At 73.8% G+C, this 49,449-nt stretch carries 51 protein-coding genes and 1 pseudogene; 35 read left to right on the forward strand and 17 right to left on the reverse strand.

The genetic code is table 11. The annotated features are described in order from the left end of the window. Positions 1-177: 177 nt before the first annotated feature. The 6 genes from AB0G13_RS17095 to AB0G13_RS17120 all read right to left on the reverse strand — a co-directional run bounded on the left by AB0G13_RS17095 (position 178) and on the right by AB0G13_RS17120 (position 5,878). Positions 178-768: a hypothetical protein gene (locus AB0G13_RS17095; protein WP_357875134.1), complete on the reverse strand. Its 591-nt coding sequence runs from the start codon at positions 766-768 to the stop codon at positions 178-180. 55 nt (positions 769-823) lie between these two features. Next, positions 824-2,245 (reverse strand): HAMP domain-containing sensor histidine kinase, encoded by a 1,422-nt coding sequence (locus AB0G13_RS17100; RefSeq protein WP_357875136.1) that lies wholly within the window; start codon positions 2,243-2,245, stop codon positions 824-826. After that, positions 2,238-2,930 carry a response regulator transcription factor gene (locus AB0G13_RS17105; RefSeq protein WP_357875138.1) on the reverse strand — a complete coding sequence of 231 codons (693 nt, stop codon included), beginning with the start codon at positions 2,928-2,930 and terminating at the stop codon, positions 2,238-2,240. The genes AB0G13_RS17100 and AB0G13_RS17105 overlap by 8 nt, the downstream gene beginning before the upstream one ends. A gap of 67 nt (positions 2,931-2,997) precedes the next feature. Then, positions 2,998-3,510 (reverse strand): hypothetical protein, encoded by a 513-nt coding sequence (locus AB0G13_RS17110; protein ID WP_357875140.1) that lies wholly within the window; start codon positions 3,508-3,510, stop codon positions 2,998-3,000. Positions 3,511-3,651: 141 nt separating this feature from the next. After that, positions 3,652-4,653, reverse strand: coding sequence for a phosphotransferase (locus AB0G13_RS17115; protein WP_357875142.1), 1,002 nt, complete (start codon positions 4,651-4,653; stop codon positions 3,652-3,654). 52 nt (positions 4,654-4,705) lie between these two features. Next, positions 4,706-5,878: an acetyl-CoA C-acyltransferase gene (locus AB0G13_RS17120; RefSeq protein WP_357875144.1), complete on the reverse strand. Its 1,173-nt coding sequence runs from the start codon at positions 5,876-5,878 to the stop codon at positions 4,706-4,708. 88 nt (positions 5,879-5,966) lie between these two features. On the opposite strand from AB0G13_RS17120, the gene AB0G13_RS17125 reads away from it, so the two are divergent. Further along, positions 5,967-6,395, forward strand: a complete 429-nt coding sequence (locus tag AB0G13_RS17125; protein WP_357875146.1) for a PH domain-containing protein — start codon at positions 5,967-5,969, stop codon at positions 6,393-6,395. A 73-nt stretch (positions 6,396-6,468) separates the two neighbouring features. On the opposite strand, the gene AB0G13_RS17130 is transcribed toward AB0G13_RS17125, so the two are convergent. Together AB0G13_RS17130 and AB0G13_RS17135 are read right to left on the reverse strand one after the other, a co-directional pair. Further along, on the reverse strand, positions 6,469-7,383 hold the full coding sequence (locus AB0G13_RS17130; RefSeq protein WP_357875148.1) for a rhomboid family intramembrane serine protease: 915 nt from the start codon (positions 7,381-7,383) through the stop codon (positions 6,469-6,471). Between the two features lie 94 nt (positions 7,384-7,477). Then, positions 7,478-8,008, reverse strand: coding sequence for a peptidylprolyl isomerase (locus AB0G13_RS17135; protein ID WP_357875150.1), 531 nt, complete (start codon positions 8,006-8,008; stop codon positions 7,478-7,480). An 84-nt stretch (positions 8,009-8,092) separates the two neighbouring features. Here AB0G13_RS17135 and AB0G13_RS17140 point away from each other — a divergent pair, with 84 nt between their 5' ends. After that, complete coding sequence (locus AB0G13_RS17140) at positions 8,093-8,908, forward strand: hypothetical protein (protein ID WP_357875152.1); 816 nt, start codon at positions 8,093-8,095, stop codon at positions 8,906-8,908. A gap of 79 nt (positions 8,909-8,987) precedes the next feature. Here AB0G13_RS17140 and corA read toward each other — a convergent pair whose 3' ends face one another. The 4 genes from corA to AB0G13_RS17160 form a co-directional block, all read right to left on the reverse strand. Then, a complete protein-coding gene (corA, locus tag AB0G13_RS17145; protein ID WP_357875154.1) occupies positions 8,988-10,136 on the reverse strand; it encodes a magnesium/cobalt transporter CorA in 1,149 nt (382 codons plus the stop codon). Between the two features lie 355 nt (positions 10,137-10,491). Further along, on the reverse strand, positions 10,492-11,586 hold the full coding sequence (locus AB0G13_RS17150) for a PLP-dependent aminotransferase family protein (RefSeq protein WP_357875156.1): 1,095 nt from the start codon (positions 11,584-11,586) through the stop codon (positions 10,492-10,494). 106 nt (positions 11,587-11,692) lie between these two features. Beyond that, positions 11,693-12,151: an ester cyclase gene (locus AB0G13_RS17155; protein WP_357875158.1), complete on the reverse strand. Its 459-nt coding sequence runs from the start codon at positions 12,149-12,151 to the stop codon at positions 11,693-11,695. 90 nt (positions 12,152-12,241) lie between these two features. Beyond that, positions 12,242-12,634 (reverse strand): CBS domain-containing protein, encoded by a 393-nt coding sequence (locus AB0G13_RS17160; RefSeq protein WP_357875160.1) that lies wholly within the window; start codon positions 12,632-12,634, stop codon positions 12,242-12,244. 115 nt (positions 12,635-12,749) lie between these two features. Between AB0G13_RS17160 and AB0G13_RS17165 the strand changes: the two genes are divergently transcribed. From AB0G13_RS17165 to AB0G13_RS17185, 5 genes are all read left to right on the forward strand, one after another. Continuing rightward, positions 12,750-13,199, forward strand: coding sequence for an NUDIX domain-containing protein (locus AB0G13_RS17165; protein WP_357875162.1), 450 nt, complete (start codon positions 12,750-12,752; stop codon positions 13,197-13,199). Continuing rightward, a complete protein-coding gene (locus AB0G13_RS17170; RefSeq protein ID WP_357875164.1) occupies positions 13,196-13,966 on the forward strand; it encodes a hypothetical protein in 771 nt (256 codons plus the stop codon). The genes AB0G13_RS17165 and AB0G13_RS17170 overlap by 4 nt, the downstream gene beginning before the upstream one ends. Before the next feature lie 79 nt (positions 13,967-14,045). After that, on the forward strand, positions 14,046-14,777 hold the full coding sequence (locus AB0G13_RS17175) for a phosphocholine cytidylyltransferase family protein (RefSeq protein ID WP_357875223.1): 732 nt from the start codon (positions 14,046-14,048) through the stop codon (positions 14,775-14,777). After that, a complete protein-coding gene (locus AB0G13_RS17180; protein WP_121397506.1) occupies positions 14,765-15,832 on the forward strand; it encodes an iron-containing alcohol dehydrogenase family protein in 1,068 nt (355 codons plus the stop codon). Before AB0G13_RS17175 ends, AB0G13_RS17180 begins: the two co-directional genes overlap by 13 nt. Further along, entirely contained in the window at positions 15,807-16,529 is a 723-nt protein-coding gene (locus tag AB0G13_RS17185) for a CDP-alcohol phosphatidyltransferase family protein (RefSeq protein ID WP_357875166.1), read from the forward strand. Before AB0G13_RS17180 ends, AB0G13_RS17185 begins: the two co-directional genes overlap by 26 nt. A 651-nt stretch (positions 16,530-17,180) precedes the next feature. On the opposite strand, the gene AB0G13_RS17190 is transcribed toward AB0G13_RS17185, so the two are convergent. After that, positions 17,181-18,536: a glycosyltransferase gene (locus AB0G13_RS17190; protein WP_357875168.1), complete on the reverse strand. Its 1,356-nt coding sequence runs from the start codon at positions 18,534-18,536 to the stop codon at positions 17,181-17,183. A gap of 80 nt (positions 18,537-18,616) precedes the next feature. Here AB0G13_RS17190 and AB0G13_RS17195 point away from each other — a divergent pair, with 80 nt between their 5' ends. From AB0G13_RS17195 to AB0G13_RS17215, 5 genes are all read left to right on the forward strand, one after another. Continuing rightward, on the forward strand, positions 18,617-19,477 hold the full coding sequence (locus AB0G13_RS17195) for a DNA-formamidopyrimidine glycosylase family protein (protein WP_357875170.1): 861 nt from the start codon (positions 18,617-18,619) through the stop codon (positions 19,475-19,477). A gap of 264 nt (positions 19,478-19,741) precedes the next feature. Further along, positions 19,742-21,313 (forward strand): sugar transferase, encoded by a 1,572-nt coding sequence (locus AB0G13_RS17200; RefSeq protein ID WP_357875225.1) that lies wholly within the window; start codon positions 19,742-19,744, stop codon positions 21,311-21,313. A gap of 38 nt (positions 21,314-21,351) precedes the next feature. After that, positions 21,352-22,602, forward strand: a complete 1,251-nt coding sequence (locus AB0G13_RS17205; RefSeq protein WP_357875172.1) for a histidine kinase — start codon at positions 21,352-21,354, stop codon at positions 22,600-22,602. A gap of 8 nt (positions 22,603-22,610) precedes the next feature. Further along, a complete protein-coding gene (locus AB0G13_RS17210; RefSeq protein WP_357875227.1) occupies positions 22,611-23,372 on the forward strand; it encodes a LytTR family DNA-binding domain-containing protein in 762 nt (253 codons plus the stop codon). Between the two features lie 262 nt (positions 23,373-23,634). Further along, a complete protein-coding gene (locus AB0G13_RS17215) occupies positions 23,635-24,297 on the forward strand; it encodes a DUF5701 family protein (RefSeq protein ID WP_357875174.1) in 663 nt (220 codons plus the stop codon). 49 nt (positions 24,298-24,346) lie between these two features. Here the strand turns inward: AB0G13_RS17215 and AB0G13_RS17220 are convergent, their stop codons facing one another. Together AB0G13_RS17220 and AB0G13_RS17225 are read right to left on the reverse strand one after the other, a co-directional pair. Beyond that, on the reverse strand, positions 24,347-25,621 hold the full coding sequence (locus AB0G13_RS17220; protein ID WP_357875176.1) for a hypothetical protein: 1,275 nt from the start codon (positions 25,619-25,621) through the stop codon (positions 24,347-24,349). Continuing rightward, the gene (locus AB0G13_RS17225) at positions 25,608-26,135 is read right to left on the reverse strand and encodes a sigma-70 family RNA polymerase sigma factor (RefSeq protein ID WP_357875178.1); all 528 of its coding nucleotides are present in this window, start codon (positions 26,133-26,135) and stop codon (positions 25,608-25,610) included. The genes AB0G13_RS17220 and AB0G13_RS17225 overlap by 14 nt, the downstream gene beginning before the upstream one ends. A gap of 286 nt (positions 26,136-26,421) precedes the next feature. Here AB0G13_RS17225 and AB0G13_RS17230 point away from each other — a divergent pair, with 286 nt between their 5' ends. From AB0G13_RS17230 to AB0G13_RS17260, 7 genes are all read left to right on the forward strand, one after another. Next, entirely contained in the window at positions 26,422-26,811 is a 390-nt protein-coding gene (locus tag AB0G13_RS17230; RefSeq protein ID WP_357875229.1) for a hypothetical protein, read from the forward strand. Between the two features lies 1 nt (position 26,812). Next, positions 26,813-28,453, forward strand: a complete 1,641-nt coding sequence (locus tag AB0G13_RS17235; protein ID WP_357875180.1) for a cation acetate symporter — start codon at positions 26,813-26,815, stop codon at positions 28,451-28,453. A gap of 103 nt (positions 28,454-28,556) precedes the next feature. Next, a complete protein-coding gene (locus tag AB0G13_RS17240) occupies positions 28,557-29,321 on the forward strand; it encodes an ABC transporter ATP-binding protein (RefSeq protein ID WP_357875182.1) in 765 nt (254 codons plus the stop codon). Next, on the forward strand, positions 29,306-31,018 hold the full coding sequence (locus AB0G13_RS17245; protein WP_357875184.1) for an ABC transporter permease: 1,713 nt from the start codon (positions 29,306-29,308) through the stop codon (positions 31,016-31,018). Before AB0G13_RS17240 ends, AB0G13_RS17245 begins: the two co-directional genes overlap by 16 nt. Positions 31,019-31,118: 100 nt before the next feature. Beyond that, complete coding sequence (locus AB0G13_RS17250) at positions 31,119-31,673, forward strand: sigma-70 family RNA polymerase sigma factor (protein ID WP_357875186.1); 555 nt, start codon at positions 31,119-31,121, stop codon at positions 31,671-31,673. Then, positions 31,666-32,892 carry a hypothetical protein gene (locus AB0G13_RS17255; RefSeq protein WP_357875188.1) on the forward strand — a complete coding sequence of 409 codons (1,227 nt, stop codon included), beginning with the start codon at positions 31,666-31,668 and terminating at the stop codon, positions 32,890-32,892. Before AB0G13_RS17250 ends, AB0G13_RS17255 begins: the two co-directional genes overlap by 8 nt. A gap of 69 nt (positions 32,893-32,961) precedes the next feature. Further along, positions 32,962-33,477, forward strand: coding sequence for an SRPBCC family protein (locus AB0G13_RS17260; RefSeq protein ID WP_357875190.1), 516 nt, complete (start codon positions 32,962-32,964; stop codon positions 33,475-33,477). Between the two features lie 58 nt (positions 33,478-33,535). Here AB0G13_RS17260 and AB0G13_RS17265 read toward each other — a convergent pair whose 3' ends face one another. After that, positions 33,536-33,790, reverse strand: a complete 255-nt coding sequence (locus AB0G13_RS17265; protein ID WP_350678462.1) for a hypothetical protein — start codon at positions 33,788-33,790, stop codon at positions 33,536-33,538. Between the two features lie 29 nt (positions 33,791-33,819). Between AB0G13_RS17265 and AB0G13_RS17270 the strand changes: the two genes are divergently transcribed. From AB0G13_RS17270 to AB0G13_RS17325, 12 genes are all read left to right on the forward strand, one after another. Then, a complete protein-coding gene (locus AB0G13_RS17270) occupies positions 33,820-34,386 on the forward strand; it encodes a flavin reductase family protein (protein ID WP_357875231.1) in 567 nt (188 codons plus the stop codon). Between the two features lie 240 nt (positions 34,387-34,626). After that, on the forward strand, positions 34,627-34,998 hold the full coding sequence (locus tag AB0G13_RS17275) for a DUF485 domain-containing protein (protein WP_357875193.1): 372 nt from the start codon (positions 34,627-34,629) through the stop codon (positions 34,996-34,998). Then, complete coding sequence (locus AB0G13_RS17280; RefSeq protein WP_357875195.1) at positions 34,976-36,649, forward strand: cation acetate symporter; 1,674 nt, start codon at positions 34,976-34,978, stop codon at positions 36,647-36,649. The genes AB0G13_RS17275 and AB0G13_RS17280 overlap by 23 nt, the downstream gene beginning before the upstream one ends. Before the next feature lie 91 nt (positions 36,650-36,740). Beyond that, positions 36,741-37,718: a UDP-glucuronic acid decarboxylase family protein gene (locus tag AB0G13_RS17285; protein WP_357875197.1), complete on the forward strand. Its 978-nt coding sequence runs from the start codon at positions 36,741-36,743 to the stop codon at positions 37,716-37,718. 77 nt (positions 37,719-37,795) lie between these two features. Next, positions 37,796-39,013 (forward strand): LCP family protein, encoded by a 1,218-nt coding sequence (locus AB0G13_RS17290; protein ID WP_357875199.1) that lies wholly within the window; start codon positions 37,796-37,798, stop codon positions 39,011-39,013. A gap of 233 nt (positions 39,014-39,246) precedes the next feature. Further along, the gene (locus AB0G13_RS17295) at positions 39,247-40,461 is read left to right on the forward strand and encodes an LCP family protein (protein ID WP_357875201.1); all 1,215 of its coding nucleotides are present in this window, start codon (positions 39,247-39,249) and stop codon (positions 40,459-40,461) included. Positions 40,462-40,683: 222 nt separating this feature from the next. Then, the gene (locus AB0G13_RS17300) at positions 40,684-41,622 is read left to right on the forward strand and encodes an LCP family protein (protein ID WP_357875203.1); all 939 of its coding nucleotides are present in this window, start codon (positions 40,684-40,686) and stop codon (positions 41,620-41,622) included. Positions 41,623-41,675: 53 nt separating this feature from the next. Further along, a complete protein-coding gene (locus tag AB0G13_RS17305) occupies positions 41,676-42,011 on the forward strand; it encodes a rhodanese-like domain-containing protein (RefSeq protein ID WP_357875205.1) in 336 nt (111 codons plus the stop codon). A 10-nt stretch (positions 42,012-42,021) separates the two neighbouring features. Next, complete coding sequence (locus AB0G13_RS17310) at positions 42,022-42,813, forward strand: glycerophosphodiester phosphodiesterase family protein (RefSeq protein WP_357875207.1); 792 nt, start codon at positions 42,022-42,024, stop codon at positions 42,811-42,813. 73 nt (positions 42,814-42,886) lie between these two features. Beyond that, positions 42,887-44,344, forward strand: coding sequence for an ATP-binding protein (locus AB0G13_RS17315; protein ID WP_357875209.1), 1,458 nt, complete (start codon positions 42,887-42,889; stop codon positions 44,342-44,344). 68 nt (positions 44,345-44,412) lie between these two features. Further along, positions 44,413-44,829, forward strand: a complete 417-nt coding sequence (locus AB0G13_RS17320) for an ATP-binding protein (RefSeq protein ID WP_357875211.1) — start codon at positions 44,413-44,415, stop codon at positions 44,827-44,829. Between the two features lie 60 nt (positions 44,830-44,889). Continuing rightward, a complete protein-coding gene (locus AB0G13_RS17325; RefSeq protein ID WP_357875213.1) occupies positions 44,890-45,774 on the forward strand; it encodes a DUF5926 family protein in 885 nt (294 codons plus the stop codon). Positions 45,775-45,938: 164 nt separating this feature from the next. On the opposite strand, the gene AB0G13_RS17330 is transcribed toward AB0G13_RS17325, so the two are convergent. Next, the gene (locus AB0G13_RS17330) at positions 45,939-47,168 is read right to left on the reverse strand and encodes an arginine deiminase (protein WP_357875215.1); all 1,230 of its coding nucleotides are present in this window, start codon (positions 47,166-47,168) and stop codon (positions 45,939-45,941) included. A 163-nt stretch (positions 47,169-47,331) separates the two neighbouring features. Here AB0G13_RS17330 and AB0G13_RS17335 point away from each other — a divergent pair, with 163 nt between their 5' ends. From AB0G13_RS17335 to AB0G13_RS17350, 4 genes and pseudogenes are all read left to right on the forward strand, one after another. Beyond that, positions 47,332-48,072 (forward strand): hypothetical protein, encoded by a 741-nt coding sequence (locus AB0G13_RS17335; RefSeq protein ID WP_357875217.1) that lies wholly within the window; start codon positions 47,332-47,334, stop codon positions 48,070-48,072. Positions 48,073-48,249: 177 nt separating this feature from the next. Then, the gene (locus tag AB0G13_RS17340) at positions 48,250-48,708 is read left to right on the forward strand and encodes a hypothetical protein (protein ID WP_357875219.1); all 459 of its coding nucleotides are present in this window, start codon (positions 48,250-48,252) and stop codon (positions 48,706-48,708) included. A gap of 75 nt (positions 48,709-48,783) precedes the next feature. Continuing rightward, a complete protein-coding gene (locus AB0G13_RS17345) occupies positions 48,784-49,173 on the forward strand; it encodes an ACT domain-containing protein (protein ID WP_357875221.1) in 390 nt (129 codons plus the stop codon). An 83-nt stretch (positions 49,174-49,256) separates the two neighbouring features. Beyond that, positions 49,257-49,449 (forward strand): annotated as a pseudogene (locus AB0G13_RS17350) (hypothetical protein); the annotation flags it as partial.

A 49,449-nucleotide genomic window follows, 5' to 3' on the forward strand; every position in this document is an offset into this window, starting at 1 on the left:
GGTCCCGGGAGTCCAGGCCGAGGATGGGCCCGCCGTCCGAGGCGAGGTTGCCGATCCGCCCGAGCGCCGTGTTGAACCGGGCCACCGCGTCCAGGACGGGCATGAGCCGCCTCCCCGGGCGGCACCGCCCGCGCGGACCGGCGGGCCGTGGCCCGCCGTCCGACGGGCCACGCTCCCCTACTTCTGCCTGGCCGGCACGACGATCAGGCGGGCGACCCCGCCGTCGCCCTCCTTGGCGCCGGCCACGCCGACCGTCGTACCGACCGCGACGTCGGCGGACCGGATCGTCGTGCGGCGCTCCACGACGCGCAGCTTGTCGCCGAAGGTCCAGGTCATGGTGAAACCGTCGGTGGACTTCACGGTCATCGAGTCGCCGTCGACCGCGGTCACCTCGCCCCGCTGCACGGCGACGGTCCGCGTACCGCCGTCCTTCGTCCGCACCACGGCCTCGCCGTGCAGGGCGCCCCGGCGCAACAGCACCCGGGCCTGCCGGCGCTCGCGCCGCTCCTCCGCGCGCTCCCGCCGCTGCTGCCCGGCCGCGCCCGGCGACGCCTCCGGCGAGGCGGGGGCGGCGAGGGCGTCGACGTCCAGGTCGCCGGCGTCGAAGCCCATCGCGGCCAGCGCCTGACCCTCCGCGCCCAACGCCGCGGCGACCTCGACGGCGGTCTCCCGGGCCGGCTGACCGGCCGGCCCGGCGGCGCCGCAGCCGCCGACGCCGAGCGCGACCGCCGCGAGCAGCGTGGTGGTGACGATTCCCCAACGTGCCATGAGTCTCCCTCTCGTCCGTGGGGCCCAAGCCTCCCGCCGCCCCGCGAGCGACAGGTCAGGCCGATGTTCGGGTCTGGTAAGGATCCGCCGGCAGCCGGACGGTGAACGCCGCGCCGCCCTCCGGGGCGTGCCCGGCCGCGATCTCCCCGCCGAGCCGGCGGACCAGGCCGGCGGCGAGCGCCAGCCCCAACCCGCTGCCGACCTTGCGCACCCCCCGGTAGCGCTGGTGCAGGGCGCCGCGCTCGAAGGCCACCGCCAGGTCGTCGTCGGTGAAGCCCGGTCCGCCGTCACGGACCTCGACGACGCCGCCCGCCACCGGGTCCGCGCCGGCCGCCCGGACCGCGAGCACTATCGGCGCCCCCGGCGGCACGACCCGCAGCGCGTTCTCCAGCAGCCCGTCCACCACCTGCCGGATCCGACCCGGATCGGTGTACGCCGGCACCGCGGCGTCCGGAACCTCCGCGCGGAACGGCACCCCCACCGCCGCGCACCGGTCGGCCCAGGTCCGACCCGCGTCGGCGGCCAGCCGGGCGAGGTCCACCGGGACCGGTTCGAGCGGGAAGTCGGCGGCCTCCAGCCGGGCCAACGCCAGCAGGTCGCTGACCAGCCGGTCCAGGTGCTGCGCCTCCGCGAGCACGGTACGACCGGCGCCGGCCGCGTCCGCCGGCCCGATCACCCCGTCGGCCAGTGCCTCGGCGTAGCCCCGGATCGCCGTCAACGGGGTACGCAGCTCGTGCGAGACGGAGAGCAGGAACTCCCGCTGCCGGCCCTCGCTCGTGGCCAGCGCGGCGGCCAGCCCGTTCAGCGCGTACGCCAGGTCGGCCACCTCGTCGGGCGGCTCCACCGGCACGCGTACCGCCCGGTCCCCGGCGCGCAGCCGGGCGGCGGCGTCGGCGGCGCGCCGGATCGGTCGGGCCAGCCTGCGGGCGAGCAGCAGCCCGGCGACCACCCCGGCGGCGAGCCCCGCCAGCAGCGGCAGCCAGAGGCTGGGCACGACCTGCCGCCACGGCGCCGTGGGCCGGGTACGGGTCAGCACCACCCCGTTGCCGCCGGGCAGGGCGCGTCCCTCGATCAGCGTGCGCCGCCCGTCGAGCGGGCGGCGGGTCGACACGTTGCGCCCCTCGGCGACGCGCCGCACCACGCGCGGCGGCAGGCCGGGGCGCTCGGCGACCCCGCCCCGGACCAGGTAGGCGTCGACGCCCTGGGCGTTCAGCTGCCGGACGAGCCGTTCCTCGTCGGCGGTTCGGCCGGTCTCCAGCCGGGGGCGCAGCACCTCGGCCGCGAGCCGGGCCTGGGCGGCCAGCGCCTCCTGGTCGCGCCGTTCCACGCCGCGTACCGCCAGGGGCACCGCGACGATCGCGGTGACCAGCACCGAGACCAGGGCGACCGCGCAGGTGACCAGCACCGCGCGGGAGGTCAGCGTCCGGCCGGGACGATGCCGCGGCGCTGGCGGCGGCGCGCCGGTCGGCTCAGCCATCGGCGGCGTACCCGACGCCCCGGTGGGTGCGGATCACGCCGGCCGCGCCCAGCTTCGCCCGGACCTGCGCGACGTGCACGTCGACGGTGCGGGTGCCGGCGTGCGCCGCGTACCCCCAGACGCCGGCGAGCAGTTCCTCCCTGGTGAAGACCCGGCCCGGTCGGGCCATCAGGTACGCCAGCAGGTCGAACTCGGTGGAGGTGAGCTGGACCGGGGTGCCCGCGGCGGTCACCGTCCGGCGGGTCGGGTCGAGGGCCACCGCGCCGACGACCCGGGGCAGGCCCGTCCCCTCGGGCGTGCCGGCGCTGCGCCGCAGCACCGCCCGCACCCGGGCGACCAGCTCGCGGGGGCTGAACGGCTTGGTGACGTAGTCGTCCGCCCCCAGCTCCAGCCCGACGACGCGGTCCACCTCGTCGTCGCGGGCGGTGAGGAAGATGACCGGCGTCCAGTCGCCGGCCTCGCGCAGGCGCCGGCAGACCTCGGTGCCGGTCAGGCCGGGCAGCGCGATGTCGAGGACGCAGGCCACCGGGCGCAGCCGGCGGGCGGCGGCCAGCCCGGCCGCCCCGTCCCGTTCCAGGTGGACGCCGAAGCCGTCCCGGCTCAGGTAGAGCCGGACCAGGTCGGCGATGGCCGGCTCGTCCTCCACCACGAGGACGAGCCCGCGAGGCGGGGCGTCGACGGTCACCGGCCCATGATTGCCGACGCGGCCCCGCCGGAGGGGCAGCGGATGTTCGGGTTCGGTAAGAAGGCGGTCAGCGCACCACGGCGGGACGGAAGGCCGCGGGCCGCGCGACCGGCGGCGTCTCGCCGATGGTGGCGACGAGCCGCTCCCGGGGGGTCCGCAGCCGGGTCCGGAAGGCGTGGTTGAGCAGCGCGTCGAGCTGCCACACCTGCTTGGGGTGGCGGGTGCGGATGAGGAACCGCTCGCGGATCCCGTCGATCGCGGTGGCGGCCAGCTCGACCGAGTGCAGGCGCGGGTCGGGGCTCCAGGTGACGTTGCTGAGCTCCCGCAGCTCCGTGTTGAGGTGCAGGCGCAGCCGGTGCAGCACGCGGGTCTGCTGGGTGACGACCAGCCGTCGGTGGGTCAGCAGGAGGAGGTACTCGCCGGCCATCGGGCGGTCCGGCCGGGCGCACCGGGTGACGAGGATGGTGGCGTCGCCGGAGCCGACGCAGCGTCGGAAGACCGGCATGTGCCGGGTGGCGGTCTGCACCGCCAGCCCGGCCTCGGAGGCGGCCGGGAGGAACGTTCGGGAGAAGACGTCCATGCCCTGCCCAACGAGGTGCGACCTGGGGTGACGTGGGTCACGCGGGAATTTTGGAACTTCCACGCGCGCGCGTCGCACCGCCTGTCCGGCTTCGGGACCGGCCGCCGGAAGGCCCAGCCGGCTGCACCTTTCCGCGCCGGCTCAGACCGGGTCCGGCGCGAACAGCTCCTGCAACCAGCCGGGCACCGCGGACGCGTACTCCGCCCGGGCCGGGTCGGGGCCGGAGAGGGCGCGGCGCCAGGAGAGCGCCCGGCTGACCCGGGTGACGCGGACGGCCAGGCGGGCCGCCTCGCGCAGCGTCGCCCGGTCGTGCCCGGCCGACCACGGCTCCAGGTAGGCGTCGCGCAGCCGCGCCAGCGCCGGGTCGCCCTCGGGCAGCCCGAACGCGTCCGCGACCGAGTTCAGCGTCACCAGCAGGGTACCGAACGGGTGGGCCACCGAGGCGTCGCCCCAGTCGAAGAAGCGGTGTCCGTCGCCCACGACGAAGACGTTGCCGTCGTGCAGGTCGTCGTGCTGGAGCGTCGGCGCGACGCCCGAGGCGGCCAGCCGCCGGCAGTCCTCGGCGAACGCGGAGCGGTGGGCGCGCAGCCGCTCGTACGCCTCGGCGGTGAGCCCGTCCGCCGCCCCGAGCAGCAGCGCCTCCTCGTCGTCGAGCAGCGCCTCGAACAGCCCCGGCAGCGCCTCCGGCCGGTGGTCGGGTACGCCGAGGGCGAGCAGTTCGCCGACCCCGGGCGCGACCGCGCGCTGGAGGTCGGCGTACTCCGGCAGGACCCGCTCCCAGCGGGGCAGCAGGCTCCGGTCGCCGCCCAGCGCGTCGCGCAGCGTCCGGCCGCCGTCGGGCAGCAGGGACCAGCCGCGGTCGGCGTCCACGGCGACGGGGTCGAGCACCCAACCGGGCACGAGCCGGGCCAACGCGGTCAGCAGCGCGGCCTCGTGCCGGGTGCCGGGGTTGTTCGCCTTGAACCAGACGTCCCCGGCGTCGGTGGGCACCCGCCAGACCAGCGACCAGGGCCGCACCCGGGGCTCGACCGGCCCGGTGATCCGGCGGCCGTGCCGACCGAGCCGGTCGCCGATCCAGTCGAGCGCGGTGTCCCGCCAGTGCGGGTCGGCCCAGTCGGCGCGTGGCGTGGCGGCGTCGGTCACGCCCGGCAACCTAACCGCCGCCCCGCCACCGGGCCAGGGGTTTTCCCGCCGCCTACAGCAGCTCGACGATGGTCGCGTTGGCCATGCCGCCGCCCTCGCACATCGTCTGGAGGCCGTAGCGGATGTCGTTGTCCCGCATGTGGGCGAGCATGGTGGTCATGATCCGGGCGCCGGAGCCGCCGAGCGGGTGGCCGAGGGCGATCGCGCCGCCGCGCGGGTTGAGCCGCTCCGGGTCCGCCTCGGTCTCCGCCAGCCAGGCCAGCGGCACCGGCGCGAACGCCTCGTTCACCTCGTACACCCCGATCTCCTCGATGCCCAGCCCCGCGCGGCGCAGCGCCTTCGCGGTGGCCGGGATGGGCGCGGTGAGCATGGTGACGGGGTCGTCGGCGGCGACGACGGCGGTGTGCACCCGGGCCAGCGGGCGCAGGCCGTGCCGGCTGGCCCACTCGCTGGTGGTGACGGCGAGCGCCGCCGCGCCGTCGGAGATCTGCGACGCGGAGCCGGCGGTCACGACGCCGTCGGGGCGGAACGGGGTGGCCAGCTCGCCGAGCTTCTCCAGCGAGGTGTCCCGCCGGATGCCCTCGTCGGCGGCGAACTTGCCGCCGTCGGCCAGGGCGACCGGGGCGATCTCGGCGTCGAAGGCCCCGGCGTCCTGCGCGGCGGCGGCCTTCTCGTGGCTGGCGAGGGCGAACTCGTCGAGCTGCGCGCGGGAGAGGCGCCAGCGCTCGGCGATCAGCTCCGCCCCGACGCCCTGGTTGAACGGCAGCGGCGCGTCGTCGGCGAAGCCCTCGACGCCGCGGTAGCGGTCGCGCAACTGGTCGCTGAAGGGCGACCCGCCGGCCACGCTGGAGCCCATCGCGACCCGGGTCATCGACTCGACGCCGCCGGCGACGACCAGGTCGGCCTGGCCGGAGAGGACGGTGGCGGCGGCGAAGTGCAGGGCCTGCTGGCTGGAGCCGCACTGCCGGTCGAGCGTGGTGCCGGGCACCGACTCGGGCCATCCGGCGGCGAGCACGCCGTTGCGGGCGACGTTCCACGACTGGTCGCCGACCTGCGAGACGCAACCCCAGACCACGTCGTCGACCAGCGCCGGATCGATGCCGGTGCGCTCGGCGAGGGCGCGCAGCACGTGCGCCGAGAGGTCGACCGGGTGCACGGCCGCCAGGCTGCCCTTGCGCCGCCCCACCGGGGTGCGTACCGCGCCGACGATGACTGCGTCACTCATGACTACTCCCCGGTAACTTGGGCTGGCCCCGATCCTACGTCCTCGGCGGGCCGGGCGTCCTCCCCCGGTGCCCTGGCATGCTGAACGGATGCATCCAGACCCGGCCCCGGCCCGGCAGTGGCGGGTGCCGCCCGCCCTGCCGGCGCTCAAGCTGGCCGGCGCGGTCGCGCTGCTCGCGCTGGCGCTGTTCCTCGACGGGGGCGACCGGATCCGGTTGGCGCTGGCCGTGCTCACGGCCGCCGGGCTCGCCGGCTGGGCGGCGCGCGACCTGGTGGCGCCCGTCCGGCTCGCGGTCGACCCGGACGGGATCACGGTCGTCCAGGGCTTCGCGGGGCGCCGGCGGCTGCCCTGGTCGGCGGTCGAGAAGGTGACCGTGGACCGCCGCGCGCGGCGGGGCCTGACCAGCGAGCTGCTGGAGATCGACGCGGGGGAGTCGCTGCACCTCCTCGGCCGCCACGACCTCGGCGCGGATCCCGCCGAGGTCGCCGAGGCCCTGCACGAGGCCCGCCCGCGCTGAGCGGCGCCGCGCACCGGGTCGCGGCGGCGGCCCCGGCCGGCCCGCGCCCGGAAGGCGGGGACCGGGCCGGAGGTCAGCCGCCGACGATGGCCGCGGTGCGGACCATGGCCAGGCCGACCAGCGCCGCCACGATCACCGCGCCGCCCGCGAGCTGCACCAGCGTCCGCCGCGACCGCGGGGCGTACGCGAACACGAACGCCAGCAGCCCGCCGACCACCAGGCCGCCCAGGTGCCCGGGGATCGAGATGCCCGGCACGGTGAACGTGAAGACCAGGTTGATCACCAGGACGGGGAGCACCTGGGAAATGTCCCGCCCCATCTTCCGTTCGATGACCACCAGCGCGGCGAACAGGCCGAAGATCGACGTCGAGGCGCCGGCGGTGAGCTGGTTCTGCTCGCTGAACAGGTAGGCGGCGACGTTCCCGCCCAGCCCGGCGACCAGGTAGAGCGCCAGGAACCGCAGCGGCCCGAGGCTGGCCTCCAGCGACCGGCCGAGCACCCACAGCGCCCACATGTTCAGCAGCAGGTGGACCACGCCGTAGTGCAGGAACATCGCGGTGACCAGGCGGTACCACTCGCCCTCGGCGATGCCGCCGACCGTGCCGTCCGGGAAGAGCGCGCCGCCGAGCACGGAGCCCCAGTCGGTCAGCGGGGTGCTGCCGCCCATCAGGCCGCCGAAGCCGGAGCCGCCGACCGCCGCGTCCCCGCCCCGGTCGGAGGCGATGGAGAGCAGCATCATCAGCACGTTGAGCGCGATCAGCGCCTTGGTGACGTAGCCGTGCCGGCCGGCGGCACCGCCACCGAAGGCGGTACGCGCCGGCCGCACGCTACGACGTCCCTCCGCCACGCACTCCGGGCACTGGAACCCGACCGACGCCTCCCGCATGCAGTCCGGGCAGATCGGCCGGTCGCAGCGGGTGCACCGCACGTACGTCTCCCGGCCGGGGTGCCGGTAGCAGACCGGGGTGGTGGGTGGCGACTCGCTCACCGCGCCCGCCCGCCGTCGCGGACCACGCGGCCCACCAACCGGTCCCGGCCCTCGGAGCGCTCAGTCATGTCGGCAAAGGTACCTCGCGGACCGTTCAGGCAGCGGTGCGCTCGATCTCGACCCGCTCGATGACGACGTCCTGCAGCGGCCGGTCGTTCGGGCCGGTCGGGGTGTTGGCGATCGCGTCGACGACCTTCGCGGACTGCTCGTCGGCCACCTGCCCGAAGATGGTGTGCCGGTTGTTCAGGTGCGGCGTCGGCGAGACGGTGATGAAGAACTGCGAGCCGTTGGTGCCCGGCCCGGCGTTCGCCATCGCCAGCAGGTACGGCCGGTCGAAGCGCAGCTCCGGGTGAAACTCGTCACCGAACTTGTAACCCGGGCCACCGCGACCGGTGCCGGTCGGGTCGCCCATCTGGATCATGAAGCCACCGATCACCCGGTGCGAGATGGTGCCGTCGTAGTACGGCCCGCTGCCCGGCTGACCCGTACGCGGGTCGGTGTATTCGCGGTTGCCCTCCGCCAGGTCGACGAAGTTCTTGACGGTCTTCGGGGCGTGGTTCTGGAAGAGCTCCAGCCGGATCGGGCCAGCGTTGGTGTGCAAGGTGGCGTAGACAGCCTCGGCCACGGGTACTCCTCACTCGTTGGTCAGTTCCATGCGGATCCTCCCATGTGCCCGATCTGGCAGTGCGGAGGCATCCGAAGGTGGAGGATGACGAAGGAACAACTCCCAGGAGGTGGGACCGTGTTTGGAATCGGGCGGCGAAAGACCCAGGGGCAGCTGGCCAAGGTGGAGCTGAACCAGGGCCTCGGTCACCTGAGGCAGGCCGCGACGTACGCCGCGAAGGGTGCCGGCGCCACCGTCGCCCCGCGGGTCCAGGCGGCCCGGGGCGCCGTCGCGCCGACGGCCGTCATCGTGCGCGACCGCGCGTCCAGCGGCCTCGCGTCCACGGTCGCCGCGCTCGCGCCGCTGGCCCTGGCCGTCCGCAAGGCGCAGGCCGAGGCGGCGGGCAAGGCGGTCACCGGCCGGAAGGCCGTCGCAGCCAGGCAGACCGCGGCCAGCAGGAAGGCCAAGGCGAAGAACATGAAGGCGTCCCGGAAGAAGAGCTCCCGTCGGGGCGGGTCCATGATGACGGGCCTGCTCGCGGCCGGCGCGGTGGCCGGGGTCGCCGCGATGGCGATGCGGCGGCGCCGGGAGCAGCAGGAGTGGGCCGAGTACGACCCGACCCGCAAGCTGGAGCCGATGCGTGACGAGGTGGAGACGATGGAGATCCGTACCCCGGTGACCGACGCGTCGACGACGTCGAGCGGCTCGGGCGTGGCCGGCGGCCCGACCGGCGCCGGCAGCTCGGCGGTGGCCAGCGGCGACAGCGCCTCCACCACCACCCCCGGCAAGCAGCCGACGGTCCACGCGACGGACAAGGTCCCGTCGGTGGCCGAGGGCGCCAAGGACACCTCGGGGCGTCCGGCGGACGACCTGACCGAGGCGCTCGGCAAGGGCGGCGCCAGGACCAACGGCCGCCGCTGACGTCACTGTCGGTCCCGGAAAGCGCCGGCGATGCGGCTTCTCGGCCGTCCCGCCGGCGCTTCCGTGCCGGCGGCGGCCGTCAGAGCCAGCCGTTGCGGCGGAACCAGCGGTAGAGGGCCAGCGAGATCCCGAGCATCAGAGCGAGGACGACGGGATAGCCGTACGTCATCTTCAGCTCCGGCATGACCTCGAAGTTCATCCCGTAGATGCCGGCGATGGCGGTCCAGACGGCGGCGATGGCGGCCCACGCCGCGATCTTGCGCATGTCGTTGTTCTGGTCGACCGTGACCTGGGCCAGCCGCGCCTGGAGGATGGAGTTGAGCAGGTCGTCGTAGGAGTTGACCTGCTCGACGGTGCGGCTCAGGTGGTCCTGCACGTCCCGAAAGTAGCGGCGGATCTCCTTCGGCACGTCGCGGTTCATCTGCGCGGTGAGGGTCAGCAGCGGGCGCTGCAGCGGCATCACCGCCCGCTTGAACTCCACCAGCTCCCGCTTCATCTGGTAGATCCGCTGGATCCGGCCGGTGGACTGGCGGTCGAACACGTCGGCCTCCAGCGTGTCGAGGTCGTCCTCCAACCGGTCGGCGACCTCAAGGTAGATGTCCACCACCCGGTCGGTGACCGCGTACGCCACCGCCCAGGGCCCCTGGAGCAGCAGGTCCTGCTTCGTCTCCAGGTCGGCCCGGACGGGTGCGAGCCGGCAGGCGTCCCCGTGCCGGACGCTGATCAGGAAGTTCGGGCCGATGAAGAGCATCACCTGGCCGGTCTCGACGACCTCGGAGTGCTCGGTCAGCTCGGCGTGCTCGCAGTACCGGGCGGTGCGCAGCACCAGGAAGCTGACCTCGCCGAACTGCTCCAGCTTGGGGCGCTGCTGCGCCTTCACCGCGTCCTCGACGGCCAGCTCGTGCAGCCCGTACGTGGCGGCGATGGCGGTCATCTCGGCCAGTTCCGGCTCGTGCAGGCCGAGCCAGACGAAGCCGTGCTCCTCGCGGCGGGCGGCGGCGAGCGCCTCGGCGTACCGCCAGTCGCCGGGCTTCCGGCGGCCGTCGACGTAGAGGGCGCAGTCGACCACCGCGCTGCGCTGCGGGCCGGCCGAGGCGGGGACCTGCTGCGGGTTGTCGGAGTTGAGCCGCCGGGTCATCGCCCGCACCGGCGCCACCCAGTCCCGGGGCCTGAGCACCCGTCCGCCGTTCGGCGAGGCCGTCCGCCCCTGCTGCCCCCGGTCCGTCATCACGCCCCCTCCCACGCGCTGCCGCGGGTGAACAGTACGCCGCCGTCGATGATCACCGCCGGTGACGATCGCCGGGAGGGTGGCGCCGGGCGGGCCGGGTCGTTTCAGGGGGGTGAGGGGACGACCCGGCCCACCCGACGCCCTTTGGGGGCGGGGGTTGTGCTGGTCGCGCCGCTCCACGTGCCGCCGGTCGGGCCGGCCCGGTCCGGTCGCCGGGCGCGGCGGGGGCCGGCACCGGGCGGTCAGTTCCGCTACACGTGGTGAGTGACGCTCGCAGCATTGTGTGCCGTCGGCCGCCCCGGCGGGAGACCCGGGGCGACCGCGATCGTTCAACTGTCAGAAATCTGACAGAAATTCAGCCCCGTACGGCCGCCATGGCCTCCGCCAGACGCCGCACGCCCTCGTCGATCCGGTCGGCGGTCACCGCCGAGTACGCCAGCCGCAGGGCGTGCCGCCCGCCGTCGACGACGAAGTCGCTGCCCTTGACCACGGCGACCCCGCGCTCGGCGGCCGCCGGCGCGAGCCTGTCGACCTCCACGTCCCCGGGCAGCTCGACCCAGAGGAAGTAGCCGCCGTCCGGCTCCACGAAGCGGGCCTCCGGGATGTGCCGGCGCAGGGACTCGGCCAGCACCCGGGCCCGCTCGCCGAGCGCGGCGCGCACGGTCTCGATGGAGCGCTCGATGTCGCCCGAGACGCAGAACTGGTGCACGATCGCCTCGGAGACCATGCCCGGCGAGATGTAGAGGCTGGTCGCCTTCTTCGCGATGTCGCCGATCAGGTCCGCCGGACCGACCAGGTAGCCGACCCGTACGCCCGGGCAGACCGTCTTGGTGAAGCTGGAGGCGTGCACCACGACGCCGCGAGTGTCCAGCGAGAGCATCGACGGCAGCGCCTCGCCCCGGAACCGGATGTCGGCGTACGGGTCGTCCTCGAAGATCGTGAACTCGTACTCGGCGGCGAGGTCGAGCAGCTCCCGGCGCTTCTCCAGGCTCAGGGTCACGCCGGCCGGGTTCTGGTAGTTCGGGATGACGTGCGCCAGCCGGGGACGCACCCCCGACTCCAGCAGCTTGCGCAGCTCGGCGGTGTCGAGCCCGTCCGGCTGGATGGAGACGCCGTGCAGCTCGCTGCCCATCCGCTGGAGGTTGAGCAGCGTCCGGTCGTACGTCGGGCGCTCCACCACCACCGCGTCGCCGGGGCGGACCAGGTGGTCGAAGAGGAACGCGTCCGCCTGCAACGACCCGTTGGTGATCAGCACCTGGTCGGCGGAGACCCCGTGCTTCTCGGCGATCCACTGCCGCAGCGGAAGGTATCCGACGGAGGTGCCGTACGCGGTCACCCCGGCGGGATCGGCGTCGAAGGCGCGGACGGCGGCGGCCTTGAGCCCCTCGACATCGACGATGTCCAGCGAGGGAGCGCCACGGGCGAAGGAGATCAGCTGCTCGGCGGTCATGGCTGTTCAGCGTACGGAAGGCGACGGGGTGCGTGCGGAAGGCACGGCGATGTCCGCATCCTGAGCCACCGGGACGGGTGACCGGCGTCGGCCGGTCGGCGACAGGTCAGACCGGAAGGCCGAGCGGGTCGTGCTGCGCCTCCCGGGAGAGCCCGTCCACGTGCAGGCCGAGCGCCGCGATCAGCTGCCCCCAGTCGAAGTAGGACCGCCAGGCCGCGATCCGGCCGCGCCGGACCCGGACGACGTCCACCACGTCCCAGCTCACCAGCCGGCCGGTCGGCGCGACGGTGCCGAACGGGGTGTGCAGCACCCCGGTGTGGGTGCCGGTCAGCCGCTGCTCGACGGCCGCGCCCCCGGCCGTCTGCACGGACCCGATCGGGTCGACCGTCAGGTCCGGGAAGGCCCCGGTCCAGGTGCGCAGCAGGGCGGGCAACTCGATCGGGCGCACCGTGACGCCGGGCATGGAGTAGAAGGCGTCGGCCGCGTAGAGGTCCGGCAGCCGGGCCACGTCCCGCCGCAGGAGCATCGCGTACTGCTGCTCGACCAGCCGATCCGCGCCACGCATGAGGACCTCCGTCGCGGATCGCGGCCCGTCCGCGCCCACAGAGGATCCTTACCCGTCGATCGGCCCGCCACACCCCCGCCGACCGGCGACTCAGGTCGTCCCGGCCATCCGGCTGGCCGCCCAGACCCGCATGATGTCCCGGACGGAGATCACCCCGGCCACCTCGCGCCCGTCGAGCACCACCAGGTGCCGGAAGCCGCCCCGGGCCATGGCCGCGGCCGCCTCCTCCACCGTCCACTCCGGCCCGGCGTAGACCACGTCCCAGGTCAGGTGGGCGGCCGTCCGCTCGACGTCGCAGTCCAGGTCGGCGCCGATGGCCTTGAGCACGTCGCGTTCGGTCATGATGCCGACCCCCTCGGAATCCGGGTCGATCACGACGGCCGACCCGACACCGCGGGCCGACATCATCCGGGCCGCCTGGCGGAGCGTGTGCTCCGGGCCGACCACGAGAACCTCGCTGGACATCGCTTCCCGAACCTGCATCACGCATCACCCCTGTGGGACGGTGGCACCCGGTAGGGGACATGGTGCGCCCGAGGGCTGCTCCGGACAAGACCGGGCGTCGCCGGAACACGCCATTGCTCGCTACTGTCGTGGCGTGTCCACCGAGCCTCTGCGCTGCGCCGGCGCGCTGATCGTCGACGACGACGGTCGACTCTTCGTCCAGCGACGGTCTCCCCACCGGCGCATCTTTCCCAACTGCTGGGACATCGTCGGCGGCCACCTGGAACCGGGCGAGGACTGGCTGGACGCGCTGCGCCGGGAGGTGACCGAGGAGACCGGCTGGACGGTGTCGCACGTGCTCGGCCACGTCGGGGAATACCACTACGTCGCCGACGACGGCCTGGCCCGCATCGAGCGCGACTGGCTGGTCCGGGTCGACGGCGACCTGGCCCGGCCGACGCTCGAGGTGGGCAGGCACACCGAGTTCCGGTGGCTCGCCGCCGACGAGCTGGACCTGCTCGACGAGCACCGCGACGTCAACGACGGCCTCATCCGGCGGATCGCGGACGAAGGTTTCGCCGCCCTGCGTTCGATCGGTCTGTGAACGACACCGTCGAGCTGGCGCCGCACCGGTTCGCCGGCCTGGTCGCCCCGGCGGTCGACCGCGCGTTCGTCGCCGGCATCCTCGCCGGCCGCGACGGCGGCGGCGCCGAGCTGAGCCAGCGGTACGGCGGGCCGGCGGCCACCGGCTTCCTGCTGGAGTTCCGCACCCGCCTCGCGGCGCCGGGCGGGACGGTCGACGAGGCCGGCTTCGCGGCGGTCACCCGCTACCGCGACCCGGTCGACTGCCGGAAGGCCCTGGACAAGCAGGTGGCGTACGGGATGATCCACCGCAGCCCGGAGGGCGGGCTCTCCGCCACCGAGCGCGGACTGGCCTTCCTCGCCGAGATCTGGCAGGTGCACGCGGAGGTCACCGAGGAACTCTGGGCGGGGCACGAGGACCGCGTGCTGCGGCTGGTGGAGGCGTTCGGCCGGGTACTCACGTGCGCGCTGGTGCTGGCCGACGAGGAGGGCGCCGAGGCGGGTGCGGCGTTCGCCGCGACGGCGCCGCCGTACGAGCCGGACGGCACCCCGCCCGGCGTGCTGCTGCTGAACCGGCTCGGCACGATGCGCTACCACCGGGCCGACGCGCACGCCGCCGCGTGGACCGCCGCCGGGCACGACGCGGCGAGCGCCGCCGCCCTGCCGCCCGGCCCGGAGCAGCTCGCCATCGAGCTGGAGACCGACCGGCGGGCCGCCGCCCCGTACGCCGTGCTGACCGCCGAGGAGCGGCTCGGGGTGCTGGCGGACCTGGCGGCGCTGCCCGGCTGACCCGGTTGGCCGCAGCGGTGCCGCCACGCGGGGCTATCCTCCAGCGGTGACCGGGAGTCGTACGAGGGAGGACGCCTCAATGATCGGGATGGTGCTCGCAGCCGGGGCGGGGCGTCGGCTGCGCCCGTACACCGACACCCTGCCCAAGGCGTTGGTGCCGGTGGACGGCGACACCACCATCCTGGACATCTCGCTGCGCAACCTGGCCGAGGTGGGGCTCACCGACATCGTGATCGTGGTCGGCTACGCCGCCGACGCGGTCGTCTCCCGCCAGGCGGAGCTGGAGAAGAAGTACGGCGTCACGCTCACCCTCGTGCACAACGACAAGGCCGAGGAGTGGAACAACGCCTACTCCCTGTGGCTGGCCCGGGAGCACTTCGCCCGGGGCGTGCTGCTGGTCAACGGCGACACCGTGCACCCGGTCAGCGTGGAGAAGACCCTGCTGGCCGAGCGCGGCCCCGGCATCCTGCTCGCCGTCGACACCATCAAGCCGCTGGCCGAGGAGGAGATGAAGACCACCTTCGACGCCGCCGGCCAGCTCACCCGGATCACCAAGCTGATGGACCCGGGCGACGCGTACGGGGAGTACATCGGCGCCACGCTGATCGAGCCGCAGGTGGCCGACGCCCTCGCCGACGCGCTGGAGGCGACGTGGCGGCGCGACCCGAACCTCTACTACGAGGACGGCTACCAGGAGTTCGCCGACCGGGGCGGCGAGGTGCGGGCGGCGCCGATCGGCGACGTCTCCTGGGTCGAGGTCGACAACCACGCCGACCTGGCCCGGGCGCGGGAGATCGCGTGCCGCTACTAGCCCGTACGGTCAACACCCCGCTCGTCATCGAGGTCCGGCGGGGTGCGGTGGCCGACCTCGGGCCGCTGCTGGCCGACCGGCGGATCTCGGCCGGCGGGGACGTGGCCGTCGTGGTCGGCCCCGGGCAGGGCGAACGGATCGTCGAGCTGTGCCGGCCGTCGCTCGGCGCGGCCGACGTCTTCACGGTCGTCGGCGGCACCATCGACGCGGCGAACGATCTCGGTGACCGGCTGCGCCGCCGCCACTACGACGCCGTGGTGGGGATCGGCGGCGGCAAGACCATCGACACCGCCAAGTACGCGGCCACCCGCTACGGAATCCCGATGGTGACGGTGGCGACCAGCCTGGCGAACGACGGCATCGCCTCCCCGACCGCCTCGCTCGACCACGAGGGCGGCAAGGGCTCCTACGGGGTGCACATCCCGATCGCGGTCATCGTCGACCTCGACTTCGTGGAGAATGGCCCGGACCGGCAGACCCAGGCCGGCATCGGCGACGCGGTGAGCAACCTGAATGCCTGCGCCGACTGGGAACTGGCCCACGAGGTACGCGGCGAGCCCATCGACGGGCTCGCGGTGACCCTGGCCAGGACGGGCGCCGAGGCGCTGCTCAACCACCCCGGCAAGATCACCGACGACAGCTTCCTCACCACGTTGGCCGAGGCGCTGATCATGGGCGGCATCGCCAGCTCGGTGTGCGGGTCGACGCGCCCCGCGAGCGGCGGGGACCACGAGATCTCGCACGCGATCGACCGGCTCCACCCCGGCACCGCCGCCCACGGGGAGCAGGTGGGGCTCGGCGCCCTCTTCTGCACGTTCCTGCGCGGAGACACCGACCGGTTCGGTCGGCTCGCCCGCTGCCTGCACCGGCACGGTCTCGCCACCACGCCGGCCGACCTGGGCCTGACCGACGAGCAGTTCGTCGATGCCGTGCAGTTCGCGCCCCGGACCCGGCCGGACCGCTACACGATACTCGAACACCTGGCGATGTCGCCTACCGAGACGCGGGAGCGACTGGCAGACTACGCCGGTGCAATCCGCGACCACCTTGGCTGAGCCCCGTCCCACCGTCGCCGACTTCCACCGGGTGAACCGGGGCGGCGGCCTGTTCAGCGAATCGATCAGCCAGTGGCTGGGCGCGGTCTTCGCGCTCGTCGCCCAGCGCCTCGGGCTGCGCCCGACCGCGCTGACCATCGCGAACCTGGTGCTCGGCCTGGCCACCTCGGTCACCGTGGTCGCGCTCGCCGGTCGGGTCGCCGCCGGCGACGTGCCGGCCTGGGCGGTCGGGCTGCTCGCCCTGGTCGGCTGGCAGGTCGCGTACTCCCTGGACTGCGCCGATGGCCAGCTCGCCCGGGTGACCGGGCAGGGCAGCGCGGCCGGCGCCCGGGTCGACGTGCTCGCCGACGTCGCCGCCCAGATCGCCCTGGTGGCCGCGCTGGCGGCGACGGCCGTGGCGCAGGAGCCGTCGACGCCGAGCTGGCTGGTCGCCGTCTTCGCCGGCACCTGGATGGTCAACCTGGTCACCTCGGTGATGCAGGCCGGCCCGAACGCCGCCAGCATGGTCACCTCGACCTCGCTGCCCGTACGCCTCGTGAAGCTGGTCCGCGACTACGGCGCGGTGATCTTCGCCGCCGGCCTGGTGCTGGCCTTCGCCCCCGCCCTTGTCCTCTGGGTGATGGTCGCGTTCACGATCGTCAACGGCGGCTTCCTCCTCGCCAGCATCGCCTTCTCGGCCCGCGCCTCGCTGCGCTGAGCCGCCCCGGCGCGGCGCGGGCCAGCGGCCCGGCGGGGCGGCGGGCCCCCCCCCCCCCCGCCGTGGGGGTGCGTGCGGCCCCTTCCTTGTCGGTTCGGGGGGGGGGGGGGGGGGGGGGGGGGAGGAGGGCGACGATCCCCGCCCGCTGCGGTCTGCCGCCCCGGGGCGGCGCGGGCCTGCGGCCCGGCGGGCCGCTGGCCCGCCGACAGCCCGGCTGCGGACTCCTGACGCCGACTCCCAGCTGCCGGCTTCCTGACTGCCGGCTGCCGGCTCCTCGCTCCTGGCGGGCCGAAGCCCGGCTGCTGACTGCTGGCTCCCGGCTGCCAGCCGCCGCCGCCAACACGGTGACGCTCAGTGACCAAGATGGGCGTGTCCCGGCCGCCCCCCGACCACCCGCCCCGCCCCCTTTGCTCTGCATCCATCCGCGCACCAGCTACCGAGGGTGGCTGGTGCGTCGGCGGCTGCAGAGCAAAGGGTGAGAGGGGGCGACCTGGGGGTTGGCACGCGCGACGACGGAACCGCTGGTCAGCGGCCATCCGGGCCGGAATGGCGGATCCTCGCGCCCGGATGCCGGACGGCATTGACTACTGTGCGTGAGATTGGCGCGCCTCCGCGCGCTTCGTCACGCTGAGTGCCGACGGTGGCGTCCGCTCAGCGGCCGGCCGCAGTTCCGGCACGCATCACGCCGGCGTAGATGTCGACGAGCTGCCTGGTGACGACGTCGGGGTGGAAGGTCCGCTCGTAGCGCAGCCGGGCGGCCGGTGCGATCACCGCGGCTCCGGCGGCGGCCACCGGCAGCGCGGCGGCCAGGGCGGTCGCCTCCGGGGGCACCACCCAGCCCGCCTCGCCCGCCACGATCCCGCCGGGCACGGCAGCCACCGGGGGCACGGCGGACCCAGCAGGCACGGCGGACCCAGGTGGCACGGCAGACACGGGGGGCACGGCGGGCGCCGAGGCCCCGTCGCCCCCGGCCACGGCGCTGGCGACGGCGGCCGGGCCGGTGCCGGCCGCCTCGCGGGGCGCGTCGGCGCCGACGAGGTACGGGATGCCGCCGAGGGCGGTGCCGAGCACCGGGCGGCCGGCGGCGAGCGCCTCGATGATCACGGTGGGCAGCACGTCGTGCCAGGTGGAGGTGGCGAGCACGACCGCGCTCGCCTCCAGCGCGGCGCGCACCCCGGCCCGGTCCAGCGGGCCGAGGTAGGTCACGTCCGACCGCTGCGCGGCCGCCGCCTCGACCAGCGGGCGCAGCTCACCGTCGCCGGCGATGCGCAGCGGGCCGAGCGCGCCGTCCGGGTGCCGCCGCCAGGCGTCCAGCAGCAGGTCCAGGCCCTTCTCCGGGGAGAGCCGCCCGAGGAAGAGGAACCCCTGGCCCGGCGCGGTGGGGGGGCCCGGGTCGGGGATCGCGTTCGGCTTGACCACGATCCGCTCGGCCGGGATGCCGTAGTCGCGCAGGTGGTCGGCGACCGCCGAGGTGAGCGCGACGAACCGGTCCACCGAGCGCCAGGTGCCCCGGTGCACGGCGAGCGTGGTCGCCATCAGGGCGCTCTGCGCCCGGGAGCCCCGGTAGCAGCGGTGCACGATCGCCGGGACCCCCAGGGCCCGGCCCCGGCAGTCCTGGCAGATCACCCCGTCCCGGAAGTAGAGCCCCGAGGAGCAGACCTGACGGTAGTTGTGCACCGTCTGCACCACCGGCACGCCGTGCCGGTGCGCGGTCCGCACGATCCAGGGCGAGATCAGGGGGTACGGGTTGTGCAGGTGCAGCACGTCCGGCCGGTGCTCGGTGATGAGCCGGCTCAGCTCCTCCTGCGCGCGGGGCGCCCAGATCGGCGAGATCGGCAGCAGCGCCTTGGCCGTCTTCGACATCGACGGGATCTCGTCCGAGCTGCGGATGAACGGCAGCACCTCCACCCCGGCCGCGGTGAGCTGGGCGATCTCCGCGTCGACGATCGTGTTCTCACCGGAGGGCTGGGCCTGCCGGTACCGGTTGTGCGCCACCACGATTCTCACGCAGCTTGCCTTTCGTTCGCGACTGCGGGACTCGCAAGCTCATTCCTCGCGCTCACGGGAAAGAAGGCTACCGTTGGTTGGTGCCCGAACTACCGGAGGTTGAGGCGCTCGCGGGGTACCTGCGCGAGCGCGCGGTGGGGCGGCGCGTCGACCGGTTGGAGGTCGCCGCGATCAGCGCCCTGAAGACGTACGACCCGGCGCCGACCGCCGCCGCGGGGCGGACGGTGACGGACGCCCGGCGGCACGGCAAGTTCCTCGACGTGGTGCTCGACGGCGACCTGCACGTGGTGGTCCACCTGGCCCGGGCGGGCTGGCTGCACTACCGGGAGGCGTTCGGGTCCGCCACCCCGCTGCGCCCCGGCAAGGGTCCGGTCGCGCTGCGGGTACGCCTCGACGACGGTTCCGGCTTCGACCTGACCGAGGCCGGAACGCAGAAGAGCCTCGCCGTCTACCTGGTCACCGACCCTCAGGCGGTGCCCGGGGTGGCGCGGCTGGGCCCGGACGCGCTCGCCGCCGACCTGGAAACCTTCGCCGAGCGGATGCGCAGCCGCAAGGGCCAGGTCAAGGGGGTGCTCACCGACCAGACCGTGCTCTCCGGCGTCGGCAACGCGTACTCCGACGAGATCCTGCACGCGGCGAGGCTGTCCCCGTTCGCGCTGACCCACCGGCTGACCGACGACCAGCTGGCGACCCTGCACGCGGCCACGCGGGAGGTGCTCGGCGACGCGGTGCGCCGGTCGGTCGGGCAGAAGGCGGCCGAGCTGAAGGGCGAGAAGCGCTCGGGACTGAAGGTGCACGCCCGCACGGGGCAGCCCTGCCCGGTCTGCGGGGACACCGTCCGCGAGGTCTCGTTCGCCGATTCGAGCCTCCAGTACTGCCCGACGTGCCAGACCGGCGGCAAGCCGCTCGCTGACCGGCGGTTGTCGCGGCTAGTACGGTGAGTGACGACACTGCCGACTACGGAACGGAATCGGCCATCCCGCGCCGAAGGTCTGAGTTGCGGCTCTACCGGGCCCGCCATCCATCGGTATAGTGGCTCGGTCCCCGGCTTCTGAAATGGCGCGGAGCCGGCCAGACGCCCGGCGGCACCACACCGGCGCGTTGTCCCTCGGGTCAGCGTACGGCTTGGCGACCGCGTGGGAGACTGGGACGGTGGGCGACCGGGCCCTCACGGCGAGTGAGCGGCACGTGTCATGCGGGAGGACATGGGTGAGGTGACGACAAGCCTCCAGCGCCCGGTAACCAACGAAGGCCGGAGCAAACTCGTGCGGCACGTCGACAGCTTCGAGATCCAGCCGCCGGCACCGCCGTCCCACAACGGCGTACCCCGGTCCGCGTGGGCTCGGGCCCGCCGTCGCGTGTCCCGCTGGCACCGTCCCTACATCACCCTCCTGCTGCTGCTCGACTTCGCCGCCGCCGCCGTCGCCAGCCTGATCGCCATCGAGACGTTCGACCAGTCGCGGGCGGGCTTCTACAACGCCGAAGAGGACCCGACGTGGTTCCACACAGTGGCGTTCGTGCTCCTGCCTGTCGGCTGGATCGTCAGCCTCTGGGCCAACCGGGCGTACGACCGGCGCTACCTCGGCCTCGGCCCGGACGAGTACAAGCGCGTGATGCGGGCCGGCGTCGCCGTCGCCGCGACGGTGTCCTTCCTCGCCTTCGCCACCAAGACCGACCTGTCCCGGTACACGGTCGGCACCGCCCTGCTCGCGGCGCTGCTGCTGATCCTGCTGAACCGGATTCTCTGCCGCTTCGTGCTGCACGTGGTCCGGCGCAACATCGGCCAGGCCGGCCACCGGATGGTGCTGATCGGCACCCTGCCGGAGTGCCTGGAGGTCTACACCGCAGTCACCCGCAACCCGGCCGCCGGGCTGATGCCGGTCGCCATCCACATCACCGACGGCTACGCGGCGGCCAAGGGCATCGAGACCCCGGTCCCGGTGTACGCGGGCCGCGACGTCCTCGCCCTGGTCCGGGAGGTCGGCGGCGACACGATCGCGGTCTGCGGCTCGGCGAGCGCCGAGCCGGGCGAGTTGCGCCGGCTCGCCTGGCAACTGGAGGGCTCCGGCGTCGACCTGGTCGTCGCCCCGCAGCTGACCGACATCGCCGGCCCCCGGGTGCACATCCGGCCGATCGAGGGCCTGCCGCTGCTGCACGTCGAGGAGCCGACCCTCTCGGGGCCGGCGCTGCTGGCCAAGAACCTGATGGACCGGGTGGCCGCCGGGCTCGGCCTGCTGCTGCTGACCCCGGTCTTCCTGGCCATCGCGATCGCGATCCGGGTCTCCGACCCCGGTCCGGTCTTCTTCCGCCAGCCCCGGGTGGGCCACGAGGGGCGCACCTTCCGGGTCTGGAAGTTCCGCACCATGTACGTGGACGCGGAGGACCGGCTGGCGAGCCTGGTCGACCGGAACGAGACCGACGGCATGCTGTTCAAGATGAAGCAGGATCCCCGGGTCTTCCCGGTGGGCCGCTTCCTGCGGGCCTCCTCGCTGGACGAGCTGCCGCAGTTGATCAACGTGCTGAAGGGCGAGATGTCGCTGGTCGGGCCGCGCCCGCTGCCCGCCGACGACGGCGACTTCCTCGGCGACGTCCGCCGCCGGCTGCTGGTCCGGCCAGGCATGACCGGGCTGTGGCAGGTCTCCGGCCGCTCCGACCTGTCCTGGGACGAGGCGGTCCGGCTCGACCTCTACTACGTCGACAACTGGTCGCTGGCGTACGACCTGAGCATCCTGTGGCGCACCGTCGGGGTGGTGCTCGCCCGCAAGGGCGCGTACTGACCCTTGGCGTGTGGGCCGCAAGGGGCCAGGATCGCTGCGTGGGTGGCAACCTCTCCGGCGTCTTCGGCGTCGTCTCGCTGGTCGCCGCGCTGGGCGCGGCCCTGTTCGCGGTGGTCCGGCTGCGCGGGCGACGGGGCATCGCCACGGCCACCCAGCGGGCCACGTACGAGGTGCTGCACACCGCCGGGCTGGCCGCCGAGCCGCTGCGCGCGGGCCTGAGCGCCGCGAACGCGGCGAAGGCCGTACGCCATCTGCGGGCGCTGGTGGGGGCGGCCGGGCTGGCGCTGACGGACCGGGAGAGCCTGCTCGCCCTGGACGGCCGGGGCGGGCACCACGACGCGCAACTGGTCGCGGCGGCCCGGCGGGCGGTGGCGACGGGCCGCTCGACCGTCCTCGGCGAGCCGGAGCTGCACTGCGACCGGGTGGACTGCCCGGTGCGCGGCGCGGTCGTCGCCCCGCTGACCGGCGCGGACGGGCGCAGGCTCGGGGCGCTGGTCGCGGTCGCCGACGGCCAGCCCGAGCCGGGCCTGGTGCAGGCCACCCTGGAGACGGCGCACTGGGCCGGCAACCAGCTCGCCCTGGCCGAGCTGGACTCCTCGCGGGAGCGGCTGGCCCGCGCCGAGGTACGCGCCCTGCGCGCGCAGATCAGCCCGCACTTCATCTACAACGCGCTGACCGCGATCGGCTCGTTCGTCCGCACCGACCCGGACCGGGCCCGGGAGCTGATCCTGGAGTTCGCCGAGTTCACCCGGTACTCGTTCCGGGCGCACGGCGAGTTCACCACGCTGGCCGAGGAGCTGCGCTCGATCGACCGCTACCTGACCATCGAGCGGGCCCGGTTCGGTGACCGACTCCAGGTGCGTCTCCAGATCGCCCCCGAGGTGCTACCCGTGACGCTGCCCTTCCTCTGCCTGCAACCGCTGGTGGAGAACGCCGTCCGGCACGGGTTGTCCCGCAAGCCGGGCACGGGCATGGTGAGCATCGAGGCCCGGGACGCGGGCACCGAGTGTCACATCACCGTGGAGGACGACGGAGTGGGGATGGATCCGACCACGCTGACCGCCGGCATCGCCGAGCTGGCCGGCGCCGCCGGGGACCCGGGCGACGCTGCGCTGGCCGGCGTCGGAGACGACCCGGGCCAGCACGTCGGGCTCTCCAACGTCGACGAGCGGCTCCGGTCGGTCTTCGGGGACGGCTTCGGCCTAGTCGTCGAGACGGGTCTCGGCTCGGGCACGAAGGTGAGCATGCGGGTGCCGAAGTTCCACCCGGGCGTACGGGCCGGCTCGTGAGCGGCGGGGTGGGCGCGTCCGGGTTCCTGCGGGTGCTGGCGGTCGACGACGAGCCGCCGGCGCTGGACGAGTTGGCGTACCACCTGCGGGCCGATCCCCGGGTGGCCCGGCTGCACACGGCGGGCGACGCGACGGAGGCGCTGCGGGTGCTCCGCGACGGCGACGTGGACGTGGTCTTCCTCGACATCCGGATGCCCGGGCTGGACGGTATGGAGCTGGCCCGGGTGCTGCGCCGCTTCGCCCGGCCGCCGGCGATCGTCTTCGTGACCGCGTACGACGACGGGGCGGTGGACGCGTTCGACCTGGGCGCCACCGACTACGTCCGCAAGCCGGTGCGCGCCGAGCGGCTCGCCGAGTCGCTGCGCCGGGTGATCGGCGCGCGGGTGGTGCCGTCGCACCCGGCGGCGCTGGCCCGGGCGGAGGAGGATCCGACCATCCCCATCGAGCTGGCCGGCACCACCCGGATGCTGCCCCGCTCGGCGGTGCGGTGGGTGGAGGCGCAGGGCGACTACGCCCGGCTGCACACCGCCGACGGCTCGCACCTGGTCCGGGTGTCCCTGGCGACCCTCGCGGAACGCTGGGCGGATGCCGGGTTCGTCCGGATCCACCGGTCGTACCTGGTGCAGCTCAAGCTGATCACCGAGCTGCGGCTGGTCAACTCCGGCTACGTCGTGGTGATCGACTCGGCGGAGCTGCCGGTGAGCCGCCGGCACACCCGCGAGCTGAAGGACAGGCTGGTCCGCGCGGCGAAGCAGGACTGGAACCGCTGATCGATCTGCGCGCCCGGCCCCGTGCCGCCCCGATGCGTGCCGGTTCCGGGGGCGAGGACATCGGCCGCTTGGCGCCTGTCGAGCTGCCCCATGCGTGAGACCAGAGACCGCGGGCGTGAGACCAGAGACCGGGGCGCCTCCTGGTCCCATGGACGGGGCAGCTCGACAGCGTCTGGAGAACCCGGCAGATCGTGCTTGGATTTTCCTCCCGGTCGGGAATACGCGCGCCTCGTCGTACGCTGTACGGTACTCCGTACGACAAATGGAGGCCGCCTTGTTCGACGCCGCGACCGAATTCGACCGCCAGCTCGACCGGCTGGTGGAGCTGGGCTACCCGGCCCTGGCCGAGCTGACCGAGGACGCCTTCCGTGACCTGGTCGCGCCGCTGCGCGCGGCGGCCGTCGCCGGGGCGGCCGACCTGCCCGCCCCGGCCGAGGGACGGGTGCCCTTCCTACTGGTGATCACCCGCGACCTAGTGCCCGTGGAGGAGCGCGTCGCGCTGACCACGCTGGCCGGCAAGCGGAAGCCGGGGATCGTCGACCGGCACTACGCGGAGGGCGACCTGCCGAAGTTCGACCCGATCAAGGAGCTGGAGGTGCCGGCCGGGCCGGCGTACCTGCTCTTCGACGTCGACCGGGGCGAGGAGACGCTGAACCTGGCGCCCGCCGCCGCCATGGAGGTGATCACCGGCCAGGACCGGCTGCCGCTCACCATCGACGAGGGGCTCTCCTTCGTCACCCTGCACCCCGAGGCACTGGCGAAGAACAAGTGCTTCTCGCTGGTCGGCTCCCGCTGCGGCGACAAGCGGGTGCCGGCGATCTGGATCAGCCAGGGCGCGCCGAAGCTCGGCTGGTGCTGGTACGGCAACCCGCACACCTGGCTCGGCTCCGCCTCGGCCCGCCCGGAGCGCGTCGGCCCGGAGTGACGATCGCCGGGACGGCCGGGGAGCTGACGCCCGGCCGTCCCGCGCTCGGTCAGTCCGGGAGAGGGAACCGGGTCCAGGTCGCGCCGTCCGTGGTGAGCTGCACGTGGTCCGCGCCGCCCACCGTCATGTCGTCGCGGCCGTAGAGCCAGGCGTACCCGGGGGCGGCGCCGACCCCGCCGTCGCGCCGGTCGTAGGTGCGGACCGTGGTGAAGTGCCGCCCGGAGTCCCGGCTGGCCCAGAGGCGCGAGGTGTGGGTGGGCACCTCGTTCCCGCCGCCGACGTTGTCCGACTCGGCCACCAGCAGTGCGCCGTCCGAGCCGATGGTCATCGCCAGCCCCTCCGGGGTGTCGGGGAGGTCGGTGCCGACGTCCGCCCAGCTCTTCCCGCCATCGGTGGTCCGCAGCAGTTGGACCGGACCCTCCACCGCCATCGGCGGCGCACCCGGCGGCGGCGGTGGATTGATCAACAGGTACGCCTCCTGTCCACTGACCCCGACCACCCCACGCACGTCCGCTCCCTTGGCCGGCCGCCAGGTGTTCCAGGTGGCGCCCCGGTCCACGCTCCGAGCGACCACCATGACGCCGATGTCACCCGGCCAGTAGGTCACCCAGATGGCTCCGTCCACGCTCGGATAGATGCTGAAGGGCGGATAGGGCGACGGGGGCGTGCCGCCGAGCCGGTAGACCGCCCCCGTCGACGGGTCCACGGCCACCGGTTCCCGGAGCGCGCCACAGCCCATGTCCCACTGACAGAAGACCGGCCGGGCCTTCGCCGGGAAGGCGGACACCGGCACCATCGCCTGCGCGGCGTCCCGCCAGGTGCGGCCGTAGTCGGTGGAAAGCTTCAGCAGGTCCCCGTCGCGGACCAGGTAGGAGCGCTGTCCGAGCACCGAGAACTCCGGGGTGGCGAGCGGCCTTCCCTCGGCGTCCTGGCCGCAGCGGGTGGTGCGGTAGCGGGTCGCCTCGTCGCCGGTCCAACTCCGCCCGCCGTCATCGGTGTGTCTGAACCGCACGGTGGAACATCCCCCGTCGCCCTCCCACACTCCCGCGACGACGCCCGAGCCCGGTCCGGTCAGGAACAACTGCCCGCCCCGGTCCGGCTTCACCGGAGGCTGGTCCGGGCCGGCCCAGTCGACCCCCCGGGTGCCGGCGGCCAGGGGCAGGACCGCCATGCTGGCGAAGGCAACGACGAGGGCCAGCGCCAACCCGACGGTACGCTGCCGGCGGCGGGCCCGGGCGGCCACCCGCAGGTCGTCGAGCGGCGGCTGCCGGACGGCGTCGGCGACGGTTCCGACGTTGAACCCGCTGAACTCACGATCGGACATCGACCCTCCCGGTCTGCATGCTGTCGATGGCGTCGGAGTCGGAGTCGGTGAGCAGCGCCGCCAACGCCTGCCGGCCGCGCGACAGGCGGGACTTGACCGTGCCGGCGGAGACGCCGAGCGTCGCCGCCACCTCGTCCACCGGCAGGTCGACCAGGTAGTGCAGGGCGAGCGCGTGCCGCTGCCCGTCCGGCAGCCCGCGCAGCGCGGCCAGCAGCGCGAGGTGCTCCGGCGCACGGTCGGCGACGGCGGGCGGCGGGCCGATCCGGCGCAGCAGCCCGTCGAGGACCCGCCGCCGCCGGTACCGGCTGCGGGCCACGTTCACCGCGACGCGGCGCAGCCACGCCTCCGGGTTCTCCAGTTGGGCGAAGCGCCGGGGCGCGGCAAGCGCCTTGGTGAACGCCTCCTGGACCGCCTCCTGTGCCTCGTTGAGGTCGCCGGTCACCGCGTAGAGCTGGACCACCAGCCGGCGGAAACAACCGGCGTAGACCTCCGAGATCGGATCATCGTCGGACACCGTCACCTCCCTTCTCCACCTCTCCCACTCGCCGGCGGGGCAGAAGGTTCCGGCGACGGCGGTTTCCACGGAGTTATCCACAGGGGTGACCCGTTCTCCACAGGTTGTCCACAACCCGGTGTGGACGGCTTGCCACGAGCCGGCCGGCGGCGGGCGCGCCGCCCACGGGAGCCCTTGACAATCGCGACGATCGGGCCAGACTGCCGGGGTGGCCGCTGCCGACGATCCCGTCCCGGCGCCCCGGACTCCCCGGCCCGGGAGGCCGGAGCAGACTCCCCGGCCCGGCGTGCCGGAGCTGACCCCGGTCGCCCAGCCCAGGGCGCGGATCGTGCTGGCCGAGGTGTCCCGCCGGGAGGACCGGGCCGAACGCACCCGCGCCGAGCTGGCCCAGCAGACCCGGGTCGGCGACGCGCTCGTCCGGGGGCTGGTCCGCGCCCAGTTCGCGCTGGCCCTGCGGCTCTCCCTGGTGGTGGCGATCGGGCTCGGCGGGCTGCCGTGGCTCTTCGCCGTAGCCCCCGCCGTCGGCCGGGTCACCGTGCTCGGCGTCCACCTGCCCTGGCTGCTGCTCGGGGTGGCGTCGTTCCCGTTCCTGATCGCCGTCGGCTGGGCGTACGTGCGGCTGGCCGAGCGCAACGAGCAGGACTTCACCGACCTGGTCCAGCGGCCGGAGCGCTGAGGTGGGCAACGGCTTCGTCGTCCCGGCGATCGTGGCAGTCACCCTGGTCACCGTCGGCATCGGCTTCTACGGGCTGCGGCTGGCGCGTACCACCTCCGACTTCCTGGTCGCCTCGCGGGCGATCAGCCCGACCTGGAACGCCGCCGCGATCGGCGGGGAGTACCTGTCGGCGGCGAGCTTCCTGGGGGTCGCCGGGCTGATCCTCAAGTACGGCGTCGACGTGCTCTGGTACCCCGTCGGCTTCGCCGCCGGCTACCTGGCCCTGCTGCTCTTCGTGGCCGCGCCGCTGCGCCGCTCCGGCGCGTTCACCCTGCCGGACTTCTGCGAGCTGCGGCTGGGGTCGCGTCGGCTGCGCACCCTGGCCACCGTCTTCGTGATCTTCATCGGCTGGCTCTACCTCGTGCCGCAGCTCCAAGGGGCGGGGCTGACGCTGGCCACGGTGACCGGCTCGCCGTACCCGTTGGGGGCCCTGCTGGTGGCCGTGGTGGTCACCGCGAACGTCGCGCTCGGCGGCATGCGCGCGATCACCTTCGTCCAGGCCTTCCAGTACTGGCTGAAGCTGACCGCACTCGCCGTACCGGCGATCTTCCTGGCGTTGCAGTGGCAGGCCGACGGCCGGCCGGCGGTGACCCCGCCCGACGGGCCGACGTTCCGGACCGCGACCACCGTCGTGGTCGAGCACCGCGCGACCCTCACCCTCCCCGACGGTCGGATCCACGAGGTACGCCCCGGCGACGAGCTCTCCTTCGCCGCCGGCGAACCGGTGCCGGAGGTGTCCGGGGTGGCCACCGACGCGGCCGACTGGCTGCTGCCCAGCGCCGCCGGGGACGACGACCGGGGCCTGTTCGCCACCTACTCGCTGATCCTGGCGACGTTCCTCGGCACCATGGGGCTGCCGCACGTGCTGGTCCGCTTCTACACCAATCCCGACGGCGCTGCCGCCCGCCGCACCACGCTGGTGGTGCTCGCCCTGGTCGGGGCGTTCTACCTGCTGCCCACCATCTACGGGGTGCTCGGCCGGATCTACACCCCGCAGCTGCTGGTGACCGGGCAGACCGACGCGGTGGTGGTGCTGCTGCCCGGCGCCGCGCTCGGCGACGGCACCACCGGCCGGCTGCTCGCCGCGCTGGTCGCGGCCGGCGCGTTCGCCGCCTTCCTCTCCACCTCGTCGGGGCTGCTCACCAGCGTCGCGGGGGTGATCTCGACGGACGTGCTGGGGCGCGGCTCGGTACGCGGCTTCCGGCTCGCCACGGTGATCGCCGGGACCGTGCCGGCGGTGCTCGCGCTCAACCTCGCCGGGCTGGACGTGTCGCAGGTGGTCGGGCTGGCGTTCGCGGTCGCCGCGTCCAGCTTCTGCCCCCTGCTGGTGCTCGGCATCTGGTGGCGGGGCCTGACCGACCTCGGCGCCGCCGCCGGGATCCTCGTCGGCGGTGGCGCCGCGGTCGGGGCCGTCCTGATCACGGTGCTCGGCCCGCCACTGTCCGGCTGGCCGGCCACGCTCACCGCGCAGCCGGCCGCCTGGACGGTGCCGCTCGCCTTCGCCGTGATGGTGGCGGTCTCGGTGGCGACCCGCCGCCGGGCGCCGGCCGACGTCGGGGCCACCATGCTCCGCCTGCACGCCCCGGAGGCGCTGCGGCTGTAGGGCACTGGCCACCCCGGGCGATGACGCGAGTACGCCTCGGGGATGACCGGGGATCATCCTGCGGCCGGACCGACCGCTGGTCGACGCCGGATACGGTCGACGCATGACTGCTGAGCACCCGGCCCTCTCCCTGCGTGGCCTGGCGAAACAGTTCGACGGCAAGGTCGCGGTGGCCGGTGTCGACCTGGACGTCCCGGCCGGCTCCTTCTACGGCCTGCTCGGCCCGAACGGCGCGGGGAAGACCACCACCCTGTCGATGGCGGTGGGCCTGCTCCGGCCGGACGCCGGCGGGGCCCGGGTGCTCGGTCACGACGTCTGGGCCGACCCGGTGGGCGCGAAGCAGCTGCTCGGCGTGATGCCCGACGGCGTACGGCTCTTCGACCGGCTCAGCGGCGCGGAGCTGCTCGCGTACCACGGCCTGCTGCGGGGGATGGACCCGGCGGTGGTCGACCAGCGCGCGGCGGAGCTGCTGGACGTGCTCGCGCTCGGCGACGCCGGCCGGACCCTGGTCGTCGACTACTCGGCGGGCATGAAGAAGAAGATCGGCCTGGCCTGCGCGCTGCTGCACGGGCCCCGGCTGCTGGTGCTGGACGAGCCCTTCGAGGCGGTCGACCCGGTCTCGGCCGCGCTGATCCGGGACATCCTGCACCGGTACGTGACCGGGGGCGGCACCGTCGTCTTCTCCAGCCACGTCATGGAGGTCGTCGAGCGGCTCTGCTCGCACGTGGCGATCCTGGCGGCGGGCACCATCAAGCGGGTCGGCCCCATCGCCGAGGTGCGCGGTGGCCGCTCGCTGGAGCAGGTCTTCGTCGAGGTGGTCGGCGGCCGTACGGCGACCGGCGAGGAGTTGGCGTGGCTGTCGCGGTGAGCGGACCGACCGTCTCCACCCAGCCCGTCCGGCGGGTCTCCGCCCGGCACTTCGTGCGGCTCAAGCTGCGGGTGATGGGCAACAACTTCCGGGGCCAGGGCTGGCGGGTCGCCCTCTTCGTGGGCGGCGCGGTGGCCGGGCTCTGGTTCGCCGGCACCGGCTTCTTCCTCTTCGCCGCGCCCGGCCTGGCCGACGAGGGCCGCTACGCGCTGATGGTCGCCGCCTTCGGCGGCGGCCTGACGGTGCTCGGCTGGCTGCTGCTGCCGCTGGTCTTCTTCGGGGTGGACGAGACGCTGGACCCGGCCCGGTTCGCGCTGCTGCCGCTGCCCCGCCGCACCCTCGTCACCGGGCTGTTCGCCGCCGCCCTCGTCAGCGTCCCCACGATCGCGGTGCTGCTGGCCCTCTGCGGGCTGGTGGTCACCGCCGGGGCGCTGGGTGGCTGGTCGGCCGCCGCGGTCGCCTTCGTCGGGGTGGTCGCCGGGCTGCTGCTCTGCGTCGCGGCGGCCCGGGCGGTGACCAGCGCCTTCGCCACCGCGCTGCGCTCCCGCCGGGTCCGCGACCTGGCCGCCGTGCTGCTCGCCGTGCTCGCCGCGCTGCTCGGTCCGTTGCAGCTCCTGGGCGTCGCCGCCCTCTCCGACGCCGACTGGGACCGGCTCGACGGGGTGGCCGAGGTGGTCGGCTGGACCCCGTTCGGCGCCCCCTGGACGGCCGGCATCGACGTGGCCGAGGGCCGCCTCTGGGCCGCGCCGGTGAAGCTGCTGATCACGGCGGCGACGATCGTCGCGTTGCTCGCCTGGTGGTCCCGTTCCCTCGAGTCCGCGATGGTGGGCGCGGCCAGCGCCGGGCCGGCCCGCGCCCCGCGCGGCGTGACCGGCGGGGCCGTCGCCCAGCTCTTCCCCCGGGTCGTCGGCTGGGCCCGGCGGGACCGGTTCGGCGCCCTCGTCGCCCGGGAGGCCCGCTACTGGTGGCGGGACGCCCGCCGCCGGGCCAACCTGATCACCGTCGCGGTCGTCGGTCTCTTCGTGCCGGTCATGGTCAACCTGGGTGGCTCGGGCTTCAGCTCGGGCTTCACCGTCGACGGCGCGCAGGGGTTCACGGCCAGTCCCGACTCGTCCCCGCTGCTGTCCAGCCTCTCGATGCTCTTCGTCGGGCTGCTCGCCGCCGTCACCGTGGCCAACCAGTTCGGCTTCGACGGCAGCGCGTACGCGGCGAACGTCATCGCGGGCGTCTCCGGCCAGCAGGAGCTGCGCGCCCGGATGGCCGCGTTCTCGATCTACGTCCTGCCGATGCTGGCGGTGATCTCCGTGGTCGTCGCGGTGGTCATCGGCGAACCCGGCTGGATCGGGCTGATGGCGGGCACCCTGCTCGCCACCTACGGCGCGGGGCTGGCGGTGAACGGCTTCGTCTCGGTGCTCGGGGCGTACTCGCTGCCGGAGACGAGCAACCCGTTCGCGCTGAACACCGGCGCCGGGATCGCGAAGAGCTTCCTCACCCTGCTGGCGATGCTCGCCACGGCGGTGGCGGCGGTGCCGATGGTGGTGGCCGCCGGGCTGCTCGGCGACGTCTGGCTCTGGCTGGCCCTGCCGGTCGGGGCGGCGTACGGCGTGGGGGCGGCGCTGCTCGGCGCGTACCTGGCCGGCGACGTGCTGGACCGCCGGATGCCGGAGCTGGTAGCCACGGTGACCCCCCGCCGCTGAGAACGGACCCCGTCACGCCGCAACCTCCTGTACGGGCATGGGGTGTGCTGGTCAGACGTCGCACCGTTCGGGGCGGCGGACCAGCAGGGGAGGCGCCACGGTGGGGGTGCGGCAGCACGACCCCGGCGATGTCCGGGGAGGGGCGTCTCCTACGGCCGCGGGGGTCGTGGGAGACAGCTTCGAGGAGTTCTACGCGGCCAATTTCCAGCCGCTGATGCTCCAGTTGTACGCCTACACGTCCGACGTCGGCCAGGCGCAGGACGCGGTCCAGGAGGCGTTCAGCCGCGCCTGGGCCCGGTGGGACGGGTTGGTCCACTACGAGCGCCCGGCGGCCTGGGTCCGCACGGTCGCGATGAACGTGGTGCGCAACCGTTGGCGCCGACTGCGGGCCGCCCGCGCCCACGCGAGGTTCCGCCGCGAAGAGGTGGTCGAGGGGCCCGGGCCGGACCGGGTCGCGCTCGCCCGCGCCCTCGCCACCCTGCCCGAGACCCAGCGGCGGGCCGTCGTGCTCTTCTACGTTGCCGACCTCAGCATCGCCGAGATCGCCGACCAGGAAAACGTGGCGCCCGGCACGGTGAAGTCCTGGCTGCACAGGGGCCGGGCCGCGCTCGCCGCCCAACTCTCCGACCCGAGGACGGAGGACCACCGTGTCTGACCACGACACTTCACCCGACCTGGACGACGCCTTCGCCGCCTTCCGGTCCGGGGGCCCGCTGGTGGTGCCCGCGGGGGCCTGGGCAGCCCGGAAGGTGGCCCGACGCCGCCGCACGAACCGGCTGGTGGCGACCGGCGTGGTCGCCGCCGTGTTGGTTGCCGTGCCGGTCCTGGCAAACGCCGGCGGCGACCCGGCTCCACCGGTGCCGCCGGCCCAGACCGTGTCCCCGTCGCCTACCGTGCCCACGACCACCGCCCCCGCCACGCCGACGCCGTCGGCCACGTCGCCCTCTGCCGCGCCACCGCCGGACGGTCGGATCCACGAGAAGACCCTCGCCAACGCCACCCTCGATCTGCCGGCCTGGCCCGGGAACCTCGCGGACGAGTGCCCGTCCGGCCGGGTCCGGTTCTCGGACGGCCGTGCGCAGCGTTCGGCGGGCGCGGAACTCCGGGCCAGCATCGTCCAGGTCGTCCACGCCGACCTCGATCGGGACGGGACGCAGGAGACGGCGGCGTTGCTCGACTGCAGCGGCCTGGAAATGGGTGAGGCGCGGGTACTGGCCTTCGACCGGGATCCGGCCGGAGCCATCGTCACCATGGGCGTCGTAATTGGAGAGACCGGCGACATCGGGGGAATCCGCCGGATCCGGGGTGAGGACCGGTCGATCGCGGCGGAGGTGATCGACGGGTCCGGCGACGGCATTCCCGACAGCCTCGCGCAGCGCCAGTGGCGGATCTACTCCCGGTCAGGCGGAAGGTTCGTCCAGACGGGCGGACCGAATGCGTTCCCGCCCAACCCGCGGATCACGGACCTCTCGGTCACCGGCAGCGAGCTCCGGCTCGCGCCCGACGGGGACCGGGCGACCGGCACGTTGCGTCTGACCGTACGGAATGCCGGCCCTCAGCCGGCGGCCGCCCCGCGGGTCCAGGTAGATGTCCCGAAGGGGTTCGAGGTGAGGCCCCTGCCCTCGAGCTGTACGCGGTTCGTCTCCAGCCAGAGCATCAGCTACAGGTGCGAACTGAAGGCTCTGCCCGTGGGCGGCAGGGCCACCTTCGAACTGCCGATCTCGGTCGTACGCTCGCAGGTCGGCACGGGCGTCGTCGGCGAGTACTCGGCCAAGGTGTGGTGGAGCAAGACCGCGGAAGACGTCCCCTATCCCGAACCGGCCGGCGCGACGAAGGACAACTCGACCAGCAGGGACATCGTGGTCACCGGCTGATCCCGGAGAGCGCCCGGCATCCCTCCACCGGTTTGTCGGGCGCCTGCCGGTCGGCGGCACAATGGCCTGATGCCCGTAGTCGAAGCGGTGGTCACCGTGCCGGTCCCATCCGAGCTGGCCTTCGCGGTCTCCCAGACCACCGCGCCCGTGCGCTACCGGTGGGACCCGTTCGTCCGGGAGCAGCACTTCACCGACGGGGCGACCCGGCCCGGCAAGGGGGTGCGGACCTTCACCCGGTCGCGGCACGGCCTGGCGATGGTGAGCGAGTACGTCTCCTGGGCGCCGCCGAGCCACGTCGGGATGAAGATGGTGCGCGGGCCGTGGTTCTTCGAGATGTTCGCCGGCGGCTGGCGGTTCGCGCCCGCCCCGGAGCCCGGCCACGCGATCGCCACCTGGCGGTACAGCTTCCGCTGCCGGCCCGCGTTCCTCCGCCCGGTCGCGGACCGGATCGGGGCCTGGCTGCTCGGCCGCGACATCCGCCGCCGGATCGCCGGGTACGCCGCCGGCTGCACGGACCCGGAGGTGCTGGCCGCCGCCCGCCGCGCCCTCGCCGACGACGACCGGGACGGTCGGGGCGCGGGCTGAGCCGGTCGCCCCGTGTCCCGGCGGCTCGGGCCGTCGCCGCCGTCCGGGGTGCCCGGTCTCAGCGGAGGCGGATGAAGGCGTACAGCTGGCTGCTGCCGCTCGCCGCGGTCACGTTGACCAGTTCCCACCCGTACTGCGAGAGGTACTCGACGGCCGCCAGCAGCTGGGTGACGGGGCTGTCCGCGAACCCGGCTCGGGCGACCAGGGCGAGGTGCCGGTAGGGGTAGCCGCGGAAGTCGACCTCGTTGCGCAGCACGGCGTCGGCGCCGACGGCACGGGCCTGGGCGAGCTGCTGCGGCGTAACGTGAGCCATGTCCGGCACGATAGGACCGGAGGGCCACCCTGTACGCCCGCCGGGCGCGGCCCCGGGGCGGCACAATGTTTCACGTGAATCATGAGCCGGGCGCCGAGATCCACCACACCGACCCGTTCGCCGTGCCCGCCGAGCGCCGCTCCCCCGTACGCCGGTTGCGGGGTCGGCTGGCGTCGCCGGTGACGCTCTGGACGGCGCCCGAGCCGGCGGGCCTGACGGTCTCCTCGACGCTGGTCGCGGAGGGCGAGCCGGACCGGCTGCTCGGCCTGGTCGACCCGGAGGCCGACCTGTGGGCGGCGGTCGAGTCCGCCGGCCGCTTCGCGGTGACCCCGCTGAACCCGTCGCACCGGCAGCTCGCCGACCGGTTCGCGGGCCTCTTCCCCTCTCCCGGCGGCCTGTTCGCCACCGGCGCGTGGACCGACACCCCCTACGGCCCGGTGCCGGCCGACGCCGGCGGCTGGGTGGGATGCCGGCTCGACACCGCCCGCGAGTACGGCTGGGGCCTGCTGGTGGAGGCCACCATCGAGGCCGTCGAGCTGACCGGCGAGACGGACCCGCTGCTGCACTACCGGGGCCGGTACCGCGAGCTGACCTGACGCCCACCGACCGGCCACGTCGCCCCGGTAACCGCCCGGCCGACGCCGCGACCGGCGGCCGTTCGGCCGGCAAGGGCCACGACGGGCGACCGCTCAACGGAGTGAGCTGGGTCACTCGGCGCAGCCACCGCGCCGTTCGGCGCAGCCACCGACCGGCGTCGATCTCGCCCTTCCCGGGCGGGGAGCGCGCTTTCTACCGTGCGCGAAACTCCCCACGCCTGTGAAGGTGGTGATCCACAAATGTCCACGGACACACCCGCGTCCACGCCGGCGGCCCCGGCGGCGGACCGGTACCTCGCCGTACAACGGTCGGACGAGTTCGCCGGGTTGCGGCGCACGCTGCGCGGCTTCATCTTCCCGATGACCGTCGCGTTCTTCCTGTGGTACGCGCTCTACGTAATCCTGTCCGCGTACGCGCGGGACTTCATGGGCACGAAGCTCTTCGGCAGCAACATCAACGTCGCCCTCGTCTTCGGCCTGCTCCAGTTCGTCTCCACGTTCCTCATCGCCTGGCTCTACTCGCGGTTCGCCGCCCGGAAGATCGACCCGGTCGCCGACCGGATCCGCGCCGAGATGGGGGAGGTGGGCCATGAACACGGTCCTCGCGGCTGAGGCGGGCGACACCACCGCCCGCAACCTCACCATCGCCCTGTTCCTGGTCTTCGTGGCGGTGACCCTGGTCATCACCATCTGGGCCAGCCGGCAGACCAAGACGGCCACCGACTTCTACGCCGGCGGGCGCTCCTTCTCCGGGTTCCAGAACGGCATGGCGATCGGCGGCGACTACATGTCGGCCGCGTCGTTCCTCGGCATCGCCGGCATGATCGCCCTGTACGGCTACGACGGCTTCCTCTACTCCATCGGCTTCCTGGTCGCCTGGCTGGTCGCGCTGCTGCTCGTCGCCGAACTGCTGCGCAACTCCGGCCGCTACACGATGGCCGACGTGCTGGCCTTCCGGATGCGCCAGCGCCCGGTGCGGACCGCCGCGGCCGTCTCCACCATCACCGTGTCGATCTTCTACCTGCTGGCGCAGATGGTCGGCGCGGGCGCGCTGGTCGCGCTGCTGCTCGGCATCAAGCCTGGCACCACGTTCCTCGGCATGGACGCCGACACCGCGAAGGTCGCCACCATCATCATGGTGGGCGCCCTGATGATCATCTACGTCACGGTGGGCGGCATGAAGGGCACCACCTACGTGCAGATCGTCAAGGCGTTCCTGCTGATGGGTGGCGCGCTGGTGATGACCCTGCTGGTGCTGGCGCACTACAAGTTCAACCTCTCCGCCCTGCTCGGCGACGCCGCGGCGGCATCGGGCAAGGGAGAGAGCTTCCTCAAGCCGGGCGGGCGGTACGGCGTGGAGGTGGCCGGCAACCCGACGCAGACCTTCTACAACAAGATGGACCTGTTGTCGCTCGGCATCGCGCTGGTGCTCGGCACCGCCGGCCTGCCGCACATCCTGATCCGCTTCTACACCGTCCCGACGGCGAAGGCGGCCCGCAAGAGCGTGCTCTGGGCGATCGGCATCATCGGCACCTTCTACCTGCTCACCCTGGCCCTGGGCTTCGGCGCGGCGGCGCTGGTCGGCAGCGAGGCGATCACCGCGCAGGACAAGGCCGGCAACACGGCCGCGCCGCAGCTCGCCGAGGCGCTCGGCATCGACTTCCTCGGCGGCGACCTGGGCGGGGCCACCCTGCTCGCGATCATCGCGGCGGTCGCCTTCGCCACGATCCTGGCCGTGGTGGCCGGCCTGACCCTGGCCTCCTCGTCCAGCCTGGCGCACGACTTCTACGCCAACGTCATCAAGAACGGGAGTGCGTCCGAGCGGCAGGAGGTCCGGGTCGCCCGGGTCTCCGCCCTGGTGATCGGCGCGATCTCGATCGTGCTGTCGATCTTCGCGCAGAACCTGAACGTGGCCTTCCTGGTGGCGCTGGCCTTCGCGGTGGCCGCCTCGGGCAACCTGCCGGCGATCCTCTACAGCCTGTTCTGGCGGCGGTTCAACACCTCGGGTGCGGTGTGGGCCATCTACGGCGGCCTGCTCTCCGCCGTCCTGCTGGTGTTCTTCTCGCCCGTGGTCTCCGGCGCGCCCACCTCGATGTTCCCCGAGCAGGACTGGCAGTGGTTCCCGCTGTCCAACCCGGGCATCCTGTCGATCCCGTTCGGCTTCCTGTGCGGGTGGATCGGCACCGTGATCTCCAAGGAGCACGACGAGGAAAAGTACGCGGAGCTGGAGGTGCGTGCCGTCACCGGCGCCGGCGCCCACTGACGGATGTGCGGGCCCTCTGTCGTCGCCGGGCGGCGACAGAGGGCCCTCCCTTGCGAGGGGGCGGCCCGGGGCAGTGGGTAGGCTGACCGGCATGAACGCTGTTGCCCGCTTCGGACCCGGTCACCGCATCCTCGTCACGGGCGGCGCCGGCTTCGTACCGTCGCACCTGGTGGACGCCCTGATCGCCCGCGGCTGCACGGTGGTCGCGCTCGACAACTTCGTCACCGGGTCGAAGGAGAACGTCGCCCACCTGCTGGACGAGCCGAACTTCACCCTGGTCGAGGCCGACATCTCCGACGGCCTGCCGACCGGCCACCCGGCGCTGGCCGAGCGGTTCGACGCCATCCTGCACATGGCCTCGCCGGCGAGCCCGACCGACTTCGAGAAGCTGCCGGTGGAGATCCTCCGCGTCGGCTCGGTGGGCACCCTGCACCTGCTGGAGCGCGCGGTCGCGGACGGCGCCCGCTTCCTGATGGCCTCCACCTCCGAGGCGTACGGGGACCCGAAGGAGCACCCGCAGCGCGAGTCGTACTGGGGCAACGTCAACCCGATCGGCATCCGCAGCGTCTACGACGAGGCGAAGCGCTTCTCCGAGGCGGCCACCATGGCCTACCACCGCAGCCGGGGGCTGGACACGGCCATCGTCCGGATCTTCAACACGTACGGCCCGCGGATGCGCCCGGACGACGGCCGGGCCATTCCGACCTTCATCTCCCAGGCGCTGCGCGGCGAGCCGATCACCGTGCACGGCACCGGCAACCAGACCCGTTCGATCTGCTACGTGTCCGACCTGGTGCACGGCATCCTGCTGCTGCTCGACTCCCGCGAGACGGGGCCGATCAACTGCGGCACCGAGCACGAGATGACGATGCGGCAACTGGCCGAGACGATCGTGTCGCTCAGCGGCAGCAGCTCCGAGGTGACGTACATCACCCGAAGCGCCGACGACCCGGAGATGCGCCGCCCGGATCTGACCCTCGCCCGCGAGCTGCTCGGATACGAGCCGACCGTGGCGCCCGAGGACGGCCTCCGACGCACCATCGAGTACTTCCGCGAGCGGATGGTCTGACGACCGCGCCCGCCGCCGGCGCACACGTCGGCGGCGCTTCAGGGCGATGGTGGCCGCACCTACGTACCCTGAGTTACATGTCAGCGACCACGCCCGCCGGAGTTCCACTCCCGCACCTGCACCGCCGCGCCGGGCGCGCCTCGGTGCCCGGCTCCGGCCGGGACGCCGGACGCACCCGGCCGGCCGAGGCCCGCTGGTCCCCGTCGCCGGACGAGCCACCGGCCGGCGGCCCGGGCGGTCCCGCCGGACCGGATGGACCGGGTGGACCCGACCGACCGGGCCGGCGCGGCGTACGCCCCCGGTGGGGCCGGATCGCCCTGGTGGCCGGCGTGGCCGTGCTGGTGCTCGCGCTGCTCGGCGGGGCGGGCGCCTGGTTCTACGCCCGCGGCCTCAACGACGACCTGGCCCGCACCGACCCGTTCTCCGAGATCACGGGGGGCCGCCCGGCGAAGGCCGTGGACGGCGCGCTGAACATCCTGCTGGTCGGCAGCGACTCCCGGGACCCGGACGCCCCGGTGGACAAGTCCAGCAAGTGGCGGGCCGACACCATCATCGTGATGCACATCCCGTCCGACCACCAGAAGGCCTACCTGGTCTCCATCCCCCGCGACCTCTACGTGCCGATCCCGGAGGGCGCCAACGCGGACTGCGGCACCGGGCAGCGGGGAAAGATCAACGCTGCCTTCGCCTTCGGCGGGCTGCCGCTGGCCGTCCGGACGGTGGAGTGCTTCACCGACGTGCGGCTCGACCACGTGATGGCGATCGACTTCGCCGGCTTCAAGCAGGTCACCGACGCCCTCGGCGGCGTCGACCTGAAGGTCGAGCGGACCATCACCTCGATCCACAAGCCGTACCGGACGTTCACCAAGGGCACCAACCACATGGACGGCGCCGAGGCGCTGGACTGGATCCGGCAGCGCAAGCAGTTCCCGGACGGCGACTTCGCCCGGATGCGGCACCAGCAGGACTTCCTCCGCGCCCTGATGGACAAGGCGGCGAGCACGGGCACGCTGACCAATCCGAAGAAGATGAACGACTTCCTCAAGTCGGTCACCGCCGCGGTCACCGTCGACGAGGGTTTCTCGCTGGTCGACATGGCGGTCCAGTTCCGCAACCTGCGCGGCGAGAACCTCACCTTCGTGACCAGCCCGCACGTCGGCAGCCAGACCATCGACGGGGAGTCGGTGGTGGTGTCGGACAAGGAGAAGGCGCTGGCCATGTACAAGGCCATGTCGGCCGACACCATGACGGCCTGGGTCGAGGCCAACCAGAAGAAGGACGACACCGGAAACTGACCGGCCGCCGCCGGCCGGCCCTTCCGTGATCGACGAAGGTCATCACGATTCGGAGGGCCGGCCGGCCGCTTCCTGTGAGCCAACCGCCGAGCGGCCGTATCGATCTGCCCGTTCGGTCAGTTTCCCTGGATGACGGCCCCGCGAACGGTATTTGGCGGCCGGACGACCTCGCCAGGACGGGAAAGCGTCCGTAAAGTGATCCCGCCCCCTGACAAACGCGAGCTGGAGCACGCATGCCGGTTCAGACCAGCCGTCGCCCTCCGGCGCTGGAGTCCCCCCGTGGCCCGGTCCGGGCCTCCACGAGCATTCCCAAGCAGCCCGTCGAGGGCGGTAGGCCCGGTGGCGGATCCGCGAAGAAGCGGGCACGCCGCAAGGACCCGCTCTGGGCCCGACTCACCCTGATCTTCGGCGCCGTGCTGATGGTGGCCAGCGGTGCGGCCATCGTCGGCAGCAAGGCGCTGATCAGCAGCGCCACCGGCAACATCGCCCAGCGCAACCTGCTCGGCGACGCGGGCAAGACCGACGCCGAGGGTGGCGCCAGCCTGGACGGCCCGATCGACATGCTGCTGCTCGGTGTGGACGCCCGGGAGCGGTGGGCCGCCGACGACGTGCGGGCGGACAGCATCATCGTGCTGCACATCCCGGCGACGCACGACCAGGCGTACCTGATCTCGATCCCCCGGGACACCGAGGCTCAGATCCCGGCCTTCGAGAAGAGCGGCTACGCGGGCGGCACCGACAAGATCAACGCGGCGTTCCAGGCCGGCGCCCGCAACGGCGGCGGCTGGGAGGGCGGCGCCCAGCTGATGGCGCAGACGATCAAGAAGATGACCGGGATCAGCTTCGACGGCGCGGCGATCATCAACTTCGGCGGATTCAAGAACGTCATCGAGGCCCTCGGCACGGTCCGCATCTGCGTCAAGCAGGAGGTCGAGTCGATCCACATGTCGTACGTCGACGGCAAGCCGATGTGGAACGCGGACGCCAAGAAGACCGGCAAGCGGATGACGCCCGTGGTGCACAAGAAGGGCTGCCGCGAGATGGAGGGCTGGGCTGCGCTGGACTACTCCCGGCAGCGCAAGAGCCTCAAGAACGGCGACTACGACCGGCAGCAGAACCAGCAGCAGCTGATCAAGGCGATGGCGAAGAAGGCCACCCAGGACGGGACGCTGACCAACCCGATCAAGCTGAACAAGCTGATCGAGGCGGCCGGCAAGGCGTTCATCCTGGACACCGCCGGCGTCCCGGTCGTCGACTTCGTCTTCACCATGCGCGGGGTGACCGGCAACGACCTGGTGATGCTGAAGACGAACGGCGGCACCTTCCACAGCGACGGCAGCCGCGAGACGCTCAGCGCCCAGACGCTGGACATGTTCCGCGCGGTGAAACAGGACAAGCTGGCCGAATTCGTCTTCGCCAACCCCGAGGTGGTCTCCAGCCGCGAGTAGCGCCGACGTTGCCCGGCCGCCCGGGCAATGTCGGCGAAGCGGCCCGGACCGCCGGGACCGACTCGTAGCCTGACGTGAGAAGGATTCACGTACGGCTCGCGGGGAGGCGTCACGTCCAGATCGACGGGCGACGGTCGGGGCCGGCCCGGGGCCGACGCCCGGGCCGCCCGGCCGCGCCGCGTCCGCTGGCCCCGGCTGCTGCTCGGCCTGGGCCTGGCCCTGGTGCTGCTGGCCGCGCTCGCCGTGGTGGGCCTCCGATCGCTGAGCGACCGGTACGAGCGCAGCGTCGTGCGGGAGCAACTGCTCGACCCCACCGCCCGCCGGAAGCGCACCGACCCGGACGGGCCGCTGAACTACCTGCTGGTGGGGACCGACCGGTGGCAGAGCAGCAGCGCGGCGGGCCGCCGGTCGGACACCATCCTCATCGTGCACGTCCCCGCCGGCGGACGTGAGGCGTACCTGGTCTCCGTGCCCCGGGACCTGCTCGTCGCCATCCCCGCTGGCAACGGCTACGGCGGCGGTCAGGACAAGATCAACGCGGCGTACGAGCACGGCGGCGGCGGACAGCCGGGCACCCGGCTGCTCTCGGCCACCCTGTCCCGGTTGACCGGCATCCGCTTCGACGGCGCGGCCCTGATCGACTTCTCCGGCTTCCGCAAGGTCATCGACCTGCTCGGCGGCGTACGCATGTGCGTGGACACCGAGGTCCGCTCGATCCACACCGACCGCGTCTTCCAGCCCGGTTGTCAGCAGATGGACGGCGGCGAGGCGCTGGACTACGTCCGCCAGCGCTACGACCTGCCGGGCGGCGACTACGACCGGCAGACCCACCAGCAGCAACTGCTCCGGGCCGTGCTGGAGCGCACGAGCGAGACGTCGCTGCGGACCAACCCGGTCAAGCTGGACCAGGTGATCCGCGCCGTGGGCGGCTCGTTGACCGTGGACACCAACGGCGTACCGCTGGAGGACCTCGTCCTCGCGCTGCGCGACCTGCCGGCCGACGCGCTGCGCGGCGTGCAGGTCCCCTCCCACCCCCAGACCATCGACCAGGTGTCGTACGTGGTCCTCGACAACGGCGGGAGCGGCCTGTTCGAGGCGGTACGCGGCACCCGCGTGCCGGACTGGGCGCGGGCCAACCCGCACTGGGTCACCCGACTGTGACGCCGGGGACCGGCCCGGCACCGGCCGCCCGGGCGAGGATCTAGGCTTGGCCCGTGTTCGGATCCCAGGTTCCCACCGTGACCGTGACCGAGATCGCCGACGACGCGTACCTGCTCGACGTCCGGGAGGACGACGAGTGGAACGCCGGCCACGCCCCCGGCGCGCACCACCTGCCGATGACGGAGCTGCCGGCCCGGATCGCCGAGGTGCCGGCCGACCGCGACGTCGCCGTCATCTGCCGCTCCGGCGGGCGCTCCGCACAGGTCGTCACCTACCTGATGCGCAACGGCTGGGACCAGGTGCGCAACGTCCAGGGCGGGATGGGCGAGTGGGCCGCCGCCGGGCGACCGGTCGTCGGTGCGGACGGGCAGCCGGGCCGGGTCCTCTAGGACGGGCGGAATGGGCGACCCCCTCGTCTTCGCGCACCGCGGCTCCTCCCACGACCTGCCCGAGCACACCCTCGCGGCCTACCTGCGGGCCCTCGACGAGGGCGCGGACGGGCTGGAGTGCGACGTCCGGCTGACCCGGGACGGGCACCTGGTCTGCGTGCACGACCGCCGGCTCGACCGGACCAGCAACGGCCACGGGCTGGTCAGCGCCCGCACCCTCGCGGAGCTGGACGCGCTGGACTTCGGCTCCTGGCACCCCGGCTGCGTACCCGCCGACGGGGACGAGGTGCTGGACGAGTCGCACACCCGGCTGCTCACCCTGGAGCGGCTGCTGGACGCGGTGCTGGCCGCGGGCAGGCCGGTGCGGCTGCTGGTGGAGACCAAGCACCCCTCCCGCTACGGCGGGAACGTCGAGCGCCGGCTCGTCGCGCTGCTGCGCCGGTACGGCCTGGCCGAGCCCGGACCGGACGATCCGGTCCGCGTCACGGTCATGTCGTTCTCCCCGCTGGCCGTACGCCGGCTCCGGGAACTGGCCCCCGCGCTGCCCACGGTGCTGCTGCTGGAGGTACTGCCGCGCTGGCTGCCGCTGGGGCGGCTGCCGTTCGGCACCCGGATCGCCGGCCCCGGCGTCGCCCTGGTGCGGGCCCGCCCGCAGCTGGTGCCCGCGCTGCGGGCGGCGGGTAACCAGGTCTACGTGTGGACCGTCAACGAGCCGGCCGACCTGGACCTCGTCCTGGCCGCCGGGGTGGACGGCGTCATCACCGACCGGCCGGCGCACGCGCTGGCCCGCCTGGGCCGCTGACCGGGGTGGCGCCGACCGGAGACCCGGGCGGGCAGGGGTGTCCCGGAACCGGCCGGCGGGGCACACTCGGAGCATGCCGGAGCGCACCGACCTCTCCGCTCTCATCGCCGGCCAGACCACGGTGGTCGAAATGATCAACTCCGGCGGCGCCGGCCTCCCGGTGCTCACCCACCTGCTCCGCGTGGCCCGCTCGGCGCTCGGCGCGGCGGGCGTGGCGTTCGTCGAGTTCGCGCCGACCGGCGGCCGGGTGATCGCCGCCACCGGCGCCGCCGAGTGGGCCGTCGGCCATCCCGTGCCGGCCGACGACCCCGCCACCGTCTGCCTGCTCTCCGGCGCCCGCGTGCGCCGGGTCCGCACGGACGAGCTCACCGGCAGGCTCTCCGCCGAACTTGCCGAGCGGGGCCTGCTCCGGATGGTGGTCGCCCGCGCGGAGATCGGCGGGCTGACGGTCGGCAGTCTGCACGTGCTCTATCCGGACGGGAACGACCCGCTGGACGCCGAGCAGCACGCCGTCGTGGGCTACGTGGCCGCCTGCATCGCCCACCTGTACGGCGACCAGACCGGGCTGCCGGTGCACGGCGACGGACCGGTGGTGGCCGCGCTGGCGGACGGGCTGGCCGTGGTCGACCGGGACGGTCACGTCCGGCTCTGGAACCCGGCCGCCGCCCGGGTCACCGGCCGTTCCACGGCCCAGGCGCTCCACCAGCCGCTGCCCTTCCCGCTGCCCCCGTTTGGGCGGGTGCTCGACCACCGGCTGCCGGACGGCCGCTGGCTCAAGATCACCTCCGGCGAGCTGCCCGGTCCCGGCGCCCTGCGGGTGGTCACCTTCCGGGACATCACCGACCAGCAGCGCCGCGACCACGACCGGGATCTCTTCGTCGCGGTCACCAGCCACGAGCTGCGTACGCCGGTGACCGTGATCAAGGGCTACGCGGACACGCTCACCGACCACTGGGAGTCGCTGACCGAGACCGATCGGCGGCACGCCGCCCGGGTGATCGGGCAGCGCGCCAACGAGCTGGCCCGGCTGGTGGACCGGCTGCTCTCCTCCGCCGCCGAGGCGGGACCGGGCGACGACCCGCCCGCCCCGTACGACCTCGGTGACGCGCTGCGCGCGGCGGCGGTCGACCTGCCGGCGGAGCTGCGGCAGCGGCTCGTCCTCCGCCTCCCCGCCGACCTGCCCAAGGCGCTCGGCCACCGGCCGAGCGTGGCCACCATGCTCACCGAGCTGTGCACGAACGCCGGCAAGTACTCCGCGCCGGACTCACCCATCGAGATCACCGCCGGGGCGGACGGGTCGACGGTCTCCTTCCAGGTACGCGACCGGGGCGTCGGCATCCGGCCGGAGCACGCGGAGCGGGCCTTCGACCGGTTCTGGCAGGGCGAGTCGGGCGACCGTCGCCGCTATCCCGGGGCCGGACTCGGTCTCTATCTCGTCCGCCGGATCGTTGAACAGCAGAATGGATGGGTATCCCTACGGCCGAGGGCCGGTGGCGGTACGGTCGCAGAGGTGCGGCTGCCCCGCGGGTGACCGGCGACGGGCAACGGGGGCGTGAAGGGACGAAGGTGTCGACGGGAGCTGCCGATCGGGCATGGTGCGTGGTGGTTCCCCACCACGCCGTCGGGGCACGGCTGGCGCGGCGACGGCTCGCCGAGGAGCTGACCGGCGTCGTACCCCCGCCGCTCCTGGCCGACCTCGTCGCGGTCCTGGCCGAGCTGGTCGGCAACGCGGTCCGGCACGCCGACCCGCTGCCCGGCGGAGTGGTCCGGGTCGCCTGGCGGCTGCGCGACTCGACCCGCGGCCAGCAGGTGCAGCTCCGGGTGACCGACGGCGGCGCCGCGGCGGGCCCCACGATGCGGGTCGCCGACCTCGAAGCCGTCGACGGCCGGGGGCTGCACATCATCTCGGGGCTGGCCGACCGCTGGGGCGTCGAGCGGGACGGCCTGGGCCAGAGCGTGTGGGCCGAGTTCGACCCGGCCGAGGTCACCCGGTCGGACCTCGCCGTCGCCGGCTGACCGACCGCGAGGGCGGGTCCTGCCCCCGCCGGGCGGCCGGGACCTCTAGGCTGTGTCGCCGTGAGCAAGCGTCGAAAGAGCCAGCGGGCCGCCGAAGCCACCCCGAAGCGGGAGAAGGTACGGGACATCTTCGTACCCCGACCGTTCGAGGGGCTGACCGACGAGCCGGAGTGGATCGCCCTGCGGGAACTGGTGCCGGCCGCCTCGGCCCCGCTGCGGCTGGCCCCCGCCCTGGTCGAGGAGTTCGGCGACCGGGAGGTCACCCTCGCCAGCGTGCTGCCGATGGCCGCCCCGGCCATGACCAAGCCGGACGGGCGGGTCCTGATCGGGCTCCAGCGCCACCAGCAGTCCGGTGACGTCTCCCGCGACCTGGCCGAGGCGCTGCTCTGCGCGCTGCGGGCCGAGCCGGGCCGCCCGGTGCCCGTGCCGCCGCTGCCCGGCCCCGGCCCACGGTTGCAGGACGTCCTGGTCGACGGCCCGCTGGAGGTCAGCATGCACGACGGGTTCGAGTTCTGGCTCGACCCGGGAGCCGGCGACGACCCGAACGTGCAGGCGTCCCTGGAGCGGGCGAACGCCGCGATCTACCCGACCGTCCGGCTCGCCGCCGCCCGGGCCGCCTACTGGTGCCAGGTGCCGGAGAAGGCGCACGTGCGCTGGGTGCTGCCGGACGACGAGGACGCCGCGCTGGACGCGCTGGCCCGCCTGAGCGTGGCCGGCACGCTGGTCCTCGGCGAGAACACCCGGTTCGCGGGCATGTTCCGGGCCCACGGCCGGCTGGTGCCGGTCTGGGACCTGCCGGAGGACGTCCCGGCCGCCGACTGGGAGCAGCCGGTCGCCGACTTCGCCAAGCGGTACGCGGAGGCGCTCGCCGACCCCGCCCCGCTCGACGCCGCCGGCCGGCGGGCCCGCCACGGCCTGCTCGGCCGCCAGCTCACCCTGCGCTGAGCCGGTTGCCCCCGCCGCCACCCGGCGGGGGCACCTCGGCGTCCAGCGAGGGCATCTCGGCCTCCGGCGGGGAAATCTCGGGCCTTTGGCGAGGGCATCTCGGCCGCCGGCCGCTTCGCGACGTCCGCAGTGGGCGGCCGGGGCGGTTCCTCCGCGGGGAGGCGTCAGGCAGGGTCCCGGCCCTGCCCGCCCAGCGGCTCCCGGACCAGGGGGCAGGACATGCAGCGTGGCCCGCCCCGGCCCGAGCCCAGCTCCGAGCCGGCGATCTGGATCACCTCGATGCCGGCCCGCTCCAGTTGCGCGTTGGTCTCCGTGTTGCGCTCGTAGCCCACGCAGAGCCGGGGCGCGAGGGCGAGGGTGTTGTTGCCGTCGTCCCACTGCTCGCGTTCCGCGGTGACCGGGTCCAGCCCGGTGTCGATGACCCGGAGCTGGGACAGGTCCATCGCGTCGGCGGCGGCCCGTAGGAACGGCGCCGGGCCGTCCACCCGCGGGTCCTCACCGTCCGCCCCGGCGATGACCGTGTACGCCGAGAGCGTGTGGGCGATGTTCGGATACATCAGCACGGCGTCGACGTCCACCATCGTGCAGACGGTGTCCAGGTGCATGGTCGCCCGCTCCTGGGCGATCGGGACGACGAGGATGGTGTGCGCGAGCCCGGCGGCGAAGACCTGCCGGGCGAGGCGCTCCGCGCCGGCGGGGGTGGTCCGCTCGCCCACCCCGACGGCCAGCACCCCCGGCGCGAGGAGCAGCACGTCGCCGCCCTCCAGATGCTCCAGGCCGGGCTGGTAGACGAGCTCGGTGCCGGCGAAGCGCGGGTGGTGCCGGTAGATGGCGTCGGTCAGCGTGGTCTCCCGCCGCCGCGCCGGCATCGCCAGGCTGGTCACCCCGACCCGGTCGCCGACCCAGAACGAGGAGTCCCGCGTGAACAGCAGGTTGGGCAGCGGGTCGATGACGAAGTCGTGCCGGTCCATCAGGGTGTAGACGAGGCCGCCCGGCCGCTCCCGGCTGACCCGCAGCTCCTCGTGGGCCAGCCCGGCGATGAGCACGTCGGCGAGCGCGACGGGGTCGAGGTACGCGAGGTGGTCGGCGACCCGGGCGCGCAGCGAGTCGCCGAGCCGGGGCGAGCGGAGCACCTCGTCGGTGAGCTCGGCCCGCGCGTCGGCGACGGCGAGCGTCTCGGCCAGGAGGGCGGCGAGGTAGAGCACCTCGACCCCACGCTCACGCAGGGCGGCGGCGAAGGCGTCGTGTTCCTCCTGGGCGCGTCCGACCCACGGGATGGCGTCGAAGAGGAGCGAGTCGTTGTTGCGAGGGGTGAGCCGGGCGAGCTCGGGGCCGGGGCGGTGCAGCAGCACCGTCCCGAGCCGACCGACTTCGCTGTCCACGTAGTGGGTCACCCTCGCAGCGTAGGGCAGGGTTTGGCGGCATCCGATAAAACAGGGGTGGATGAATATGGCATTCATCCGCACTCACTCCGGCGTTCCAACTTGCCGACACGGGGGACTGGCAACGTAGGGTAGTGAGGACATAACTTCGAGGGACCTTTTGCCGGAGGTCGCGATGACTGTCTTTCCCGCTCGTCGAGCCGTACCGTCCGCCCGGGCACTGCCGCCCGCGGCGGTGCCACACCCCCGCGTGGAGTCGCCGGGGGTGCTCGCACCCGTTCGTCCGTCCCCGTTGGAGTGGGCCCGCCGCCGCCGCGCGGAACGGGGCGCCCGGCGGCTGGAGGCGGCCGGGGCACGGGCGCTCGGCCGGCTCGACCATCTCGGGCCCGCGTGGCACGTCATCGAGTGGCCCCGCACGGACGCCTCCGACCTCCTGCTCGACCACGAACGCGACGAACGCGCCGGATTCCTCGCCATCGGGCCGAGCGGGCTCTTCGCGGTCACCATCGCCGACCACGGCCGGGCCCGGGTCCTGGTGGCCGGCGACGTGGTCCAGATCAACGGCAAGCGACCGCCCTACGTGGCCGAGGCCCGCCGCGACGCCAAGCGCGCCAGCAAGGCCCTCTCCGACGCGGTGGGACTGCCGATCCCGGTGACGCCGGTGCTGACCTTCGTCGGCTCCGGCGTCATCAGCGTCTACGGCCTGCCGAAGGACTGCCTGATGGCCACCCACCGCGAGCTGGACCGCCTGCTCGTCGCCGGGGGCAGCCGGATCAGCCCGGCCACGGCCGAGAAGCTCTCCCGGGTCGCGCAGCACCCGGAGACCTGGATGAACGGCGCGTACCGGCCGGCCGCCGACTACCGGTGGTACGAGGGCGGCCGAACGGCCGCTGACAAGCCGGCCAACCGACGGTAACGTCACCGGCGACGCCACGCACCCGGGCGCCGGTCGGCACCCGTCGGTCGCGCCGTTGCCGGCCGCCTGGTCAGGGCACTCCCTCACCCCACCGGCGGCCCGGCGACCACGCGCGGTCGGCGTCACCCGTGACGACCGGCTAGCGTGGACGGACCGTCGGTGTACATAGGAGGCGCGGTGGCCCACGTCGAACTCTCGCTCTCTGACGTGTTCGTGCCGGCGGCGGGAACATCGACAGAGCAGGAGTTCGACAACCTCGTTCGGTGGTCCTCGACCGTCTCCCACGCCGACGAGCCGTGCCTGCTGATCGACGCCGGGACGAGGGTCGTCGCCGTCTCCGCCGCCGGTTGCGAGCTGCTCTGCCTGGGCGAGCCGGAGGACGTGACCGGGCTGCCGCTGCTCGACGGCGGGCTGCGGCTGCTCGACTTCACCGCCAACCGCTGCGAGCTGACCGAGCCCGAGATCGACAAGATCCCGCCGCTGCTGGCCATCTCCTCCGGGCGCCTGGCCCGAGGGCTGCTCCGGGTCCAGGGGGCGTCGGCCGACGCGCCGGACTCGACCGTCGACGCGATCTCCACCCCGGTGTTCACCAGCGGGACCGTCGCCGGTTCCCTCACGTTCTTCTCCCCGGTCTGACCAGCGGCGGGATGTGGCGTTCGCCGCACGCGGCGAATCTGGGGCGGGCCCGCACCGAGGCCGTAAGGTGCCCTCATGCTCGATATCGCTCTGCTGCCGGGGAAGTACGCCGTGTGCCGCTTGGCCGCCGGCTCCGCCCTGCCGCCCGAGTTGTCGGGCGGGCTGAGCGACGGCGACGTCGTCACGGTGAGCTGGACGGCGGACGGGATCTCGCTGATCTGTCCCGCCGACCGGGCGCCCGAGCAGGCCGTCGGCGAGACCGCCTGGCGCTGCCTACGGGTCGGTGAGCCGCTCGACCTGGCCGTCAGCGGCACCCTCGCCGCGCTGGTGGACCCGCTCGCCGCGGCCCGGGTGAGCGTGGTCGCCTTCTCCACCTACGACACCGACTACCTGCTGGTTCCCGCCGTGCGGCTCCGCGAGGCGACCGCCGCGCTGGAGCGTGCCGGCCATCGCGTCCTCGGCTGATCTTCACCCGGCCGCCGGTTCCTCCTAGGATGGGCTCGGCCTCCCGGCCGCAGTGACGCTCCCCGATGTCCCGAGGATCGGCCGTGCCGCCCACCCCCTCGCGCCACGACACCTCCGCCCGACCGCCCGGCCCCGCCGTCGGGCCCGGCGCGGGTCGACCGCGCGCCCGCACCACCCCGCCCAGGCCGGTCGTCGGCGCGGCGCGCCCGGCCCCGCCGTCGTACGCCCGCCGGCTCGCAGCCGTCGTGCTGCTGGCCGCGCTGCCCCTGGCCGGCT

Source organism: Micromonospora sp. NPDC023633 (assembly GCF_040640035.1).
Lineage (GTDB): Bacteria > Actinomycetota > Actinomycetes > Mycobacteriales > Micromonosporaceae > Micromonospora.

Coding starts and splice junctions, on each gene's coding strand:
- AB0G13_RS17095 (WP_357875134.1), bottom strand. CDS start 768: ATGGCACGTTGGGGAATCGTCACCACCACGCTGCTCGCGGCGGTCGCG.
- AB0G13_RS17100 (WP_357875136.1), bottom strand. CDS start 2,245: ATGGCTGAGCCGACCGGCGCGCCGCCGCCAGCGCCGCGGCATCGTCCC.
- AB0G13_RS17110 (WP_357875140.1), bottom strand. CDS start 3,510: ATGGACGTCTTCTCCCGAACGTTCCTCCCGGCCGCCTCCGAGGCCGGG.
- AB0G13_RS17120 (WP_357875144.1), bottom strand. CDS start 5,878: ATGAGTGACGCAGTCATCGTCGGCGCGGTACGCACCCCGGTGGGGCGG.
- AB0G13_RS17125 (WP_357875146.1), top strand. CDS start 5,967: ATGCATCCAGACCCGGCCCCGGCCCGGCAGTGGCGGGTGCCGCCCGCC.
- AB0G13_RS17140 (WP_357875152.1), top strand. CDS start 8,093: ATGACGAAGGAACAACTCCCAGGAGGTGGGACCGTGTTTGGAATCGGG.
- corA (WP_357875154.1), bottom strand. CDS start 10,136: ATGACGGACCGGGGGCAGCAGGGGCGGACGGCCTCGCCGAACGGCGGA.
- AB0G13_RS17150 (WP_357875156.1), bottom strand. CDS start 11,586: ATGACCGCCGAGCAGCTGATCTCCTTCGCCCGTGGCGCTCCCTCGCTG.
- AB0G13_RS17155 (WP_357875158.1), bottom strand. CDS start 12,151: ATGCGTGGCGCGGATCGGCTGGTCGAGCAGCAGTACGCGATGCTCCTG.
- AB0G13_RS17160 (WP_357875160.1), bottom strand. CDS start 12,634: ATGCAGGTTCGGGAAGCGATGTCCAGCGAGGTTCTCGTGGTCGGCCCG.
- AB0G13_RS17175 (WP_357875223.1), top strand. CDS start 14,046: ATGATCGGGATGGTGCTCGCAGCCGGGGCGGGGCGTCGGCTGCGCCCG.
- AB0G13_RS17200 (WP_357875225.1), top strand. CDS start 19,742: ATGGGTGAGGTGACGACAAGCCTCCAGCGCCCGGTAACCAACGAAGGC.
- AB0G13_RS17215 (WP_357875174.1), top strand. CDS start 23,635: ATGGAGGCCGCCTTGTTCGACGCCGCGACCGAATTCGACCGCCAGCTC.
- AB0G13_RS17220 (WP_357875176.1), bottom strand. CDS start 25,621: ATGTCCGATCGTGAGTTCAGCGGGTTCAACGTCGGAACCGTCGCCGAC.
- AB0G13_RS17240 (WP_357875182.1), top strand. CDS start 28,557: ATGACTGCTGAGCACCCGGCCCTCTCCCTGCGTGGCCTGGCGAAACAG.
- AB0G13_RS17260 (WP_357875190.1), top strand. CDS start 32,962: ATGCCCGTAGTCGAAGCGGTGGTCACCGTGCCGGTCCCATCCGAGCTG.
- AB0G13_RS17265 (WP_350678462.1), bottom strand. CDS start 33,790: ATGGCTCACGTTACGCCGCAGCAGCTCGCCCAGGCCCGTGCCGTCGGC.
- AB0G13_RS17275 (WP_357875193.1), top strand. CDS start 34,627: ATGTCCACGGACACACCCGCGTCCACGCCGGCGGCCCCGGCGGCGGAC.
- AB0G13_RS17280 (WP_357875195.1), top strand. CDS start 34,976: ATGAACACGGTCCTCGCGGCTGAGGCGGGCGACACCACCGCCCGCAAC.
- AB0G13_RS17285 (WP_357875197.1), top strand. CDS start 36,741: ATGAACGCTGTTGCCCGCTTCGGACCCGGTCACCGCATCCTCGTCACG.
- AB0G13_RS17290 (WP_357875199.1), top strand. CDS start 37,796: ATGTCAGCGACCACGCCCGCCGGAGTTCCACTCCCGCACCTGCACCGC.
- AB0G13_RS17295 (WP_357875201.1), top strand. CDS start 39,247: ATGCCGGTTCAGACCAGCCGTCGCCCTCCGGCGCTGGAGTCCCCCCGT.
- AB0G13_RS17310 (WP_357875207.1), top strand. CDS start 42,022: ATGGGCGACCCCCTCGTCTTCGCGCACCGCGGCTCCTCCCACGACCTG.
- AB0G13_RS17315 (WP_357875209.1), top strand. CDS start 42,887: ATGCCGGAGCGCACCGACCTCTCCGCTCTCATCGCCGGCCAGACCACG.
- AB0G13_RS17335 (WP_357875217.1), top strand. CDS start 47,332: ATGACTGTCTTTCCCGCTCGTCGAGCCGTACCGTCCGCCCGGGCACTG.
- AB0G13_RS17345 (WP_357875221.1), top strand. CDS start 48,784: ATGCTCGATATCGCTCTGCTGCCGGGGAAGTACGCCGTGTGCCGCTTG.